The sequence below is a fragment of the Streptococcus mitis genome (assembly GCF_013305725.1).
Classification (GTDB): domain Bacteria; phylum Bacillota; class Bacilli; order Lactobacillales; family Streptococcaceae; genus Streptococcus; species Streptococcus mitis_BO.
Genome location: NZ_CP047883.1, coordinates 1 through 57671 on the forward strand (window position 1 = coordinate 1; position 57671 = coordinate 57671).

Sequence of the window (57671 nt, forward strand, 5' to 3'; positions counted from 1 at the left end):
TTGAAAGAAAAACAATTTTGGAATCGTATATTAGAATTTGCTCAAGAAAGACTGACTCGATCCATGTATGATTTCTATGCTATTCAAGCTGAACTCATCAAGGTAGAGGAAAATGTTGCCACTATATTTTTACCACGATCTGAAATGGAAATGGTCTGGGAAAAACAACTAAAAGATATTATTGTAGTTGCTGGTTTTGAAATTTATGATGCTGAGATAACTCCCCACTATATTTTCACCAAACCTCAAGATACGGCTGTCTCACAAGTTGAAGAAACTACCAATTCAACTCTTTATGACTATAGTCCAAAGTTATCATCTATTCCTTATTCGGATACTGGATTAAAAGAAAAGTATACCTTTGATAATTTTATTCAAGGGGATGGAAATGTTTGGGCAGTATCAGCCGCTTTGGCTGTCTCTGAAGATTTGGCCTTGACCTATAATCCTCTTTTTATCTATGGAGGACCTGGCCTTGGTAAAACTCACTTACTCAATGCAATTGGGAATGAGATTTTGAAAAATATTCCTGATGCGCGTGTGAAGTACATCCCTGCTGAAAGCTTTATCAACGACTTTCTTGAACATCTGAGACTTGGTGAAATGGATAAGTTCAAAAAAACCTACCGTAGCCTCGATCTCTTGTTAATTGATGATATCCAATCGCTGAGTGGAAAAAAAGTTGCAACTCAAGAAGAATTTTTCAATACTTTCAATGTTCTCCATAACAATCAAAAACAAATTGTTCTGACTAGTGATCGTAGCCCTAAACACCTAGAGGGCCTTGAAGAACGGCTTGTGACACGCTTTAGCTGGGGCTTGACGCAAAACATCACACCACCTGACTTTGAGACACGTATTGCCATTTTACAAAGCAAAACAGAGCATTTAGACTACCATTTCCAAAGTGATACCCTAGAATACCTTGCTGGTCAATTTGATTCAAACGTCCGAGAACTTGAAGGAGCAATCAACGACATTACTTTAATTGCCAGAGTGAAGAAGATTAAGGATATCACTATTGATATCGCTGCAGAGGCTATTCGAGCACGTAAACAAGATGTTAACCAAATGCTCGTCATCCCAATTGATAAAATCCAAAATGAAGTGGGTAACTTTTATGGTGTCAGTATCAAAGAAATAAAGGGAAGCAGACGCCTTCAAAATATTGTGTTAGCCCGTCAAGTAGCCATGTATTTATCTAGAGAACTAACAGATAATAGTCTTCCAAAAATTGGGAAGGAATTTGGTGGAAAAGACCATACAACAGTTATTCATGCCCATGCCAAAATTAAATCTTTGATTGATGAAGACGATAATTTACGTTTAGAAATTGAATCAATCAAAAAGAAAATTAAATAACTTGTGGATAACTTTTGCTTTTTTATCTTTTTTATCCACATTTTTTAAACAAGCCTAAAAACTTGATATGACTTGTTTAAAGTCTGTTTTCCACAGATTTCACAGACTCTATTATTACTATTATCCTTCTAATACTAAAAATAAATAAAGGAGAATCCATGATTCATTTTTCAATTAATAAAAATTTATTTCTACAAGCCTTAAATACTACTAAGAGAGCCATTAGCTCTAAAAATGCCATTCCTATTTTATCAACAGTCAAAATTGACGTGACCAATGAAGGTGTTACTTTAATTGGTTCAAATGGTCAAATTTCAATTGAAAATTTTATTTCTCAAAAAAATGAAGATGCTGGTTTGTTAATTACTTCTTTAGGTTCGATCCTTCTTGAAGCTTCTTTTTTTATCAATGTTGTCTCTAGTCTACCTGATGTGACTCTTGATTTTAAAGAAATTGAACAAAATCAAATTGTTTTAACCAGCGGCAAATCAGAAATTACCCTAAAAGGAAAAGATAGTGAACAATATCCACGAATTCAAGAAATTTCAGCAAGCACTCCTTTAATTCTTGAAACAAAATTACTCAAGAAAATTATCAATGAAACAGCTTTTGCTGCAAGTACACAAGAGAGTCGTCCAATTTTAACTGGTGTTCATTTTGTATTGAGTCAACATAAGGAGCTAAAAACAGTTGCAACAGACTCTCATCGCCTAAGCCAGAAAAAATTAACGCTTGAGAAAAATAGTGATGATTTTGATGTTGTTATTCCTAGCCGTTCGTTACGCGAATTTTCAGCAGTATTTACAGATGATATTGAAACTGTAGAGATTTTCTTTGCCAATAACCAAATCCTCTTTAGAAGCGAAAATATTAGCTTCTATACTCGTCTCCTAGAAGGAAACTATCCTGACACAGATCGTTTGATTCCAACAGACTTTAACACTACAATTACTTTTGATGTGGTAAACTTACGTCAGTCAATGGAGCGTGCTCGTCTTTTATCAAGTGCGACTCAAAATGGTACTGTGAAACTTGAAATTAAAGATGGGGTTGTTAGCGCCCATGTTCACTCTCCAGAAGTTGGTAAAGTAAACGAAGAAATCGATACTGATCAGGTTACTGGTGAAGATTTGACCATTAGTTTCAACCCAACTTACTTGATTGATTCACTCAAGGCTTTAAATAGCGAAAAGGTGACCATTAGCTTTATCTCAGCTGTTCGTCCATTTACTCTTGTGCCAGCAGATACTGACGAGGACTTCATGCAACTTATCACCCCAGTTCGTACAAATTAAGTGAAAGAGGTTGAGCCTAGCTCGCCTCTTTTATGATATAATCGAAAAAGAAAAGGAGAGTAGTATGTATCAAGTTGGAAATTTTGTTGAGATGAAAAAACCACATGCTTGTACTATTAAGTCAACTGGTAAAAAAGCCAATCGTTGGGAAATTACACGTGTAGGGGCAGATATCAAAATCAAATGCAGTAATTGTGACCATATTGTCATGATGGGACGCTATGATTTTGATCGAAAAATGAATAAAATTATTGACTGAAAACCCTTAGTTAGAGGATTCGCAAGTTTTCCCTTTTTGTGTTATAATATTAGGGATTGAAATGAAAACGGAGAATGAGAAAATATGGCTTTAACAGCAGGTATCGTTGGTTTGCCAAACGTTGGTAAATCAACACTATTTAATGCAATTACAAAAGCAGGAGCAGAGGCAGCGAACTACCCATTTGCAACGATTGATCCAAACGTTGGAATGGTAGAAGTTCCAGATGAACGCCTACAAAAACTAACTGAAATGATTACTCCTAAAAAGACAGTGCCAACAACATTTGAATTTACAGATATTGCAGGGATTGTAAAAGGAGCTTCAAAAGGAGAAGGGCTAGGGAATAAATTCTTGGCCAATATTCGTGAAGTAGATGCGATTGTTCACGTAGTTCGTGCTTTTGATGATGAAAATGTGATGCGCGAGCAAGGACGTGAAGACGCCTTTGTAGATCCACTTGCAGATATTGATACAATTAATCTGGAATTGATTCTTGCTGACTTAGAGTCAGTCAATAAACGCTATGCGCGTGTAGAAAAGATGGCACGTACGCAAAAAGATAAAGAATCAGTAGCAGAATTCAATGTTCTTCAAAAGATTAAACCAGTCCTTGAAGATGGAAAATCAGCTCGCACCATCGAATTTACAGATGAAGAACAAAAAGTTGTCAAAGGTCTCTTCCTTTTGACGACTAAACCAGTTCTTTATGTTGCCAATGTGGACGAGGATGTGGTTTCAGAACCTGACTCTATCGACTATGTTAAACAAATTCGTGAATTTGCAGCGACAGAAAATGCTGAAGTAGTCGTTATTTCTGCGCGTGCTGAGGAAGAAATTTCTGAGTTAGACGATGAAGATAAGCAAGAGTTTCTTGAAGCACTTGGGTTGACAGAATCAGGCGTTGACAAGTTGACTCGTGCTGCTTACCATTTGCTTGGATTGGGAACTTACTTTACAGCTGGTGAAAAAGAAGTTCGCGCTTGGACCTTCAAACGTGGTATGAAGGCTCCTCAAGCAGCTGGGATTATCCACTCAGACTTTGAAAAAGGATTTATTCGTGCAGTAACCATGTCATATGAGGATCTAGTGAAATACGGATCTGAAAAGGCCGTAAAAGAAGCTGGGCGCTTGCGTGAAGAAGGAAAAGAATATATCGTTCAAGATGGCGATATCATGGAATTCCGCTTTAATGTATAAGAAATTTAATAAATAGTGTCAATTAGGTTGGAAAAAAATTCCAACCCTTTTGGCTTTTGAAAGGAAAAATAGATGACCAAATTACTTGTAGGATTAGGAAATCCAGGGGATAAATATTTTGAAACAAAACACAATGTTGGTTTTATGTTGATTGACCAACTAGCGAAGAAACAGAATCTCACTTTTACACACGATAAGATATTTCAAGCTGATCTAGCATCTTTTTTCCTCAATGGTGAAAAAATTTATCTTGTGAAACCAACGACATTTATGAATGAAAGCGGGAAAGCTGTTCATGCTTTATTGACTTACTATGGTTTGGATATTGAAGATTTACTCATCATTTACGATGATCTTGACATGGAAGTTGGAAAGATTCGTTTAAGAGCAAAGGGCTCAGCAGGTGGACATAATGGTATCAAGTCTATTATTCAACATATTGGAACCCAGGCTTTTAATCGTGTTAAAATTGGAATTGGAAGACCTAAAAATGGCATGTCAGTTGTTAACCATGTTTTGAGTACCTTTGACAAGGATGATTATATTGGTATTTTACAGTCTATTGACAAGGTTGACGATGCTGTAAATCACTATTTACAAGAGAAAAATTTTGAAAAAACGATGCAGAGGTATAACGGATAAATGTTGACCTTATTAGATTTATTCTCAGAAAATGATCAGATAAAAAAATGGCATCAAAATCTGACAGATAAGAAAAGACAATTAATGTTAGGTTTGTCAACTTCTACAAAAGCTTTAGCAATCGCTAGTAGTTTGAAGAAAGAAGATAAGATTGTGTTACTGACATCAACATATGGAGAGGCAGAAGGGCTTATTAGTGATCTTATTTCTATCTTAGGTGAGGAATTGGTCTATCCATTTTTGGTGGATGATTTCCCTATGGTTGAGTTTTTGATGTCTTCACAAGAAAAAATCATTTCACGGGTTGAAGCCTTGCGTTTTTTGACTGATCCGTTTAAGAAAGGGATTTTAGTTTGTAATATTGCAGCAAGTAGATTGATTTTACCCTCTCCGACTGGATTTAAAGAAAGCATTATAAAAATTGCAGTTGGTGAAGAATATGACCAAAACGCGCTCATCTATCATTTAAAAGAAATCGGCTATCGAAAAGTTACTCAAGTACAGACCCAAGGAGAATTTAGTCTGCGAGGAGATATTTTAGATATTTTTGAAATATCTCAGTTAGAACCTTGCCGAATTGAGTTTTTTGGTGATGAAGTAGATGGAATTCGTACTTTTGAAGTCGAAACACAATTATCGAAAGAAAATCAGACAGAACTCACCATCTTTCCAGCTAGCGACATACTTTTGAAAGAAAAGGATTATCAACGAGGTCAGTCAGCTTTAGAAAAAAAAATTTCAAAAACTCTATCGCCGATTCTGAAATCCTACATAGAAGAAATTCTTTCAAGTTTTCATCAAAAACAAATGCATTCAGATTCTCGGAAATTTTTATCTTTGTGTTATGAGAAATCATGGACTGTATTTGATTATATTGAAAAAGATACACCAATATTCTTTGATGATTACCAGAAATTGATGAATCAGTATGAAGCATTTGAAAGAGAATTAGCGCAATACTTTACAGAAGATTTACAGAATGGTAAATCATTTTCTGAGATGCAGTATTTTGCAGATACAGAGCAAAACTATAAAAAACAAAGTCCAGTTACCTTTTTCTCCAATCTGCAAAAGGGCTTAGGAAATCTCAAGTTTGATCACATTTATCAATTTAATCAATACCCCATGCAAGAGTTTTTCAATCAGTTTTCTTTTCTAAAAGAAGAAATTGAACGATACAAAAAAATGGACTACACTATTATTCTGCAATCTAGCAATTCAATGGGAAGTAAAACATTGGAGGATGTTTTAGAGGAATACCAGATTAAATTGGACTCTAGAGATAAGTCAAGTATCTGTAAAGAATCTGTAAACTTAATCGAGGGCAATCTCAGACATGGTTTTCATTTTGTAGATGAAAAAATTCTGGTGATTACTGAACATGAGATTTTTCAAAAGAAATTAAAACGTCGTTTTCGAAGACAACATGTTTCAAATGCAGAGAGATTAAAAGATTATAATGAACTTGAGAAAGGGGACTACGTTGTTCACCATATCCATGGAATTGGTCAATATCTAGGGATTGAAACAATTGAAATCAAAGGGATACACCGCGATTATGTCAGTGTCCAATACCAAAATGGTGATCAAATCTCTATCCCAGTAGAACAGATTCATCTACTTTCCAAATACGTTTCAAGTGACGGGAAAGCTCCTAAACTCAATAAGTTAAATGATGGTCATTTTAAAAAGGCTAAGCAAAAAGTTAAGAATCAGGTAGAGGATATAGCTGACGATTTAATCAAACTCTATTCTGAGCGTAGTCAGTTGAAGGGCTTTGCTTTCTCAGCTGATGATGAAGAGCAAGATGCTTTTGATGATGCTTTTTCTTATGTTGAAACGGATGATCAACTTCGTAGTATCGAGGAAATCAAGAGAGATATGCAAGATTCTCAGCCAATGGATAGGCTATTGGTTGGGGATGTTGGTTTTGGAAAGACTGAAGTTGCAATGCGTGCAGCCTTTAAGGCAGTCAATGATAACAAACAGGTGGTCGTTCTAGTTCCGACGACGGTTTTAGCGCAACAGCACTATACGAATTTTAAGGAACGATTCCAAAATTTTGCAGTTAATATTGATGTGTTGAGTCGCTTTAGAAGTAAAAAAGAGCAGACTGAAACACTTGAAAAATTGAAAAACGGTCAAGTTGATATTTTGATTGGAACCCATCGTGTTTTGTCAAAAGATGTTGTGTTTGCTGATTTGGGCTTGATGATTATTGATGAGGAACAACGATTTGGTGTCAAGCATAAGGAAACCTTGAAAGAACTGAAAAAACAAGTAGATGTCCTGACCTTGACAGCAACGCCAATTCCTCGTACCCTTCACATGTCTATGCTGGGAATCCGAGATTTGTCTGTTATTGAAACTCCTCCAACTAATCGCTATCCTGTTCAAACCTATGTATTGGAGAAGAATGATAGTGTCATTCGTGATTCTGTCTTGCGTGAAATGGAGCGTGGAGGTCAAGTTTACTATCTTTACAATAAAGTTGACACTATTGACCAGAAGGTTTCAGAATTACAGGAGTTGATTCCAGAAGCTTCGATTGGGTATGTCCATGGACAAATGAGTGAAATTCAGTTAGAAAATACTCTGTTGGACTTTATTGAAGGACAATATGATATTTTGGTGACAACTACCATTATTGAGACAGGGGTGGACATTCCAAATGCCAATACCTTATTTATTGAAAATGCGGACCATATGGGCTTGTCAACCTTGTATCAGTTAAGAGGAAGGGTCGGTCGTAGTAATCGTATTGCTTATGCCTATCTCATGTATCGTCCAGAAAAATCAATCAGTGAAGTCTCCGAGAAGAGATTAGAAGCGATCAAAGGATTTACAGAATTGGGCTCTGGATTTAAGATTGCAATGCGAGATCTTTCGATTCGCGGAGCAGGAAATCTTTTAGGAAAATCCCAGTCTGGTTTCATTGATTCTGTTGGTTTTGAATTGTATTCGCAGTTATTGGAGGAAGCTATTGCTAAACGACATGGTAATGTGAACACAAGAACCAAAGGGAATTCTGAGTTGATTTTACAAATTGATGCCTATCTTCCTGATACTTATATTTCTGATCAACGACATAAGATTGAAATTTACAAGAAAATTCGTCAAATTGACAACCGTGTCAATTATGAGGAGTTACAAGAAGAGCTGATGGACCGTTTTGGAGAATACCCAGATGTGGTTGCTTATCTTTTAGAGATTGGTTTAGTCAAGTCATATTTGGACAAGGTCTTTGTTCAACGTGTAGAAAGAAAAGAGAATAAGATTACAGTTCAATTTGAAAAAGTCACTCAACGACTGTTTTTGGCTCAAGATTATTTTAAAGCTTTATCCGCAACGAATTTAAAAGCAGCCATAGCTGAGAATAAGGGATTAATGGAAGTTGTATTTGATGTTCGAAACAAGAAGGACTATGAAATTTTAGAAGGTCTACTCATTTTTGGAGAAAGTTTATTAGAGATAAAAGTGTCGAAAGAAGGCAATTCCCTTTAACATTTTTCTTCTATAAAGTAGATAAAAATGATACAATAATAATTTGAGGTAATAAAAATGAGATTAGACAAATATTTAAAAGTATCAAGAATTATCAAGCGTCGTACAGTCGCAAAAGAAGTAGCAGATAAAGGTAGAATTAAGGTAAATGGAATTTTGGCTAAAAGTTCAACGGACTTGAAAGTTAATGACAAAGTTGAAATTCGCTTTGGCAATAAGTTGCTACTTGTAAAAGTACTGGAGATGAAAGATAGTACAAAAAAAGAAGATGCGGCAGGAATGTATGAAATTATCAGTGAAACACGGGTAGAAGAAAATGTCTAAAAATATCGTACAATTGAATAATTCTTTTATTCAAAATGAACACCAACGTCGTCGCTATCTGATGAAAGAACGACAAAAACGTAATCGTTTCATGGGTTGGGTTCTTATTTTGATGATTTTATTGTTCATTTTACCAACTTATAATCTTGCTCAAAGTTATCACCAATTACTCCAAAGACGTCAACAGTTATCAGACTTGCAAACTCAGTATCAAACCTTGAGTGAGGAAAAGGAGAAAGAGACAGCTTTTGCTACAAAGTTGAAAGATGAAGATTACGCTGCTAAATACATGCGTGCAAAATATTATTATTCTAAGAATCGGGAAGCTGTTTATACGATTCCTGACTTGCTTCCAAGGTGATGAAATGGAAAATTTATTAGACGTAATTGAGCAATTTTTGAGTCTATCGGATGAAAAACTAGAAGAGTTATCTGATAAAAATCAACTATTGCGCTTACAAGAAGAAAAGGAAAGGAAGAATGCGTAAATTCTTAATTATTTTGTTGCTACCGAGTTTTTTGACTATTTCAAAAGTCGTTAGCACAGAAAAAGAAGTCGTCTATACTTCGAAAGAAATTTATTACCTTTCACAATCTGACTTTGGTATTTATTTTAGAGAAAAATTAAGTTCTCCCATGGTTTATGGAGAGGTTCCTGTTTATGCGAATGAAGATTTAGTAGTGGAATCTGGAAAATTGACTCCAAAAACAAGTTTTCAAATAACCGAGTGGCGTTTAAATAAACAAGGAATTCCAGTATTTAAGTTATCCAACCATCAATTTATTGCTGCAGACAAACGATTTTTATATGATCAGTCAAAGGTAACTCCAACAATAAAAAAAGTATGGATAGAATCTGATTTTAAACTGTACAATAGTCCTTATGATTTAAAAGAAGTGAAATCATCCTTATCAGCTTATTCGCAAGTTTCAACTGACAAGACCATGTTTGTAGAAGGGAAAGAATTTCTACATATTGATCAAGTTGGATGGGTAGATAAGGAATTAACTTCTGAAGAAGATAATCGGATGAGTAAAGTTCAAGAAATATTATCTGAAAAATATCAGAAAGATTCTTTCTCTATTTATGTTAAGCAACTGACTACTGGAAAAGAAGCTGGTATCAATCAAGATGAAAAGATGTATGCAGCTAGTGTTTTGAAACTTCCTTATCTTTATTATACGCAAGAAAAAATAAATGAAGGTCTTTATCAGTTAGATACGACTGTAAAATACGTATCTGCAGTCAATGATTTTCCAGGTTCTTATAAACCAGAGGGAAGTGGTAGCCTCCCTAAAAAAGAGGATAATAAAGAATATTCTCTAAAAGATTTAATTACGAAAGTATCAAAAGAATCTGATAATGTAGCTCATAACATATTGGGATATTACATTTCAAACCAATCTGATGCCACATTCAAATCCAAGATGTCTGCTATTATGGGAGATGATTGGGATTCAAAAGAAAAATTGATTTCTTCTAAAATGGCTGGGAAAGTCATGGAAGCTATTTATAATCAAAATGGATTTGTGCTAGAGTCTTTGATTAAAACAGATTTTGATAATGAGCGAATTGCCAAAGGTGTTTCTGTCAAAGTAGCTCATAAAATTGGAGATTCAGATGAATTTAAGCATGATACCAGTGTTGTCTATGCAGATTCTCCATTTATTCTTTCTATTTTCACTAAAAATTCTGATTATGATACGATTTCTAAGATAGCCAAGGATGTTTATGAGGTTCTAAAATGAGGGAACAAGATTTTTTAAATCATTTTCTCAAGAAGGGATATTTCAAAAAGCATGCTAAGGTGGTGCTAGCTCTTTCTGGTGGATTAGATTCTATGTTTCTATTTAAGGTATTATCTACTTATAAAAAAGAGTTAGAAATTGAATTGATTCTAGCTCATGTGAATCATAAGCAGAGAGTAGAATCAGATAGGGAAGAACAGGAATTAAGGAAGTTAGCTGCTGAAGCAGAGCTTCCTATTTATATCAGCAATTTTTCAGGAGAATTTTCAGAAGCGCGGGCTCGACATTTTCGTTATGATTTTTTTAAAGAGGTCATGATAAAGACTGGTGCGACAGCCTTGGTAACTGCCCACCATGCTGATGATCAGGTGGAAACTATTTTAATGCGTTTGATTAGAGGAACTCGTTTGCGCTATCTATCAGGAATTAAGGAGAAGCAAGTAGTCGGAAAGATAGAAATTATTCGCCCCTTCTTGCATTTTCAAAAAAAAGACTTTCCATCAATTTTTCACTTTGAAGATGCATCAAATAAGGAAAATCATTATTTTCGAAATCGTATTCGAAACTCTTATTTACCAGAATTAGAAAAAGAAAATCCTCGATTTAGGGATGCAATCTTAAGCATCGGTAATGAAATTTTAGATTATGACTTAGCTATAGCTGAATTATCAAAGAATATTGATGTAGAAAATTTAGAGCAGCTATTATCTTACTCTGAGTATACACAAAGAGTTTTACTTCAAACTTATCTGAATCGTTTTCCAGATTTGAATCTTACAAAAGCTCAGTTTGAAGAAGTTAGACAAATTTTAAAAACTAAAAGCCAGTATCGTCATCTGCTTAAAAATGGCTATGAATTGATAAAAGAGTATCAACAGTTTCAGATTTGTAAAATCAGTCCGCAGGCTGATGAAAAGGAAGATGAACTTGTGTTACACTATCAAAATCAGGTATCTTACCAAGGTTATTTATTTTCCTTTGGAATTCCATTAGAAGGTGAATCAATTCAACAAATACCTGTTTCACGCGAAACATCCATACACATTCGTCATCGAAAACCAAGAGATTTTTTGATTCAAAATGGGCATAGAAAAAAACTCAGACGTCTATTTATTGATTTGAAAATCCCTATGGAAAAGCGAAAATCTGCTCTGATTATTGAGCAATTTGGTGAAATTGTTTCAATTTTGGGAATTGCGACCAGTAATTTGAGTAAAAACACGAAAAATGATATAATGAACACTGTACTTTATATAGAAAAAATAGATAGGTAAAAAAATGTTAGAAAACGATATTAAAAAAATCCTCGTTTCACACGATGAAATTACAGAAGCTGCAAAAAAATTAGGTGCTCAATTAACAAAGGATTATGCAGGAAAAAATCCGATTTTAATTGGGATTTTAAAAGGATCTATTCCTTTTATGGCTGAATTGGTCAAATATATTGATACACATATTGAAATGGACTTCATGATGGTTTCTAGCTACCATGGTGGAACAGCAAGTAGCGGTGTCATCAATATCAAGCAAGATGTGACTCAAGATATCAAAGGAAGACATGTTCTGTTTGTAGAAGATATCATTGATACAGGTCAAACTTTGAAGAGTTTAAGAGATATGTTTAAAGCAAGAGAGGCTGCTTCTGTTAAAATTGCAACCTTGTTGGATAAACCAGAAGGACGTGTTGTAGAAATTGAGGCAGACTATACCTGCTTTACTATCCCAAATGAGTTTGTAGTAGGTTATGGTTTAGACTACAAAGAAAACTATCGTAACCTTCCTTATGTTGGAGTATTGAAAGAAGAAGTATATTCAAATTAGAAAGAACAATTTTTAATGAAAAAACAAAATAATGGTTTAATTAAAAATCCTTTTCTATGGTTATTACTTATTTTTTTCCTAGTTACAAGTTACCAGTATTTTAGTACAGGTAGTGTTGCAGGGAAAAGTGAGCAAATTAATTATACAGAATTGGTAAAAGAAATTACCGATGACAATGTAAAAGAATTGACTTACCAACCAAATGGCAGTGTTATCGAAATTTCAGGTGTTTATAAAAATCCTAAAACAAGTAAAGAAGCAACAGGCATTCAGTTCTTTTCTCCTTCTGCTACAACAGTAGAGAAATTTTCAAGTATTATTCTTCCTTCAGACACTACAGTATCAGAATTGCAAAAACTTGCTTCTGACCATAAAGCGGAAGTAACTGTTAAACATGAAAGTTCAAGTGGTATGTGGATTAATATTCTTGTATCCATTGTGCCATTCGGTATTCTTTTCTTCTTCCTATTCTCTATGATGGGAAATATGGGAGGGAATAATGGCCGTAACCCAATGAGTTTTGGGCGTAGTAAGGCTAAAGCCGCAAATAAAGAAGATATTAAAGTAAGATTTTCAGATGTTGCTGGAGCTGAGGAAGAAAAACAAGAACTAGTTGAAGTTGTTGAATTCTTAAAAGATCCAAAACGATTTACAAAACTTGGAGCCCGTATTCCAGCAGGTGTTCTTTTGGAGGGACCTCCAGGAACAGGTAAAACTTTGCTTGCTAAGGCAGTAGCCGGAGAAGCAGGTGTTCCATTCTTTAGTATCTCAGGTTCTGACTTTGTAGAAATGTTTGTCGGAGTTGGAGCTAGTCGTGTTCGTTCTCTTTTTGAAGATGCCAAAAAAGCAGCACCAGCTATTATCTTTATCGATGAAATTGATGCTGTTGGACGTCAGCGTGGAGTTGGTCTTGGCGGAGGAAATGACGAACGTGAACAAACATTGAACCAACTCTTGATTGAGATGGATGGTTTTGAGGGAAATGAAGGGATTATCGTCATTGCTGCGACAAACCGTTCAGATGTACTTGACCCTGCCCTTCTGCGCCCAGGACGTTTTGATAGAAAAGTCTTGGTTGGCCGCCCTGATGTTAAAGGTCGTGAAGCAATCTTGAAAGTTCACGCTAAGAACAAACCTTTAGCAGACGATGTTGATTTGAAATTAGTGGCCCAACAAACCCCAGGTTTTGTTGGAGCAGATTTAGAGAATGTATTGAATGAAGCGGCTTTAGTTGCTGCCCGTCGCAACAAGTCAGTTATTGATGCTTCAGATATTGATGAAGCAGAAGATAGAGTTATTGCGGGACCTTCTAAGAAAGATAAGACAGTGTCACAAAAAGAACGTGAATTAGTTGCCTACCATGAGGCAGGACATACCATTGTTGGTCTAGTCTTGTCGAATGCCCGTGTTGTTCATAAAGTTACCATCGTACCACGTGGACGTGCAGGTGGTTATATGATTGCACTTCCTAAAGAAGACCAAATGCTTCTTTCTAAAGAAGATATGAAAGAGCAATTGGCTGGCTTAATGGGTGGACGTGTAGCTGAAGAAATTATCTTTAATGTCCAAACTACAGGAGCTTCAAACGACTTTGAACAAGCGACTCAGATGGCTCGTGCAATGGTTACAGAGTACGGTATGAGTGAAAAACTTGGCCCAGTTCAATATGAAGGTAATCATGCTATGTTTGGTGCACAGAGCCCTCAAAAATCAATTTCAGAGCAAACAGCTTATGAAATTGATGAAGAGGTTCGTTCATTATTGAATGAAGCACGAAATAAAGCTGCTGAAATTATTCAGTCAAATCGTGAAACTCACAAGTTGATTGCAGAAGCATTATTGAAATACGAAACATTGGATAGTACGCAAATTAAATCTCTTTACGAAACAGGAAAGATGCCTGAAACAGTAGAAGAGGAATCACATGCATTATCTTATGATGAAGTGAAGTCAAAAATGAATGACGAAAAATAACCCTGAGAGAGGCAAGACCTCTCTTTTTTGTGCAGTTTAGACGGTGTAGGGAACAGAATGGGGGAAATGGGACAAAAGTGTTTCTGAATCTGTTAGACTGTATCTAGAAAGGGGGACGTTATGTTTAAAGAATTATATGAAGAAGTCCAGGGAATTGTATATAAGAGTAGAAATGAATATTACTTGCATTTATGGGAATTATCGGATTGGGACCAAGAGGGTATGATTTGCTTACATGAATTGATCAGTAGCGAAGAAGGGCTTGTAGAAGATATTCCACGTTTAAGGAAATATTTTAAGACTAAGTTCCGGAATCGAATTCTAGACTATATCCGTAAGCAAGAAAGTCAGAAGCGTAGATATGATAAAGAACCCTATGAAGAAGTAGGTGAGATTAGTCATCGTATAAGTGAGGGAGGTCTGTGTCTAGATGATTATTATCTCTTTCATGAGACACTAAGAGATTATAGAAACAAACAAAGTAAAGACAAACAAGAAGAGTTAGAACGCGTCTTAAGAAATGAACGCTTCCGAGGGCGTCAAAGAGTATTAAGGGACTTACGTATTGTGTTTAAGGAATTTGATATCCGTACTCGGTAAGAAGCTATGCCAAAAAAAAGAAAAAAACAGAAAAAGTAGTTGACAAAGTTTGAAAAGCCTGTATAATAGTAAGAGTTGAAAACAGCTCAGGTCCGTTGGTCAAGGGGTTAAGACACCGCCTTTTCACGGCGGTAACACGGGTTCGAATCCCGTACGGACTATGGTATGTTGCGGTTGGAAACACTTGATGAAAAAAGATTAAAAAAGTTTCAAAAAAGTGTTGACAAGCGAAAGCGACTGTGGTATACTAATATAGTTGTCACTTGAGAGAAGCAAGTGACAAAGACCTTTGAAAACTGAACAAGACGAACCAATGTGCAGGGCACTACAACAATTGTTGTAGTACTGAACAATGAAAAAACAATAAATCTGTCAGTGACAGAAATGAGTGAGAACTCAAACTTTTAATGAGAGTTTGATCCTGGCTCAGGACGAACGCTGGCGGCGTGCCTAATACATGCAAGTAGAACGCTGAAGGAGGAGCTTGCTTCTCTGGATGAGTTGCGAACGGGTGAGTAACGCGTAGGTAACCTGCCTGGTAGCGGGGGATAACTATTGGAAACGATAGCTAATACCGCATAAGAGTAGATGTTGCATGACATTTGCTTAAAAGGTGCAATTGCATCACTACCAGATGGACCTGCGTTGTATTAGCTAGTTGGTGGGGTAACGGCTCACCAAGGCGACGATACATAGCCGACCTGAGAGGGTGATCGGCCACACTGGGACTGAGACACGGCCCAGACTCCTACGGGAGGCAGCAGTAGGGAATCTTCGGCAATGGACGAAAGTCTGACCGAGCAACGCCGCGTGAGTGAAGAAGGTTTTCGGATCGTAAAGCTCTGTTGTAAGAGAAGAACGAGTGTGAGAGTGGAAAGTTCACACTGTGACGGTATCTTACCAGAAAGGGACGGCTAACTACGTGCCAGCAGCCGCGGTAATACGTAGGTCCCGAGCGTTGTCCGGATTTATTGGGCGTAAAGCGAGCGCAGGCGGTTAGATAAGTCTGAAGTTAAAGGCTGTGGCTTAACCATAGTACGCTTTGGAAACTGTTTAACTTGAGTGCAAGAGGGGAGAGTGGAATTCCATGTGTAGCGGTGAAATGCGTAGATATATGGAGGAACACCGGTGGCGAAAGCGGCTCTCTGGCTTGTAACTGACGCTGAGGCTCGAAAGCGTGGGGAGCAAACAGGATTAGATACCCTGGTAGTCCACGCCGTAAACGATGAGTGCTAGGTGTTAGACCCTTTCCGGGGTTTAGTGCCGTAGCTAACGCATTAAGCACTCCGCCTGGGGAGTACGACCGCAAGGTTGAAACTCAAAGGAATTGACGGGGGCCCGCACAAGCGGTGGAGCATGTGGTTTAATTCGAAGCAACGCGAAGAACCTTACCAGGTCTTGACATCCCTCTGACCGCTCTAGAGATAGAGTTTTCCTTCGGGACAGAGGTGACAGGTGGTGCATGGTTGTCGTCAGCTCGTGTCGTGAGATGTTGGGTTAAGTCCCGCAACGAGCGCAACCCCTATTGTTAGTTGCCATCATTCAGTTGGGCACTCTAGCGAGACTGCCGGTAATAAACCGGAGGAAGGTGGGGATGACGTCAAATCATCATGCCCCTTATGACCTGGGCTACACACGTGCTACAATGGCTGGTACAACGAGTCGCAAGCCGGTGACGGCAAGCTAATCTCTTAAAGCCAGTCTCAGTTCGGATTGTAGGCTGCAACTCGCCTACATGAAGTCGGAATCGCTAGTAATCGCGGATCAGCACGCCGCGGTGAATACGTTCCCGGGCCTTGTACACACCGCCCGTCACACCACGAGAGTTTGTAACACCCGAAGTCGGTGAGGTAACCGTAAGGAGCCAGCCGCCTAAGGTGGGATAGATGATTGGGGTGAAGTCGTAACAAGGTAGCCGTATCGGAAGGTGCGGCTGGATCACCTCCTTTCTAAGGATAAGGAACTGCGCATTGGTCTTGTTTAGTCTTGAGAGGTCTTGTGGGGCCTTAGCTCAGCTGGGAGAGCGCCTGCTTTGCACGCAGGAGGTCAGCGGTTCGATCCCGCTAGGCTCCATTGGTGAGAGATCACCAAGTAATGCACATTGAAAATTGAATATCTATATCAAATAGTAACAAGAAAATAAACCGAAAACGCTGTAGTATTAATAAGAGTTTATGACTGAAAGGTCAGAAAATAAGGTTAAGTTAATAAGGGCGCACGGTGGATGCCTTGGCACTAGGAGCCGAAGAAGGACGTGACAAACGACGATATGCCTTGGGTAGCTGTAAGTAAGCGATGATCCAGGGATTTCCGAATGGGGGAACCCAACAGGTACTACCTGTTACCCGCATCTGTTAAGGATGTGAGGAGGAAGACGCAGTGAACTGAAACATCTAAGTAGCTGCAGGAAGAGAAAGCAAAAGCGATTGCCTTAGTAGCGGCGAGCGAAATGGCAGAAGGGCAAACCGAAGAGTTTACTCTTCGGGGTTGTAGGACTGCAATGTGGACTCAAAGATTATAGAAGAATGATTTGGGAAGATCAGCCAAAGAGAGTAATAGCCTCGTATTTAAAATAGTCTTTGTACCTAGCAGTATCCTGAGTACGGCGGGACACGTGAAATCCCGTCGGAATCTGGGAGGACCATCTCCCAACCCTAAATACTCCCTAGTGACCGATAGTGAACCAGTACCGTGAGGGAAAGGTGAAAAGCACCCCGGGAGGGGAGTGAAATAGAACCTGAAACCGTGTGCCTACAACAAGTTCGAGCCCGTTAATGGGTGAGAGCGTGCCTTTTGTAGAATGAACCGGCGAGTTACGTTATGATGCGAGGTTAAGTTGAAGAGACGGAGCCGTAGGGAAACCGAGTCTGAATAGGGCGCCTTAGTATCATGACGTAGACCCGAAACCATGTGACCTACCCATGAGCAGGTTGAAGGTGCGGTAAGACGCACTGGAGGACCGAACCAGGGCACGTTGAAAAGTGCTTGGATGACTTGTGGGTAGCGGAGAAATTCCAAACGAACTTGGAGATAGCTGGTTCTCTCCGAAATAGCTTTAGGGCTAGCGTCGACATTAGAGATTCTTGGAGGTAGAGCACTGTTTGGGTGAGGGGTCCATCCCGGATTACCAATCTCAGATAAACTCCGAATGCCAATGAATTATGGTCGGCAGTCAGACTGCGAGTGCTAAGATCCGTAGTCGAAAGGGAAACAGCCCAGACCACCAGCTAAGGTCCCAAAATAATTGTTAAGTGGAAAAGGATGTGGGGTTGCACAGACAACTAGGATGTTAGCTTAGAAGCAGCTATTCATTCAAAGAGTGCGTAATAGCTCACTAGTCGAGTGACCCTGCGCCGAAAATGTACCGGGGCTAAAACAATTTACCGAAGCTGTGGATACCTTTATAGGTATGGTAGGAGAGCGTTCTATGTGTGATGAAGGTGTACCGTGAGGAGTGCTGGAACGCATAGAAGTGAGAATGCCGGTATGAGTAGCGAAAGACAGGTGAGAATCCTGTCCACCGTAAGACTAAGGTTTCCAGGGGAAGGCTCGTCCGCCCTGGGTTAGTCGGGACCTAAGGAGAGACCGAAAGGTGTATCCGATGGACAACAGGTTGATATTCCTGTACTAGAGTATGTAGTGATGGAGGGACGCAGTAGGCTAACTAAAGCAGACGATTGGAAGTGTCTGTCTAAGCAGTGAGGTGTGATATGAGTCAAATGCTTATATCTGTAACATTGAGCTGTGATGGGGAGCGAAGTTTAGTAGCGAAGTTAGTGACGTCACACTGCCAAGAAAAGCTTCTAGCATTTAAACATACTCTACCCGTACCGCAAACCGACACAGGTAGTCGAGGCGAGTAGCCTCAGGTGAGCGAGAGAACTCTCGTTAAGGAACTCGGCAAAATGACCCCGTAACTTCGGGAGAAGGGGTGCTGACTTTAAGTCAGCCGCAGTGAATAGGCCCAAGCAACTGTTTATCAAAAACACAGCTCTCTGCTAAATCGTAAGATGATGTATAGGGGGTGACGCCTGCCCGGTGCTGGAAGGTTAAGAGGAGTGCTTAGCGTAAGCAAAGGTATGAATTGAAGCCCCAGTAAACGGCGGCCGTAACTATAACGGTCCTAAGGTAGCGAAATTCCTTGTCGGGTAAGTTCCGACCCGCACGAAAGGCGTAATGATTTGGGCACTGTCTCAACGAGAGACTCGGTGAAATTTTAGTACCTGTGAAGATGCAGGTTACCCGCGACAGGACGGAAAGACCCCATGGAGCTTTACTGCAGTTTGATATTGAGTGTCTGTACCACATGTACAGGATAGGTAGGAGTCTATGAGATCGGGACGCCAGTTTCGAAGGAGACGTTGTTGGGATACTACCCTTGTGTTATGGCCACTCTAACCCGGATAGGTGATCCCTATCGGAGACAGTGTCTGACGGGCAGTTTGACTGGGGCGGTCGCCTCCTAAAAGGTAACGGAGGCGCCCAAAGGTTCCCTCAGAATGGTTGGAAATCATTCGCAGAGTGTAAAGGTATAAGGGAGCTTGACTGCGAGAGCTACAACTCGAGCAGGGACGAAAGTCGGGCTTAGTGATCCGGTGGTTCCGTATGGAAGGGCCATCGCTCAACGGATAAAAGCTACCCTGGGGATAACAGGCTTATCTCCCCCAAGAGTTCACATCGACGGGGAGGTTTGGCACCTCGATGTCGGCTCGTCGCATCCTGGGGCTGTAGTCGGTCCCAAGGGTTGGGCTGTTCGCCCATTAAAGCGGCACGCGAGCTGGGTTCAGAACGTCGTGAGACAGTTCGGTCCCTATCCGTCGCGGGCGTAGGAAATTTGAGAGGATCTGCTCCTAGTACGAGAGGACCAGAGTGGACTTACCGCTGGTGTACCAGTTGTCTTGCCAAAGGCATCGCTGGGTAGCTATGTAGGGAAGGGATAAACGCTGAAAGCATCTAAGTGTGAAACCCACCTCAAGATGAGATTTCCCATGATTTTATATCAGTAAGAGCCCTGAGAGATGATCAGGTAGATAGGTTAGAAGTGGAAGTGTGGCGACACATGTAGCGGACTAATACTAATAGCTCGAGGACTTATCCAAAGTAACTGAGAATATGAGAGCGAACGGTTTTCTTGATTTGAATAGATATTCAATTTTGAGTAGGTATTACTCAGAGTTAAGTGACGATAGCCTAGGAGATACACCTGTACCCATGCCGAACACAGAAGTTAAGCCCTAGAACGCCGGAAGTAGTTGGGGGTTGCCCCCTGTGAGATATGGAAGTCGCTTAGCTTTATTCCGCCATAGCTCAGTTGGTAGTAGCGCATGACTGTTAATCATGATGTCGTAGGTTCGAGTCCTACTGGCGGAGTAGTTAATTAAAAGAGGTTAAGACCTCTTTTTTTGTTATGTAATTTATAATCTATTTTGTGTTATTTGGTAAGATACATTTTTCTTGTAGAGATTAGACTAACTTCCACTTTGCTCAGTAAAGTGGAAGGTACCGAAATTTTTTATACTACGAAATCAGATCTATAATATCTGTATAAAAATATTATAGTTCTAAGAGTATTTAATCAAAAGTTTTAAGTCGATCTTTTTATGTCTTTAATCGTTTGAAATTTAGGTAGTAAATTTGTTCCTATCCTGTCAACTTTTCCTTTTTGTTATTTTGTTGGGGTTGGTATTTTAACAATTCAGGAATTAATAGTGAATGTGTAAAATTTTTTGTTAGAATAAGCTTATAAAAAGTAAAGGGGTATAGGCTTATGTTACAAAAAATTTATGAGCAGATGGCGGATTTTTATAGAAATATTGAAGAAGAGTATGGTACGTTCTTCGGAGATCATTTTGACTGGGAACATGTTCATTTTAAATTTTTGATTTATTATCTTTTCCGATATAGCATTGGGAATTATCGGGCTTTTATTGTTTACCATTATCGTGTTGCTTATCGTTTGTATCTTGAAAAATTGATAATGAATCAGGGATTTATTTCTTGTTGAGATGTTTTGAGTAAATTTCCGAACAAATTTCCTTTTTTATGGAAAGATAATAATAAATAGCTACTTATTTTTTTAAATCGTTTTTTAATAGTTGGAAATAGCAAATCTTTCTATTGTTTCTTCTTGATAAAAAGGCGATTTTTTCTTATAATAAATTGTAAGATATAATTGCAGGTGAGAGTCCTGCCATGTATGTGAGAAAGGAAGAGCCTGAGGGCTCAGACAAGATTATGACTTCAGTTGTTGTTGTAGGTACCCAATGGGGTGATGAAGGTAAAGGGAAGATTACAGACTTCCTTTCTGCGAATGCAGAAGTGATTGCACGATACCAAGGTGGTGATAATGCAGGTCACACGATTGTGATTGATGGTAAGAAATTTAAGTTGCACTTGATTCCATCTGGAATTTTCTTCCCTGAAAAAATCTCTGTTATTGGTAATGGTATGGTTGTAAATCCTAAATCTCTTGTGAAAGAGTTGAGCTATCTTCATGAGGAAGGTGTGACAACTGATAACTTGCGTATTTCTGATCGCGCGCATGTTATTTTGCCTTATCATATCGAGTTAGACCGTTTGCAAGAAGAAGCTAAGGGCGACAATAAGATTGGGACTACAATCAAGGGAATTGGTCCAGCTTATATGGACAAGGCTGCTCGTGTTGGGATTCGTATTGCAGATCTTTTAGATAAAGATATTTTCCGTGAGCGTTTAGAACGTAACCTTGCTGAGAAGAATCGTCTTTTTGAAAAATTGTATGACAGTAAAGCGATTGCTTTCGATGATATTTTTGAAGAATATTACGAATATGGTCAACAAATCAAGAAATACGTAACAGATACATCTGTTATCTTGAATGATGCGCTTGATAACGGTAAACGTGTGCTTTTTGAAGGTGCACAAGGTGTTATGCTAGATATCGACCAAGGTACCTATCCATTTGTTACGTCTTCAAACCCTGTAGCTGGTGGTGTGACCATTGGTTCAGGTGTCGGGCCAAGCAAGATTGACAAGGTTGTAGGTGTATGTAAAGCCTATACGAGTCGTGTAGGAGATGGTCCTTTCCCAACTGAGTTGTTTGATGAAGTGGGAGAACGTATCCGTGAAGTGGGTCATGAATATGGTACAACAACTGGTCGTCCACGTCGTGTGGGTTGGTTTGACTCAGTCGTGATGCGTCATAGCCGCCGTGTTTCTGGTATCACTAATCTTTCATTGAACTCTATCGATGTTTTGAGTGGTTTGGATACAGTGAAAATCTGTGTGGCCTATGATCTTGATGGTCAACGTATTGACTACTATCCAGCTAGTCTTGAGCAATTGAAACGTTGCAAGCCTATCTATGAAGAGTTGCCAGGTTGGTCAGAAGATATTACCGGAGTTCGTAATTTGGAAGATCTTCCTGAGAATGCACGTAACTATGTTCGTCGTGTGAGTGAATTGGTTGGTGTTCGTATTTCTACTTTCTCAGTAGGTCCTGGTCGTGAACAAACAAATATTTTAGAAAGTGTTTGGTCCTAAGAGATTTTTAAGATTAGTTTAAGTTAGGTCGGGTATATTATAGACAGTTACAAGAAGACCTCCTAACTTGTTGTAACAAATATCCTAAACTTTTCTTTTTCATAATAATCTCCCTATAAAGTCACCGCATTCGGTGGCTTTTTTTGTATTGGGATTCATGATATAATAATAAAATCGACAAGTAGGAAAAGGGAATTGATGAATTATACAGTTGAAGAAAAAGAAGTCTTTATGAGGGAAGCTTTGAGAGAGGCTGAGATTGCTCTTGAACACGATGAAATTCCAATTGGTTGTGTGATTGTCAAGGACGGAGAAATCATTGGCCGTGGGCATAATGCGCGTGAGGAACTGCAGCGAGCGGTTATGCATGCGGAAATTATGGCCATAGAGAATGCGAATCTGAGTGAGGAAAGCTGGCGCTTGCTTGATTGCACGCTTTTTGTGACTATTGAGCCTTGTGTCATGTGTAGTGGGGCGATTGGCCTCGCCCGTATTCCAAACGTGGTCTATGGGGCTAAAAACCAGAAATTTGGCGCTGCTGGGAGTTTGTACGATATCTTGACAGATGAGCGTCTCAATCATCGTGTGGATGTTGAAACGGGAATTTTGGAAGATGAATGCGCAGCTATTATGCAGGATTTTTTTAGAAATAGACGGAAAAAATAATTTTGCTTTTAAAATGAATAGGAATGTGATATAATAAATAACGGAGCAACAGTTCTGCGTGAAGCGGGTCAGGGGAGGAATCCAGCAGCCCTAAGCGATTTGAATTGTGTGCTCTTTTTTTCGTGCTTTTTCCGAATAAATAAGATAGAATAATCTAGAATAAATGATAATAGAAAAGAGAAGATGATGAAAATTCGTGGTTTTGAATTGGTTTCTAGTTTTACAGATGAAAATTTATTGCCCAAGCGTGAGACAGCGCATGCGGCTGGTTACGACTTAAAGGTTGCTGTGCGTACAGTTATCGCTCCAGGAGAGATTGTTTTGGTTCCGACAGGGGTTAAGGCTTATATGCAACCGACTGAGGTTCTTTACCTTTATGATCGCTCTTCAAATCCTCGTAAGAAGGGTTTGGTTTTAATTAACTCAGTTGGGGTCATTGATGGGGATTATTATGGAAATCCTGGAAATGAAGGACATATTTTTGCTCAGATGAAGAATATCACAGATCAAGAGGTTGTTCTTGAAGTTGGGGAACGTGTTGTCCAGGCGGTTTTTGCTCCTTTCTTAATTGCAGATGGAGATGCGGCTGATGGCGTGCGGACTGGTGGATTTGGATCGACAGGGCACTAGGATGAAGATTATCTTTGTACGTCATGGGGAGCCAGATTATCGTGAGTTAGAGGAGCGTTCTTATACGGGATTTGGGATAGATTTAGCACCCTTGTCTGAGAAGGGACGGCAGCAAGCTCAGGAACTGAGCACTAATCCTTTACTCTCTTCAGCAGAAATAATCGTATCTTCTGCAGTCACAAGAGCTTTAGAGACTGCTAGCTATGTGACTTGTGCTACGGGACTTCCTTTGAGAGTGGAGCCTTTATTACATGAATGGCAGGTCTATGAAACAGGAACAGAAAACTATGAAACAGCTAGAAGCCTGTTTTTAGAAAACAAGGGGGAGTTGCTTCCTAATAGTCCTATTCAATATGAGACGGCTACGGAGATGAAGTCTCGTTTTCTAGACTGCATGGCTAAGTATCGAGATTACCAGACCGTGATAGTGGTAACTCACAACATGCTCATGCGCCAGTTTGTGCCAAATGAGAAGATTGATTTTTGCCAAGTGATTGAGTGTGAGTTAGAGATATAGAAAGAGGTTTATCATCGCAAAGAAAAAAGCGACATTTGTATGTCAAAATTGTGGGTATAATTCCCCTAAATATCTGGGACGTTGCCCCAACTGTGGGTCTTGGTCTTCTTTTGTAGAAGAGGTTGAGGTTGCCGAGGTAAAGAATGCGCGTGTGTCCTTGACAGGTGAGAAAACCAAGCCCATGAAACTGGCTGAGGTGACTTCTATCAACGTCAATCGAACCAAGACGGACATGGAGGAATTCAACCGTGTACTTGGAGGCGGAGTGGTACCGGGAAGTCTCGTTCTTATCGGTGGGGATCCTGGAATCGGGAAATCAACCCTTCTCCTACAAGTCTCAACCCAGTTGTCCCAAGTGGGAACGGTTCTCTATATCAGTGGTGAGGAGTCTGCCCAGCAAATCAAGTTGCGAGCGGAACGCTTGGGAGATATTGATAGCGAGTTTTATCTCTATGCAGAGACCAATATGCAGAGTGTTCGAGCTGAGGTAGAAAGAATCCAGCCAAACTTCCTCATTATTGACTCCATTCAGACCATTATGTCTCCTGAGATTTCAGGGGTGCAGGGGTCTGTTTCTCAAGTGCGTGAGGTGACAGCTGAACTTATGCAGCTGGCCAAAACTAATAACATTGCCATCTTTATCGTAGGTCATGTGACCAAGGAAGGAACCTTGGCTGGGCCTCGTATGTTGGAGCATATGGTGGATACGGTGCTTTACTTTGAAGGGGAGCGTCACCACACCTTCCGTATTTTAAGAGCGGTCAAAAACCGTTTTGGCTCCACTAATGAGATTGGGATTTTTGAGATGCAGTCGGGCGGATTGGTTGAGGTACTCAATCCGAGTCAAGTTTTCCTAGAAGAGCGTTTGGATGGGGCGACTGGTTCGTCAATCGTTGTGACCATGGAAGGGACGCGTCCGATTTTGGCGGAGGTTCAGGCCTTGGTGACACCGACCATGTTTGGAAATGCCAAGCGTACTACGACAGGACTTGATTTTAACCGTGCTAGCTTGATTATGGCTGTTTTGGAAAAGCGTGCAGGGCTTCTCTTGCAAAATCAGGATGCCTATCTCAAATCTGCTGGCGGTGTTAAATTGGATGAACCTGCTATAGACTTGGCCGTTGCAGTTGCCATTGCTTCTAGTTATAAAGACAAGCCAACCAATCCTCAGGAATGTTTTGTAGGCGAACTGGGCTTGACAGGAGAGATTCGGCGCGTGAATCGTATCGAGCAACGCATCAACGAAGCTGCTAAACTGGGATTTACCAAGATTTATGTACCAAAAAATTCCTTGACAGGAATCACTCCGCCTAAGGAAATTCAGGTCATTGGTGTGACAACGATTCAGGAAGTCTTGAAAAAGGTCTTTGCATAATCCGTGACAAATCCTCTTAAAAATGATAAGATAGGAAGAATATTTGACTATCAAATTTTCGAGGAGGGAATCATGTCGTATTTTGAACAGTTTATGCAAGCCAATCAGGCTTATGTTGCCCTACATGGGCAGTTAAATTTACCACTTAAACCCAAAACCAGAGTAGCTATTGTGACCTGTATGGATTCACGTTTGCACGTTGCTCAAGCTCTGGGCTTGGCACTTGGGGATGCTCATATCTTGCGGAATGCAGGTGGTCGAGTGACTGAGGACATGATTCGTTCGCTAGTTATTTCCCAGCAACAGATGGGGACAAGAGAGATCGTGGTGTTGCACCATACAGACTGTGGTGCTCAGACCTTTGAAAATGGACCTTTTCAGGAGTATTTAAAAGAGGAACTAGGTGTCGATGTGTCAGACAAGGACTTTTTGCCTTTCCAAGATATAGAGGAGAGTGTACGTGAGGACATGCAACTCCTTATCGAATCTCCCCTAATACCAGACGATGTCATTATCTCTGGTGCTATTTACGATGTAGATACAGGAAGTATGACAGTGGTAGAATTATAAATACTTCATTTAGAAAGAAAGTGTATGAAGAAAAAGAGTATTTTATTTATTTTTATTTTATTGCTATGTATTGGTTTACAGTATGAAACCATCTACTATACGGACGGTTCGATGTCAGGTGCGGAATATGGCTTAATGGGAGTTTCTATCTTTCTAGCTCTCTTTTACATGATTCCGGCTCTTTATTTCCTTTTCCGTATTGGGAAAAAATGGGAATTACCAAAGAATGCCTTGATTTTGTCTTTATTGGGTGGGATGTTCCTTTCAGGCTGGCTGTCTAGTTTTTCTAATACCTATATCCATGATTTGCTGGGTGCTCTTTTCCCAGATAGTGCATTTTTAAATGCCTTTGAAAGTGCTATTGTGGCTCCTTTGGTAGAAGAACCGCTGAAATTGTTGCCACTTGTTTTTGTTTTAGCTTTGATTCCTGTGCGAAAGTTAAAATCTTTGTTTTTACTAGGGATTGCTTCTGGTTTGGGATTTCAAATGATTGAGGATATTGGCTACATTCGTACGGATTTGCCAGAGGGATTTGACTTTACTATTTCGAGAATTTTAGAGCGTATCATCTCAGGAATTGCTTCTCACTGGACTTTTTCAGGTTTGGCTGTAGTAGGGGTTTACTTGCTTTACAGAGCCTATAAAGGACAAAAGGTTGGCAAGAAACAGGGGCTTATTTTCCTAGGTTTAGCTTTAGGAACTCACTTCTTGTTTAACTCTCCTTTTGTAGAATTAGAGACAGAGTTGCCTTTAGCGATTCCAGTGGTTACGACTATTACTCTCTATGGTTTTTATCAGGCTTATTGTTTTGTTGAGAAACACAATGAGTTGGTGAACTAGAATATTTTTTAAAAGAATGATGCAGGGGCACAAATATGCTGCCCTTCTTTTATTTTTGATTGAAAAATAGTGCAAAAAGCGCTACAATGGTAAATGGAAAATCTTGTGAAAAGCACAAGCGATACATATATACCGGAGGAAATCATGTCTTTTTCTGATTTAAAGCTGTTTGCCCTTTCTTCTAATCAAGAATTGGCAAAACGTGTGGCGCAGGAGATTGGGATAGAGTTGGGGAAATCAAGTGTCCGCCAATTTTCAGATGGAGAGATTCAGGTCAACATTGAAGAATCAATCCGTGGGAAACACGTCTTTATCCTACAATCAACTAGTTCGCCTGTAAATGACAATCTGCTTGAAATTTTGATTATGGTAGATGCTTTGAAGCGTGCGAGTGCAGAATCTGTCAATGTTGTCATGCCTTACTATGGGTATGCACGTCAGGATAGAAAGGCGAGAGCGCGTGAGCCAATCACTTCAAAACTTGTCGCAAATATGCTTGAAGTAGCTGGAGTGGATCGTTTATTGACCATCGACTTGCATGCTGCGCAGATTCAAGGATTCTTTGATATTCCTGTGGATCATTTGATGGGGGCTCCTCTGATTGCGGATTATTTTGAGCGTCGTGGCATGGTTGGTTCTGACTATGTGGTTGTCAGCCCAGACCATGGAGGGGTGACTCGTGCCCGTAAGTTGGCAGAATTTTTGAAGACATCTATCGCTATTATTGATAAACGTCGTAGCGTTGATAAGATGAATACTAGTGAAGTCATGAACATTATCGGTAAGGTTGAAGGCAAGACTTGTATCTTGATTGATGATATGATTGATACCGCTGGTACGATTTGTCATGCGGCAGATGCCCTTGCAGAAGCTGGTGCTGTTGAAGTCTATGCGAGCTGTACGCACCCAGTTCTTTCTGGTCCTGCTATGGACAATATCCAAAATTCAGCTATTAAGAAATTGGTTGTTTTGGATACTATCTATCTGCCAGAAGAGCGTTTAATTGATAAGATTGAGCAGATTTCAATCGCTCATCTCTTAGGGGATGCTATCGTGCGTATCCATGAAAAACGCCCACTTTCTCCACTTTTCAGTATTGAGAAAAAGATTTAAGTTTTCGCTTAGAATAAAACATACTCCTAGCAGAAGTGAACTGCTAGGAGCTTTTTTGTAGCCAAAATCTGCAAGCCTTTTCAAATTGTGCTATACTGATGAAAAAGGAGGATTTCTATGAGTCAAGAATTTATCAATCCAAGTGATGGCGTGATTCGTCAGTATCTCGCAACGAGTAAAACCCTTGCTGTGGTGGGCTTGTCAGACCGTGAGGAAACAACTAGCAATCGAGTGACAAAGGAAATGCAGGATCGGGGTTATAAAATTATCCCAGTCAATCCCAAGGCGGCAGGTGGTGAAATCTTGGGTGAAAAGGCTTATGCTAGCCTAGCTGAGATTCCTTTTCCTGTAGATATTGTCAATGTTTACCGTCGCAGTGAATTTCTGCCAGATGTGGCGCGTGATTTTCTAAAGGCTGATGCCAAGATTTTTTGGGCACAGCTAGGACTTGAAAGTCTAGAAGCGGAAGAAATCTTGCGTGCTGGTGGATGTGATGATATCGTGATGAATCGTTGCATCAAGAGAGAACATACACGCTTGATTGAGGAAGCATAAGAAAAAGGTAGCTGGAGGGCTACCTTTTGTGTTAGAAAATGCCGATAAGGATCTGCATACCAAGACTAGTGAGGATGATGGCAATCCAGCAGATGGCTCCGAGGATAATAGATTTTCCGCTGGATTTGACCATAGCTAGCAGATTGGTTTTGAGACCGATAGCACTCATGGCCATGATAATGAGGAATTTGGAGAGTTGTTTGAGTGGGGCAAAGAAACTACTGGACACACCAAGAGAGGTCATGAGGGTAGTTAGGAGAGACGCAAGGATAAAGTAAAGGATAAAAAGTGGGAAGACTTTTTTCAGTTGCAGGCCTTGCTTATTTTTTTGCTCGCGACTTTGCCAGTAGGAGAGAAAGAGGGTGATGGGGATGATAGCCAGAGTACGTGTGAGTTTGACAATGGTTGCGGATTCGAGGGTATTGGTCTGGTAGAGACTGTCCCAAGCGCTAGCTGTGGCGGTTACAGAGGAAGTATCATTGACTGCAGTTCCTGAAAAGAGGGCGAAGCCTTCATTGGATAGATGAAGCCAGGTACCTAGCGTTGGAAAGATGAGCGCAGCCAAGACATTGAAGAAAAAGATAACGGAGATGGCTTGGGCTACATCCTTTTCCTTGGCGTGAATAACAGGTGCTGTCGCCGCAATAGCAGAACCACCACAGATAGAAGAACCTACTCCAATCAAGGTAGCCAGTTTTGTATCCAGTGCAAAGAAGCGCTGGAAGAGGTAGGCAACAATCAAGGCTATTGAAATGGTGGACAGGATGACAGGGAGTGAAGATTGTCCGACTGCGAAGACTTGCGAGATATTGAGACCAAAACCAAGCAAGATAACGGCATACTGGAGCAATTTCTTGGAACTAAAGGTCAATCCCGCATCCAGTTGTTTATATGACGATAGAAAGGGATGGAGAAGCATGCCCATAAAAATCGCAAAAACGGGCGCGCCAATCACAGGGAAGAATCCGCCCAGATGCCAAGATACGATTGAAATCAGAAGGCAGGCCAAGATACCTGCTCCATTTTTTGATAGAAATGACATAAAAACCTCCAAATAAAATCTCTTACCATTATAGACCTGTAAACAGGAAAAGTAAAATAGAAAGTGGAAAGCTATTCTATCATGTATTTTTGCGGTCGTGGGGCTTTTGTAGTATAATAGAGATACGTTTTGAAAGTAGGAGGTATCTATGGACTTAACTAAGCGCTTTAATAAACAGTTAGATAAGATTCAAGTTTCGTTGATTCGTCAGTTTGACCAGGCTATTTCGGAGATTCCTGGGATCTTGCGATTGACCTTGGGGGAACCTGATTTTACAACGCCAGATCATGTCAAGGAGGCGGCTAAGCGAGCGATTGATCAGAACCAATCCTACTATACAGGGATGAGTGGTCTGCTGACTCTACGTCAGGCAGCCAGTGACTTTGTTAAGGAAAAGTATCAACTGGACTATGCTCCTGAAAATGAAATCTTGGTTACAATTGGGGCGACAGAGGCTTTATCTGCTACTTTGACAGCTATTTTGGAAGAGGGAGACAAGGTACTCTTGCCAGCTCCTGCTTATCCGGGTTATGAACCGATTGTCAATCTAGTTGGGGCAGAGATTGTCGAGATTGACACAACTGAAAATGGTTTTGTCTTGACTCCTGAGATGTTGGAGAAGGCCATTTTGGAGCAAGGTGATAATCTCAAGGCGGTTATTCTCAACTATCCAGCTAATCCGTCAGGAATTACCTATAGTCGGGAGCAGTTGGAAGCCTTGGCAGCTGTTTTACGCAAGTACGAAATTTTCGTTGTCTGTGATGAGGTTTACTCAGAATTGACCTACACAGGGGAAGCCCATGTGTCTCTGGGAACTATGTTGAGAGATCAGGCTATTATTATCAATGGTCTATCTAAATCACATGCCATGACAGGTTGGCGTTTGGGTCTGATTTTCGCTCCTGCAGCCTTTACAGCTCAGTTGATTAAGAGTCACCAGTACTTGGTTACTGCCGCAAATACTATGGCTCAACATGCTGCGGTAGAAGCCTTGACGGCTGGTAAAAATGATGCGGAACCTATGAAGAAGGAATACATCCAGCGTCGAGATTATATTATCGAGAAAATGACAGCTCTTGGTTTTGAGATTATCAAACCAGACGGTGCCTTCTATATCTTTGCTAAGATTCCAGCGGGCTACAATCAAGACTCCTTTGCTTTTTTGAAGGATTTTGCTCAGAAGAAGGCTGTTGCCTTTATCCCTGGTGCTGCCTTTGGGCGTTACGGGGAAGGCTATGTGCGTCTGTCTTATGCGGCTAGCATGGAGACTATCAAAGAAGCCATGAAACGACTTGAGGAGTACATAAGAGAAGCATGATTCAGTCTATCACGAGTCAAGGCTTGGTGCTCTACAATCGTAACTTTCGTGAGGATGACAAGCTGGTCAAAATTTTTACCGAGCAGGCGGGCAAGCGCATGTTTTTCGTCAAACACGCTGGCCAGTCCAAACTAGCTCCGGTTATTCAGCCCTTGGTGTTGGCACGGTTTCTCTTACGAATCAATGATGACGGCCTTAGCTACATCGAGGACTACCATGAGGTGATGACCTTTCCCAAGATTAATAGTGATCTCTTTGTCATGGCCTATGCGACTTATGTTGCGGCTCTGGCCGATGCTAGTTTGCAGGATAATCAGCAGGATGCTCCCTTATTTGCCTTCTTGAGAAAGACTCTAGAGTTGATGGAAGAGGGTTTAGATTATCAAGTTTTGACCAATATTTTTGAAATTCAAATCTTGACCCGATTTGGTATTAGTCTCAATTTTAATGAGTGTGTCTTTTGCCATCGGATTGGTCAGGCTTTTGACTTTTCTTTCAAATATGGAGCCTGCCTCTGTCCAGATCATTATCATGAGGATGAGAGACGTTGCCATCTCAATCCCAATATCCCCTATCTGCTCAATCAATTTCAAGCTATTGATTTTGAGACCTTGGAGACCATTTCGCTCAAGCCTGAAATCAAGCAAGAGTTACGCCAATTTATGGATCAACTCTACGAAGAGTACGTTGGGATTCACCTAAAATCAAAGAAATTTATTGATTCCCTAGCAGACTGGGGACAATTACTAAAAGAGGAAAAGAAATGAAAAAAATCGCAGTAGATGCCATGGGGGGCGATTACGCACCTCAAGCCATCGTTGAGGGTGTCAATCAAGCCCTAGCTGACTTTTCAGATATCGAGGTTCAACTCTACGGAGATGAAGATAAAATCAAGAAATATTTAACAGCAACAGAGCGCGTCAACATTATCCATACAGATGAGAAGATTGATTCAGACGATGAACCTACGAGAGCTATTCGGAAGAAGAAAAATGCCAGTATGGTATTGGCGGCCAAGGCTGTCAAAGAAGGCGAAGCAGACGCTGTGCTCTCCGCTGGGAATACAGGTGCTTTGTTAGCAGCTGGATTCTTCATCGTGGGTCGTATCAAGAATATCGATCGACCAGGGCTCATGTCGACCTTGCCAACTGTAGATGGAAAAGGTTTTGACATGCTAGACCTCGGTGCAAATGCAGAAAATACAGCCCAGCACCTCCATCAATATGCTGTTCTAGGTTCCTTCTATGCCAAGAATGTTCGTGGCATTGCGCAACCACGTGTTGGTTTGCTCAACAACGGAACAGAGAGTAGTAAGGGGGACCCGCTTCGTAAGGAAACTTATGAATTATTAGTGGCTGATGAAAGTTTGAACTTTATCGGAAATGTGGAAGCGCGTGATTTGATGAATGGCGTTGCGGATGTTGTCGTGGCAGATGGTTTCACGGGAAACGCTGTGCTCAAATCTATTGAAGGGACAGCTATGGGAATCATGGGCTTGCTCAAGACCACTATTACAGGTGGTGGTCTTCGAGCGAAACTAGGCGCCCTCCTTCTCAAGGACAGCCTCAGAGGTTTGAAAAAACAGCTCAACTACTCAGATGTTGGTGGAGCAGTCTTGTTTGGTGTCAAGGCACCGGTTGTCAAGACTCATGGCTCAAGCGATGCCAAGGCTGTTTATAGTACGATTCGTCAGATTCGTACCATGCTAGAAACAGACGTCGTTGCCCAAACTGCACGTGAATTTTCAGGAGAATAAAATAGATGACAGAAAAAGAAATTTTTGACCGTATTGTGACCATTATCCAAGAGCGACAGGGAGAGGACTTTGTCGTGACAGAATCCTTGAGTCTGAAAGATGATTTGGATGCTGACTCTGTTGACTTGATGGAGTTTATCTTGACACTGGAAGATGAATTTAATATCGAAATCAGCGATGAGGAAATTGACCAACTGCAAAGTGTAGGAGATGTGGTAGAAGTCGTCAAAAGTAAAGAATAGTAAGAAGCAACATGCAAGTCGTGTTGCTTTTTTATTGTCAGGAAAGATAAAAAAATTAGAACTTTTAGTGGGAATTACGAATAGATAGATAAGGAAGAAAAAGGAGGAGTGTTTATGTATGTGACTGGTTTTTATCCGTGGTTCATTAAACTATTTTTCAAATAAAATTTAATTAATTGTACATTTTCGAATTATTTTTCGAATAAATAAGTGAGAAGAAAAGGAAGGAGATTACGCGATGTATTTACCAATCTTATTGCCATGGTTTATCAAATGGTATTTAAAATAAATGAAATTTACCTGTTCATTTTAAATCACTTCTCAAATAGATAAGTGAGACGAAAAGGAAGGAAAAGGAATTCAGTAATTTATCTATTCTGGTTTTTAAAATGGTTTAAGAGCCAGAAATCGTAAACTAAAAAATAGAAATAAAGGAGAAAAAAGATGACAAATTTTGACAAAATGGAACAGAACTTTGTAGCTCTTACAGAAGAAGAGTTGATGAATGTAGATGGGGGAATTGCTTGGGAGGTAGTCTCCGTGGGTATTGCGATTGGCTGGGGAATTTACCAAGTTGGTGAAGCTGCTGGTAAAACATTCTACTATATTACTCATCCATAGTTTTTGATAAATATGAGCAAGAAAACATTTTGGATTATACTACTCGTTATTACAATTGTAGTGACTGGCATTGGTTTAGGATTGTCTGCATATAATTATTACGTTTTTGATAGACCTTTTTTCAACAGTACTACTAAAGGCCTGTTGTCTGCATTTGTTATGAGTGTATTGATGATTATTATCGGTATATTAAAAGAAAACTAATTTTTATAATTAAAATGGAGGATATATATGTCAAATTTACAAACTATTGAACAAAATTATACTACGTTAAGTGATATTGAATTGCAAGAAGTTGATGGTGGAGGAGTACTACTTGTGGTTGGTGGTGGTATTTTGGCTGTCGGACTGTTAGCTTGGGGTGCGTATAATGGTTATCAGTCGGCAGCACGAGGTGGATAAAAAGAAGGTAGATTGTTTTTTAGTAAATAGGAGTCTGCCATGAAAACGTTTTTATTAGGTTTTGCTGAGGGTTATTTTATCGTATCGCTCATAATCTACATCGCAACGTATTTGATTTTGAAAAATCCGATTAATACCCTATTTTATCCAGAAATTTACCCTGTTTTATTTGGGCTCTTTTATCTAGGATATAAGGTCAATAAAAAGCAAGTAGAGTGAGCAGCTAAGAATGACTTGTTAGTCTGCGCTGAAAATGGTTAGGGTAGAATCTAAGAATGCATCACAGTGGAGTTTAAAATGAGTAACTATGAATCGTAATTTAGAACGGTGTTATCTATTCTGACTATGAACAGATCATACCAGAGGTGGCTCAGAAATAGCAGGGACATTAGAAATTGAAGTAATGAATAGGATGTCACAAATGTTACTATCAATGATTTATTTGTTCCAAGCTTGCCTAGGGTGTCAGTAAAAAATCAATTTCCTTTCATATCATATTTTTAGTAGGTAGGGCGCTTGTTCTGCCTATTTTTTTGCCAAGAAAGTGCAGTTGAGGTGTTTATTTGGAGTTTTACATATATTTTTGATAAAATAGGTATAGAAATTAGGAAAGTTGAAGAAAAGAAATGAAGACGGTTTTAAAATATTTTTTAGTATTTGTTTTTCTATTTTTGATGAATATTTTCATCTTTAAGATACTTGCAACTCTGGGATTTCAGTTGATAATGAGTGAAAAGAGTTATATTGTACCACCGCTGTTTTCGCTTATCGTTTTATATATGATTGACAAAAGAATTAGGAAGAAAAAGAAATAAATATATATTTTAGGCATGACGTTTGTTCTGCCTATTTTTTTATCTCAAAAGTGCAGTTGGGAGGGAGATAGGCGCATTTGGGGAGGAAGTCCAGTTTTTGTTTGGTGATTGGGGTAAGATAGTTGTTATCAGATGAGTTTATACTCTTCGAAAATCAAATTCAAACCACGTCAACGTCGCCTTGCCGTATATATGTGACTGACTTCGTCAGTCTTATATACAACCTCAAAACAGTGTTTTGAGCAGCCTGTGGCTAGTTTCCTAGTTTGCTCTTTGATTTTCATTGAGTATTAGGAAAAGGAGATGAATATGAAATTTGGGAAACGTCACTATCGTCCGCAGGTGGATCAGATGGACTGCGGTGTAGCTTCATTAGCCATGGTTTTTGGCTACTATGGTAGCTATTATTCTTTGGCTCACTTGCGAGAATTGGCCAAGACAACCATGGATGGGACAACGGCTTTGGGCTTGGTCAAGGTGGCAGAGGAAATTGGTTTTGAGACGCGAGCAATTAAGGCGGATATGACGCTCTTTGACTTGCCAGATTTGACTTTTCCTTTTGTTGCCCATGTGCTTAAGGAAGGGAAACTGCTCCACTACTATGTGGTGACTGGGCAGGATAAGGATAGCATTCATATTGCCGATCCAGATCCCGGGGTGAAGTTGACTAAACTGTCACGTGAGCGTTTTGAGGAAGAATGGACAGGAGTGACTCTTTTTATGGCACCTAGTCCAAACTATAAGCCTCATAAGGATCAAAAAAATGGCCTTCTCTCTTTTATCCCTATATTAGTGAAGCAGCGTGGCTTGATTGCTAATATCGTTTTGGCAACACTCTTGGTAACCTTGATTAACATTGTGGGTTCTTATTATCTGCAGTCTATCATTGATACCTATGTGCCAGATCAGATGCGTTCGACGCTGGGGATTATTTCTATTGGGCTGGTCATCGTCTATATCCTCCAGCAGATCTTGTCTTACGCTCAGGAGTATCTCTTGCTTGTTTTGGGGCAACGCTTGTCGATTGATTTGATGAATGGCGTTGCGGATGTTGTCGTGGCAGATGGTTTCACGGATGCTAATAGTATCATCGATGCGCTAGCTTCGACCATCCTTTCGATTTTCCTAGATGTGTCAACGGTTGTCATTATTTCTCTTGTTTTATTTTCACAAAATACCAATCTCTTTTTCATGACCTTATTGGCACTTCCTATCTACACAGTGATTATCTTTGCTTTTATGAAGCCGTTTGAAAAGATGAATCGGGACACCATGGAAGCCAATGCGGTGCTGTCTTCTTCTATCATTGAGGACATCAACGGTATTGAGACTATCAAGTCTTTGACCAGTGAAAGTCAGCGTTACCAAAAGATTGACAAGGAATTTGTGGATTATCTGAAGAAATCCTTTACCTATAGTCGGGCAGAGAGTCAGCAAAAGGCTCTGAAAAAAGTGGCCCATCTCTTGCTCAATGTCGGCATTCTCTGGATGGGGGCTGTTCTGGTCATGGATGGCAAGATGAGTTTGGGGCAGTTGATTACCTATAATACCTTGCTTGTTTACTTTACCAATCCTTTGGAAAATATCATCAATCTGCAAACCAAGCTTCAGACAGCGCAGGTTGCCAATAACCGTTTAAATGAAGTGTATCTAGTAGCTTCGGAGTTTGAGGAGAAGAAAACGGTTGAGGATTTGAGTTTGATGAAGGGAGATATGGACTTTAAGCAGGTTTCCTACAAGTATGGCTATGGTCGAGACGTCTTGTCGGACATCAATTTGACTATTCCGCAGGGTTCTAAGGTGGCTTTTGTGGGGATTTCGGGGTCAGGTAAGACGACATTGGCCAAGATGATGGTTAATTTTTACGATCCAAGTCAGGGAGAGATTAGTCTGGGTGGTGTCAATCTCAATCAGATTGATAAAAAAGCCCTGCGCCAGTATATCAACTATCTGCCTCAACAGCCCTATGTCTTTAACGGAACGATTTTGGAGAATCTACTTTTGGGAGCCAAGGAGGGGACGACTCAGGAGGATATTTTACGGGCAGTCGAATTGGCAGAGATTCGGGAGGATATCGAGCGCATGCCACTGAATTACCAGACAGAATTGACTTCGGATGGAGCAGGAATTTCAGGTGGGCAACGGCAGCGAATTGCTTTGGCACGTGCTCTCTTGACAGATGCACCGGTCTTGATTTTGGATGAGGCGACCAGCAGTTTGGATATTTTGACAGAGAAGCGAATTGTCGATAATCTCATGGCTTTAGACAAGACCTTGATTTTCATCGCCCACCGTTTGACTATTGCTGAGCGGACAGAGAAGGTTGTTGTCTTGGATCAGGGCAAGATTGTTGAAGAAGGAAAGCATGCTGATTTGCTTGCACAGGGTGGCTTTTACGCCCATTTGGTCAATAGTTAGAAAGAGGAGAGGATGAAACCAGAATTTTTAGAAAGTGCGGAGTTTTATAATCGACGTTACCATAATTTTTCCAGTCGGGTGGTTGTACCCATGTCCCTTCTGCTCGTGTTTTTGCTTGGCTTTGCAACTGTTGCAGAGAAGGAGATGAGTTTGTCCACCAGAGCGACTGTTGAGCCTAGTCGTATCCTGGCAAATATCCAGTCAACTAGCAACAATCGCATTCTTGTTAATCATTTGGAAGAAAATAAGCTGGTTAAAAAGGGAGAACTGTTGGTTCAATATCAAGAAGGGGCAGAGGGTGTCCAAGCGGAGGCCTATGCTAGTCAGTTGGACATGCTCAAGGATCAAAAAAAGCAATTGGAGTATTTGCAGAAGAGCCTACAAGAAGGGGAGAACCACTTTCCAGAGGAGGATAAGTTTGGCTACCAAGCCACCTTTCGTGACTACATCAGCCAAGCAGGTAGTCTTAGGGCTAGTACATCGCAACAAAATGAGACCATCGCGTCCCAGAATGCAGCAGCTAGTCAAACCCAAACCGAAATCGGCACCCTCATCAGTCAAACAGAGGCTAAAATTCGCGATTACCAGACAGCTAAGTCAGCTATTGAAACAGGTGCTTCCTTGGCCAGTGAGAATCTAGCCTACTCTCTCTACCAGTCCTACAAGTCTCAGGGCGAGGAAAATCCGCAATCTAAGGCACAAGCAGTTGCGCAGGTTGAAGCACAGCTTTCTCAGTTAGAATCTAGTCTTGCTACTTACCGTGTCCAGTATGCAGGTTCAGGTACCCAGCAAGCCTATGCGTCAGGTTTAAGCAGTCAATTGGAATCTCTTAAATCACAACACTTGGCTAAGGTTGGTCAGGAATTGACCCTTCTAGACCAGAAAATTTTGGAGGCAGAATCGGGTAAGAAGGTTCAGGGAAATCTTTTAGAAAAGGGGAAAATTACGGCGAGTGAGGATGGGGTGCTTCACCTTAATCCTGAGACTAGTGATTCTACTATGGTAGCAGAAGGTGCCTTATTAGCTCAACTCTATCCGTCCTTGGAAAAAGAAGGGAAAGCCAAACTCACAGCTTATCTTAGTTCAAAGGATGTAGCAAGGATCAAGGTCGGTGATTCTGTTCGTTATACTACGACTCATGATGCCAAGAATCAACTTTTCCTAGATTCTACTATTACAAGTATTGATGCGACAGCTACTAAGACTGAAAAAGGGAATTTCTTTAAAATCGAGGCGGAGACTAATCTAACTTCGGAGCAGGCTGAAAAACTTCGGTACGGGGTGGAAGGTCGCCTGCAGATGATTACGGGCAAGAAAAGTTACCTACGTTATTATTTAGATCAATTTTTGAACAAAGAGTAATGTTCGTATTTTTAGAGTTAAATGATTTTAAAACTGTGAGAAAGATTTTTCTTGCAGTTTTTTCTTTATGATTTTTGAAGTTACTAAATTATTTATTCGGTTAAATTCTTGTAATTTTAGGTTTTTTATGGTAGAATGTGCTCAAGTAATACGAAAGGCGAACTTTAAAATGTCAAAACAATTGATCTATTCGGGAAAAGCTAAAGATATCTATACAACTGAGGATGAAAATCTTATTATTTCAACTTACAAGGACCAGGCGACTGCTTTCAATGGTGTTAAGAAGGAGCAGATTGCAGGCAAGGGAGTATTGAATAATCAGATTTCATCTTTTATTTTTGAGAAATTAAATGCGGCTGGTGTGGCGACTCACTTTGTGGAGAAACTTTCAGATACGGAACAACTCAATAAAAAGGTGGAAATCATTCCTTTGGAAGTCGTGCTTCGCAATTATACTGCTGGCTCCTTTTCAAAACGTTTTGGTGTAGACGAAGGAATCGCATTTGAGACTCCAATTGTAGAATTTTACTATAAAAATGATGATTTGGATGATCCCTTTATCAATGACGAGCATGTGAAATTCCTTAAAATTGCGGATGACCAGCAGATTGCTTACTTGAAGGAAGAAACGCGTCGTATCAATGAGCTCTTGAAAGCTTGGTTTGCTGAGATTGGTCTTAAATTGATTGACTTTAAGTTAGAGTTTGGTTTTGACAAGGATGGCAAGATTATCTTGGCAGACGAATTTTCACCAGATAACTGCCGACTTTGGGACGCTGACGGTAACCACATGGATAAGGATGTTTTCCGTAGAGGTCTCGGAGAATTAACAGACGTTTACGAGATTGTCTGGGAGAAATTGCAGGGTTTGAAATAATCTGTTTGCAAGACTCTCAAGGTCGTTGGGAACATTGCAAGAGCTGAAATAAAGGAATAAGAATTGATGGATAAACGTATTTTTGTTGAGAAAAAGGCTGATTTTCAGGTCAAGTCAGAGAGTTTGGTGAGAGAACTCCAGCATAACTTGGGACTATCAACTTTGAAAAGTATTCGCATCGTGCAAGTTTATGATGTCTTTGATTTGGCAGAGAACTTGTTTGCGCCTGCAGAAAAACATATCTTCTCTGAGCAGGTGACAGACCATGTATTTGACGAATCGGCTGTGCAGGCTGATCTTGCTAACTATGCTTTCTTTGCCATTGAAAGTTTGCCAGGACAGTTTGACCAACGTGCAGCTTCTTCACAGGAAGCCTTGCTTTTGCTGGGAAGTTCGAGTGACGTGACGGTCAACACAGCACAATTGTACTTGGTTAATAAAGATATTGATGCGACTGAGTTGGAAGCAGTCAAGAACTATTTGCTCAACCCAGTTGATTCTCGTTTCAAGGACATCACGACAGGGATTGCCAAGCAGGAATTTTCAGAGTCAGACAAGACTATTCCAAAATTGACTTTCTTTGAAAACTATACGGCAGAAGACTTTGCCCGCTACAAGGCCGAGCAAGGGATGGCAATGGAAGTGGATGATTTGCTCTTTATCCAAGATTACTTCAAGTCAATCGGGCGCGTGCCGACTGAGACGGAGCTCAAGGTTTTGGACACTTACTGGTCTGACCACTGCCGTCACACGACTTTTGAGACCGAGTTGAAACAGATTGATTTCTCAGCTTCTAAATTCCAAAAGCAATTGCAAGCGACTTATGACAAGTATATTGCCATGCGTGAGGAACTAGGTCGGTCTGAAAAGCCACAAACCTTGATGGATATGGCGACTATTTTCGGTCGTTATGAGCGTGCTAATGGGCGTTTGGACGACATGGAAGTGTCAGACGAAATCAATGCCTGCTCGGTTGAAATCGAAGTGGACGTTGATGGTGTCAAGGAACCATGGCTCCTTATGTTCAAAAACGAAACCCACAACCACCCAACGGAAATTGAACCATTTGGTGGCGCGGCTACTTGTATCGGTGGGGCTATTCGTGACCCATTGTCAGGTCGTTCTTATGTCTACCAAGCTATGCGTATCTCAGGTGCTGGAGATATTACAGCACCGATTTCGGAAACTCGCGCTGGGAAATTGCCACAACAAGTCATTTCTAAAACAGCAGCTCATGGTTATTCTTCATACGGGAATCAGATTGGGCTTGCGACGACCTATGTTCGTGAGTACTTCCACCCAGGCTTTGTAGCTAAACGCATGGAGTTGGGTGCCGTTGTTGGTGCAGCTCCAAAGGGCAATGTTGTCCGTGAAAAACCGGAAGCGGGAGATGTCATTATCCTCCTCGGTGGTAAAACTGGCCGTGATGGTGTCGGTGGTGCGACGGGCTCTTCTAAGGTTCAAACGGTTGAGTCTGTGGAAACTGCTGGAGCTGAGGTTCAAAAGGGGAATGCCATAGAAGAACGTAAGATTCAGCGCCTCTTCCGTAATGGTGATGTCACTCGTCTCATCAAGAAATCCAACGACTTTGGTGCTGGTGGTGTCTGTGTAGCCATTGGTGAATTGGCAGACGGTCTTGAAATCGATCTCAACAAGGTTCCTCTTAAATACCAAGGCTTGAATGGTACCGAAATTGCCATCTCTGAATCACAAGAACGGATGGCTGTCGTGGTTCGTCCTGAGGATGTAGATGCCTTTGTTGAAGAATGTAACAAAGAGAATATTGACGCTGTTGTGGTGGCGACAGTGACTGAAAAACCAAATCTAGTCATGCACTGGAATGGTGAAACCATTGTCGACTTGGGACGTCGTTTCCTTGACACCAATGGTGTGCGTGTGGTCGTCGATGCTAAGGTTGTGGACAAGGATGTCAATCTTCCAGAAGAACGTCAAACATCTGCTAACACACTTGAAGTTGATACCCTTGCGGTTCTATCTGATTTGAATCATGCGAGTCAAAAAGGATTACAGACTATCTTTGACTGCTCTGTTGGACGTTCAACGGTTAATCACCCACTTGGTGGTCGTTACCAACTCACACCAACTGAGGCATCTGTGCAGAAATTACCAGTTCAACACGGTGTGACTCATACTGCGTCAGTCATGGCTCAAGGATTCAACCCATATGTAGCTGAATGGTCTCCATACCACGGTGCTGCCTATGCGGTGATCGAAGCAACTGCTCGATTGGTTGCTACGGGTGCCAACTGGTCTAAGGCTCGCTTCTCTTATCAAGAGTACTTCGAGCGCATGGACAAACAAGCTGAGCGTTTTGGTCAGCCAGTGGCAGCTCTCCTAGGCTCTATCGAGGCACAAATTCAGCTTGGTTTGCCATCTATCGGTGGTAAGGACTCTATGTCTGGTACTTTTGAAGAATTGACAGTGCCACCAACCTTGGTCGCCTTTGGGGTAACAACAGCAGATAGCCGGAAGGTGCTTTCTCCTGAGTTCAAGGTTGCTGGTGAAAATATCTACTACATCCCAGGTCAAGCCCTCTCTGCAGAAATTGATTTTGACTTGATTAAGTCTAACTTTGCTCAGTTTGAAGCCCTTCAAAAGGCTCACAAAGTGACATCTGCATCAGCTGTCAAATATGGTGGTGTTGTTGAAAGTTTGGCCCTTGCTACCTTTGGAAATCATATCGGTGCAGAAGTAACCTTGCCTGAACTTGAAACGGCTTTGACAGCTCAATTAGGCGGATTTATCTTCACATCTCCTGAAGAAATTGCTGGAGTAGAGAAAATCGGTCAAACAAGTGCAGACTTTACACTGACTGTAAACGGTGTGAAGCTAGATGGACAGAAACTTGACAGTGCCTTCCAAGGAAAACTGGAAGAAGTTTACCCAACAGAGTTTGCCCAAGCCAAAGAACTGGCTGAAGTACCAGCTGTGGCATCAGATGTTGTGATTAAAGCCAAAGAAAAGGTTGAAAAACCGGTAGTTTATATCCCAGTCTTCCCAGGAACCAACTCGGAATATGACTCAGCCAAGGCCTTCGAGAAAGAAGGTGCAGAGGTCAACTTGGTACCATTTGTGACCTTGAATGAAGAAGCCATTGTCAAGTCAGTTGAAACCATGGTTGACAACATCGGCAAGTCTAACATCCTCTTCTTTGCAGGTGGATTCTCAGCTGCAGATGAGCCAGATGGATCGGCTAAATTTATTGTCAATATCCTGCTCAATGAAAAAGTGCGTGCGGCTATTGATAGCTTTATCGCTCGTGGTGGTTTGATTATCGGTATCTGTAATGGATTCCAGGCCTTGGTCAAATCAGGTCTTCTTCCATACGGGAACTTTGAAGATGCCACTAGTACTAGCCCAACCCTCTTCTACAATGACGCCAACCAACACGTGGCCAAGATGGTAGAAACTCGCATTGCCAATACCAACTCACCATGGTTGACTGGTGTGCAAGTGGGTGATATCCACGCCATTCCTGTTTCGCACGGTGAAGGGAAATTTGTTGTGACGGCTGAGGAATTTGCTGAACTCCGTGATAATGGACAAATTTTCAGCCAATATGTTAACTTTGATGGAAAACCAAGTATGGATTCTAAGTACAATCCGAATGGTTCTATCCATGCCATCGAAGGAATTACCAGCAAGAACGGCCAAATCATCGGTAAGATGGGACACTCAGAACGTTATGAAGACGATCTTTTCCAAAACATCCCAGGAAATAAAGACCAGCACCTGTTCGCGTCGGCGGTTAAATACTTTACTGGAAAATAAGACTTGTAGATTTTCTAATAGATAGTATCAGTAATGTAAAAGTCATGTAGATTTAGCTCTTGGTGCTACACAAATAAAAATTAGGTATATAAAATGACATACGAAGTAAAATCTCTTAATGAAGAATGTGGTGTTTTCGGTATCTGGGGACATCCAGATGCTGCTAAATTGACCTATTTTGGTCTCCATAGTCTTCAGCACCGTGGTCAGGAGGGGGCAGGAATCCTCTCCAATGACCAAGGGAAACTAAAGCGGCATCGCGATATGGGTCTTCTATCAGAAGTCTTCAGAAATCCTGCTAACTTAGATAAATTGACGGGAACTGGTGCGATTGGGCATGTGCGTTACGCGACTGCTGGCGAAGCTTCTGTAGATAATATCCAGCCTTTCCTCTTCCGTTTTCACGATATGCAGTTTGGCTTGGCTCATAATGGGAATCTGACCAATGCTGCCTCTCTCAAGAAAGAACTGGAACAAAGAGGAGCGATTTTCAGTGCGACTTCGGACTCAGAAATCTTGGCCCACCTCATTCGTCGCAGTCATAATCCTAGCCTGATGGGCAAAATCAAGGAAGCGCTCAGCCTTGTCAAAGGTGGTTTTGCCTATATCTTGCTGTTTGAGGACAAGTTGATTGCGGCTCTTGACCCCAATGGTTTCCGTCCACTTTCTATCGGGAAAATGACCAATGGAGCGGTGGTGGTTTCCTCTGAAACCTGTGCTTTTGAGGTTATTGGTGCTGAATGGATTCGTGATTTGAAGCCCGGTGAGATTGTGATCATTGATGACAAGGGCATCCAGTATGATAGCTATACAGATGATACTCAGCTCGCGATTTGTTCTATGGAGTATATCTATTTTGCCCGCCCTGACTCTAACATCCATGGGGTCAATGTCCATACAGCACGTAAACGTATGGGTGCCCAACTAGCCCGTGAGTTCAAGCATGAGGCAGATATTGTGGTCGGTGTGCCAAATTCCTCCCTCAGCGCGGCTATGGGATTTGCGGAAGAATCCGGGCTACCAAATGAAATGGGCCTCATCAAGAACCAATACACCCAACGTACCTTTATCCAACCGACTCAAGAATTGCGGGAGCAAGGGGTGCGGATGAAACTATCTGCTGTTTCTGGTGTTGTAAAAGGCAAGCGTGTGGTTATGATTGATGACTCTATTGTACGTGGAACAACCTCTCGTCGGATCGTTCAACTCTTGAAAGAAGCGGGTGCAACTGAGGTTCACGTTGCTATTGGCAGTCCAGCGCTAGCTTATCCATGCTTCTATGGAATTGATATCCAGACCCGTCAGGAGCTAATTGCGGCCAATCATACTGTTGAAGAAACTCGCCAAATCATTGGTGCGGACAGTCTGACCTATCTTTCAATTGATGGTTTGATTGAGTCGATTGGGATTGAAACAGATGCACCAAATGGTGGTCTCTGTGTCGCTTATTTTGATGGTGATTACCCAACGCCTCTCTACGACTATGAAGAAGACTATCGTAGAAGTTTGGAAGAAAAGACCAGTTTTTACAAATAGATAATAGATCCTCCATTAAAGAAAAGGAAAAATAAAATGGCAAATAAAAATGCTTATGCTTCACGTCTCACTACTGACTAAAAGCTAAAGCATTTGTCAGTAGACGCTTTGTCCTATAGGATCAAAGCTAGAGCCCTGACTAGTATTTTTAGATAAACAATTATTTTATCTAAAAATACGTCGCAATCTTCTCAAAGAAAAGGAATAAATAAATGACAAAAAATGCTTATGCCCAGTCGGGTGTAGATGTTGAAGCGGGTTATGAAGTTGTTGAACGAATCAAAAAGCACGTGGCTCGTACGGAGCGTGCAGGTGTCATGGGAGCTCTGGGTGGCTTTGGTGGTATGTTTGACCTTTCAAAGACTGGGGTTAAAGAACCTGTCTTGATTTCAGGAACTGATGGTGTCGGAACCAAGCTCATGCTGGCTATCAAGTACGACAAGCACGATACTATCGGTCAGGACTGTGTGGCCATGTGTGTCAATGATATCATCGCTGCAGGTGCGGAGCCCCTCTATTTCCTCGACTATGTGGCGACAGGGAAGAATGAACCAGCTAAACTAGAACAAGTAGTCGCTGGTGTTGCAGAAGGCTGTGTGCAGGCTGGTGCTGCCCTAATCGGTGGGGAAACGGCTGAAATGCCGGGCATGTACGGCGAAGATGACTATGACTTGGCTGGTTTTGCGGTTGGTGTGGCTGAAAAATGTCAAATCATTGACGGTTCAAAAGTGGCAGAGGGAGATGTTCTTCTTGGGCTTGCTTCAAGTGGGATTCATTCCAATGGTTACTCTCTCGTCCGTCGTGTCTTTGCGGATTACACAGGTGAGGAAATCTTGCCAGAATTGGAAGGTAAGCAACTCAAGGAAGTTTTGCTAGAGCCAACTCGTATCTATGTCAAGGCTGTTTTGCCACTCATCAAGGAAGAGTTGGTCAACGGCATTGCCCACATCACTGGTGGTGGCTTTATCGAAAATGTCCCTCGTATGTTTGCAGCTGACTTGGCCGCTGAGATTGAAGAAGACAAGGTTCCAGTGCTTCCAATTTTCAAAGCCCTTGAAAAATACGGTCAGATCAAACATGAAGAAATGTTTGAAATCTTCAATATGGGTGTGGGACTTATGTTTGCAGTTAGCCCTGAAAATGTAAGTCGTGTCAAGGAATTGTTGGATGAACCAGTCTATGAAATTGGTCGTATCGTCAAGAAAGAAAATGAAAGTGTCATCATCAAATGAAAAAAATAGCGGTTTTTGCCTCTGGTAATGGCTCAAATTTTCAGGTGATTGCGGAACAATTTCCAGTAGAGTTTGTCTTTTCAGACCATCGTGACGCCTATGTGCTCGAGCGGTCAGACAAGCTTGGCGTTCTGTCCTATGCTTTTGAACTCAAGGAGTTTGAGAGCAAGGCAGACTACGAAGAAGCCCTTGTTGAGCTCTTGGAAGAACATCAGATTGACTTGGTTTGTTTGGCGGGTTATATGAAAATCGTCGGCCCAACCTTATTGGCAGCCTATGAAGGCCGAATCATCAACATTCATCCAGCCTACTTGCCAGAATTTCCAGGAGCTCATGGGATTGAAGATGCTTGGAATGCTGGTGTCTCTGAAAGTGGTGTGACCATTCACTGGGTGGACTCAGGTGTGGATACAGGAAAGATCATCAAACAAGTCCGTGTGCCAAGGTTAGCTGATGATACGATTGACAGTTTTGAAGCTCGCATTCATGAGGCAGAGTACAAGTTGTATCCGGAGGTGCTGGATAGTTTGGGAGTAGGGAGAAGGTAAGAAGTAAATCAAGTTTTGATTGTGCAATATTGCTAGGAGAAAAAATGATTGAGATGAAATTAGTAGATGAGAGCAGTTTTCAGGCAGTGTTGGATTTGAAAATATCTGAAGCTGATGAACGAGCACGTTTCGTAGCTCCAAATGTACGCTCTTTAGCTGACGCATGGCTCTATCGGGAAAATGAAGATGTGTTTCCGAGGGCAATCTATTGGGATAAGCAAGTGGTTGGCTTTCTCCTGCTGGAAATAGACGTGGATGAAGCGGAATACTTTATCTGGCGGATAATGATTGGTCAGCAGTACCAAGGAAGAGGTTATGGTCGAAAAGCCTTGGGAGTTCTAATCAAAGAGGCTCAGATGGATAGAGCTTGCAGTCATATTGTTGCAGATTATGTGGTTGGAAATGAAAAAATGAAGCACCTGCTGACTAGTCTGGGGTTTCAGGAAACAGGATTTATAGAAGAAAATAACGAAGTCGCTATGCGCTTAGACCTAAAGAAAGAGGAATAGAATGACGAAAAAAGCCTTAATCAGCGTCTCAGATAAAGCGGGTATTGTTGAATTTGCCCAAGAACTTAAAAAACTTGGTTGGGAGATTATCTCGACAGGTGGAACTAAGGTTACCCTTGATAATGCTGGGGTGGACACGATTGCTATTGACGATGTGACTGGTTTTCCAGAGATGATGGACGGTCGTGTCAAGACCCTTCATCCAAATATTCACGGTGGACTCCTCGCTCGTCGCGACTTGGATAGCCACTTGGAAGCGGCTAAGGATAATCAGATTGAGCTTATCGACCTTGTTGTGGTCAATCTTTACCCATTCAAGGAGACTATTCTTAAACCAGACGTGACTTACGCTGATGCAGTTGAAAACATCGATATCGGTGGTCCGTCTATGCTTCGTTCAGCAGCGAAGAACCATGCTAGCGTAACAGTTGTGGTAGACCCAGCGGATTACGCTGTAGTTCTTGACGAATTGGCAGCCACAGGTGAAACAACTTATGAAACTCGCCAACGTTTAGCGGCCAAGGTTTTCCGTCACACAGCGGCTTATGATGCCTTGATTGCAGAGTATTTCACAGCTCAGGTCGGCGAAAGCAAACCTGAAAAACTCACTTTGACTTATGACCTCAAACAAGCCATGCGTTACGGAGAAAATCCTCAACAGGATGCGGACTTCTACCAAAAAGCCTTGCCGACAGACTACTCCATTGCTTCAGCGAAACAGCTTAACGGTAAGGAATTGTCCTTCAACAATATCCGTGATGCGGATGCTGCCATTCGTATTATCCGTGACTTCAAAGACCGTCCAACCGTTGTGGCTCTCAAACACATGAACCCGTGCGGTATCGGTCAAGCTGATGACATCGAAACAGCTTGGGACTACGCTTATGAGTCTGACCCAGTGTCTATCTTTGGCGGTATCGTCGTTCTCAACCGTGAGGTAGATGCTGCGACAGCTGAGAAGATGCATGGTGTCTTCCTTGAAATCATCATCGCACCAAGCTATACGGATGAGGCGCTAGCTATTTTGACCAATAAAAAGAAAAACTTGCGTATCCTTGCCTTGCCATTTGATGCTCAAGAGGCCAGTGAAGTGGAAGCAGAATACACAGGTGTAGTTGGTGGACTTCTGGTGCAAAACCAAGACGTGGTGAAAGAAAGTTCAGCTGACTGGCAAGTGGTGACCAAACGCCAACCAACAGAGACAGAAGCGATAGCACTTGAGTTTGCTTGGAAAGCCATCAAGTATGTCAAATCCAACGGTATCATCGTGACCAACGACCACATGACACTTGGTGTGGGCCCTGGTCAAACCAACCGTGTGGCTTCTGTTCGTATTGCCATTGACCAAGCTAAAGACCGCCTTGACGGCGCTGTTCTTGCTTCGGATGCCTTCTTCCCATTTGCGGATAACGTGGAAGAAATTGCTAAAGCAGGTATCAAGGCTATCATCCAGCCTGGTGGCTCTATCCGTGACCAGGAATCCATCGAAGCGGCGGATAAATATGGCTTGACCATGGTCTTTACAGGCGTGAGACATTTTAGACATTAAGAGGGTAAAGGGAAGAAAACAGTTTCTTTCCTTTTTTTGCGTAAAAACGTGGAGTGAAACAAGATTAAAACGAACGTTTGTGTTATAATGTTAGTAAATAATTCGCAAAAGAGGTTGTAAGATGAAGCTGTTAGTTGTCGGTTCGGGTGGTCGTGAACATGCGATTGCTAAGAAGTTACTTGAATCAAAAGACGTTGAAAAAGTATTTGTAGCTCCTGGGAATGATGGGATGACTCTTGATGGTTTGGAATTGGTAAATATCTCTATTTCCGAACATTCTAAGTTAATTGACTTTGCAAAAGCCAACGATATTGCTTGGACTTTTATAGGGCCAGATGACGCCCTTGCAGCTGGTATCGTGGATGATTTCCATGCAGCTGGTCTCAAAGCCTTTGGTCCGACAAGATTGGCAGCTGAGCTGGAGTGGTCCAAGGACTTTGCCAAGGAAATCATGGTCAAATACGGCGTTCCGACAGCAGCCTATGGCACATTCTCAGATTTCGAGGAAGCCAAGGCCTATATCGAAAAGCAGGGTGCGCCTATCGTAGTCAAGGCGGATGGCTTGGCGCTTGGGAAGGGTGTCGTCGTTGCGGAGACGGTTGAGCAAGCAGTCGAAGCAGCTCACGAGATGCTATTGGACAATAAATTTGGTAACTCAGGTGCGCGTGTGGTTATTGAGGAATTTCTTGAAGGAGAGGAATTTTCACTCTTTGCCTTTGTCAATGGTGATAAGTTCTACATCATGCCAACAGCTCAGGACCACAAACGTGCCTATGATGGCGACAAAGGGCCTAACACGGGTGGTATGGGTGCCTATGCGCCAGTTCCACACTTGCCACAGAGTGTAATTGATACAGCGGTTGATACAATTGTCAAGCCAGTCCTAGAAGGGATGATTAAAGAAGGGCGCCCTTATCTGGGTGTTCTTTATGCGGGGCTTATCTTGACAGCGGACGGTCCTAAGGTTATCGAGTTCAACGCTCGTTTTGGAGATCCTGAAACGCAAATCATCTTGCCTCGTTTAACATCTGGCTTTGCACAAAATATTACGGATATCCTCGATGGCAAGGAGTCAAACATCACGTGGACGGACAAGGGTGTGACTCTGGGTGTGGTTGTCGCATCCAACGGTTATCCGTTAGACTATGAAAAAGGTGTCAAGTTGCCAGCCAAGACAGAAGGCGATATCATCACCTACTATGCAGGGGCTAAGTTTGCGGAAAATAGCAGAGCGCTGCTATCAAACGGTGGACGTGTCTATATGCTGGTTACCACAGCAGCCACCGTCAAAGAAGCCCAAGACACCATCTACCAAGAACTCGACAAACAAAACACAGAAGGCCTCTTCTACAGAACAGATATCGGAAGCAAGGCTATAAAATAAAAGTATAAAAATCACGCGACGAAGTCGCCAAATACGATAATGGTCGCTGTGGTGAAAAGACCAGAACTGTTACTGTTCTGGTCGGGGGGAGATTTGAGACTTAGGCTCAAATTTTAGGAATGAAACCGAAGGTTTGATTCCGTCCCCACCATCTAAGACCATTATCAAAAAGAAAAATAAAAATTCACAAAATACGATAATGGTCGTATGGTTTGCGAGCGTTAGCGAGCTAATATAGAACAATCACCGCCGTTGTCAAAGAACGATTGGATGATAATCCAATCGTTCAGGGAAATTGGAAGACCTTGGGCTTCCGATTTAGGCATGAGACCCCTTTGGTGGCTGCTGCCGTCCCTCACAACCTAAGGTGATTGTTGAAAAAGAGGAAAAAGGAGAAGAAATGAAACCCGTAATTTCCATTATCATGGGCTCAAAATCCGACTGGGCAACCATGCAAAAAACCGCCGAAGTCTTAGACCGCTTCGGTGTAGCCTACGAAAAGAAAGTTGTTTCTGCCCACCGCACACCAGACCTTATGTTCAGACATGCCGAAGAGGCTCGTAGCCACGGTATCAAGGTTATCATCGCAGGTGCTGGAGGCGCTGCTCACTTGCCAGGTATGGTCGCTGCTAAAACAACCCTTCCAGTCATTGGTGTGCCCGTCAAATCTCGTGCGCTTAGTGGCGTGGACTCGCTCTACTCTATCGTACAGATGCCGGGAGGTGTGCCTGTTGCGACAATGGCTATCGGTGAAGCAGGTGCTACAAATGCGGCCCTCTTTGCCCTCCGTCTCCTCTCAGTAGAGGATCAGGCTATCGCGACAGCTTTGGCTGATTTCGCAGAGGAGCAAGGAAAAATCGCAGAGGAGTCTACAAATGAGCTCATCTAAAACAATCGGAATCATCGGTGGTGGGCAACTTGGTCAGATGATGGCCATTTCTGCTATCTACATGGGCCACAAGGTTATCGCGCTGGATCCTGCGGCGGATTGCCCAGCCTCTCGCGTGGCGGAAATCATCGTGGCTTCTTATAACGATGTGGAAGCTCTTCGTCAGCTGGCTGAGCGATGCGATGTCCTGACTTATGAGTTTGAGAATGTCGATGCTGACGGTTTGGATGCGGTTGTCAAGGATGGGCAACTTCCACAAGGGACAGACCTCCTCCGCATTTCGCAAAATCGGATTTTTGAAAAGGACTTCCTCTCAAACAAGGCTCAAGTCACTGTAGCACCTTACAAGGTTGTGACTTCAAGCCAAGACTTGGAAAATATTGACTTGTCAAAAAACTATGTCCTCAAGACTGCTACTGGTGGCTATGACGGGCATGGACAAAAGGTTATTCGCTCAGAAGCAGACTTGGAAGAAGCCTATGCACTGGCTGATTCTGCAAACTGCGTTTTGGAAGAATTTGTTAATTTTGACCTTGAAATTTCTGTCATCGTGTCTGGTAATGGTAAGGATGTGACGGTTTTCCCAGTTCAGGAAAATATCCACCGAAACAACATTCTTTCAAAAACCATTGTGCCAGCCCGTATTTCAGAAAGTTTAGCTGAAAAAGCTAAAGCCATGGCAGTACGAATTGCTGAACAGCTGAACTTGTCTGGAACACTTTGCGTGGAAATGTTTGCGACCGCTGATGATATCATTGTCAACGAAATCGCCCCACGTCCACATAACTCTGGGCACTACTCAATCGAAGCTTGTGATTTTTCACAATTTGACACTCATATTCTCGGCGTTCTCGGAGCCCCATTGCCAGCTATCAAATTGCATGCCCCAGCTGTTATGCTTAATGTCCTCGGCCAGCATGTCGAGGTCGCTGAGAAATATGTGACAGAAAATCCAAGCGCCCACCTCCACATGTATGGTAAAATAGAAGCGAAGCACAACCGCAAGATGGGACATGTGACTTTGTTTAGCGATGTGCCGGATGGTGTGGAAGAGTTTGGGAAAGGGATAGATTTTTAGGTGAAAATAGTGATTCTAGGACTTGGTGTCATTGGGACTACTTATGCCTATGCCTTTCAACAGGCAGGCCACCAAGTAGAACATGTGTTGAGAGACAGTAAGAAAAACACTGCTCCGAAGGAGTTAGCGGTTGATCTGCTCGATGGTCGCTATCATTCCAAGGGCGAAAACAAACACGACACCTATGAGGTTCATGTGGCAGAAGTTAATTCAGAATATGATTTTATTTTTCTCAGTGTTCGTCATGGGCTTATCAAAGAAGCTGTGGAAACCTTGCGAAAAAATAATGTCAAAGGCACCCTCGCTTTCTTCTGTAATTTCTGGGATAGAAAAGAGGTCCAAGAGTGGGCAGGGGACTACGATTATATTCTAGCCTTTCCGACAGCGGGTGGTCATATGCAAGATAATCATTTGGATGGTGTCTTGTTTTACCATTTAATGCTAGAAGGTGAGCAAAAAGCACAGATTTCGAACTATGTTGATCTGGCAGCTTTACTAGCTTCTGCAGATTTGAAGTGGGAAGTTCCCCATGATATGGTTGAGTGGATTTGGATTCATATGGCGATTAACGCAGGTGTCACTTCGTCAGCTGCACGTTCAGGAAATCTGGAAAACCCAGAAGAACTAGCTTTGAACTTAATGAATAGTTCTTCAGAATTATCATTGGCTATCAAGGCCATTCGAGAAGCTTTGAAAGTTGTAGAAGCGCGTGGCGTGAATTTAAAGCTTTACAATGCAGAACTCTTGCCTTACAAAATTCCCACTTGGATAGCAGGAAAAGCTATGAAAGTTATGTTTGCGAAAAATGAGCTGACCCGAAAAATTATGACCCTACACAATGATAAACAGGACATCTTCTACTGTTGTCAAAGTGTTTATAAGACCGGTCAGGAGTTAGGTGTTGAGATGCCCATTCTGAAAGCAAATATGAAGGGAATTTCGATTTAGGAGTTTTTATGATTCAACTCATCGTCAATGCATTTATTGAAAAGGATAAGACAGGAGCAGTTGTTGAAGTTTTATTTGCTAGTAGTGATCATGAAAAAGTGAGAACTAAGTATGAAGAGTTAGTTGCGCAATATCCTGAAAACTATTTAGCAATTTATGATTTACCACTAGATACAGATTTGAATACACTAGATCACTATCCGTCTGTATGGATTGGGAAAGAGGAATTTGAATAGACGGTAGAAAGACAAATTAAAAAGGAGTATAATAATATGGCAACTTTAGAAGAGAAAATTCAATTATTAGAACAGCAAATTTCAGATGAGAGACAAAAGCTCTCGGCAGATAGGATGGATATTTCTTTTGGAGAGATTATGAATCTTTATAAACAATCTGAATTGATTATTAGACCAGAGTATCAACGGTTGTTTAGATGGACTAATACACAGAAAACCTTATTAATAGAATCTATTTTAATGGGTATTCCGATTCCTCCGATATTTGTCGCTGAAGATGAGAATGGAGTATGGGAATTGGTAGATGGTCTTCAGAGGGTTTCAACAATAATAAGTTTTTTTGGTAATTTAAAACCTAATTTAGTACAAACTTATGAAGTTTCAGATGTTGTAGAAGATTTGGTTTCTAATTCAAACAATTGGGAGTTGGAAGCAGGAGATATTATTAAAGATCTAGAAGGATTTAATGTCGAAACTTTACCTCAAAAATATAAACTGAATATTAAACGAGCTGTTTGTCGTGTCGAAATCTTAAGAGGGGAGAGTAACACATCGTTAAAGTATGAGTTGTTTAAAAGATTGAATTCAGGTGGGACGAAGTTGACACCACAGGAAATTAGAAATGCCGTGTATAGGGGAATTAATCCAGATTTAAATGAGTTAATAACAGAGTTAAGCCAGAATAGTGATTTTAAAGATTTGACTAGCTTAAGTGAAACAAAAATTCGGGAATTATATGATCAAGAACTTATATTACGTTTTGTAGCATTTTATCAAAATGTTAACAATATAAATTTAAGCACACAAAGTTTTTTGGATAAATTTATGGATGAGACTGCTAGTACAGGTAATCTTGATAGCGAAAAGTATAAGGAAATTTTTAATTCAACGATAGCGTTATTAACAGAGATTGGCGACAATAATATTTTTAGAAATGAACGAAATCTTTTTGTGCCGGCTATGTTTGAAGGTGTAATGATTGGAACATCGGAAAACTTAGATTATTATGTAAAGCATACAGATGAATTGCGAGAAAAAATTCGTCAATTACAAACAGATGATGAATTCAAACGTCTATCTGGTTCAGCATCAAATAGTAGGAGTAGGATTAAGAAACGTTTACAACGAGCTCAAGAGATTTTTAGTTATGGAAATTGAATTGCAAAATTTTTTTGATGAATTAGATTTACGAATAGAAGAATCTGAACATACACTTAATGAAATTGAAAGAGTAATATTTACCAAAAGATATCGCTTGAATACAGAACATTTGGCTATTTTTTCTGTTCAAACTATTGCAATGATTTATTCAATTTGGGAAGGATTTATTCAAAAAACATTTAGTGAATATTTATCAACTTTGAATAAGTTAAATATTCCATTTCAAGACTATCAAAATAGTATTGTAGTTTTTCAAATGGAGTCAAAGTTTAAACAGTTTAGAGAATACCCTGAAAAATTGAGTAGAAGGATTAAATTTTTATCTGATTTACAAAGTCACTATCAGAGTGATCGAATTTTATTAGATACATCGATTAATACAGAAAGTAATGTTAGTTTTGATGTGTTGAATAAGATCCTGAAACAATTTTCGTTGCCAGAGTTCCCAGAACGATGGGGGGAAGACTATAATTATCCAAATCCTACTTTGAAAGAAGAAATGAACACATTTTTGGATTATAGAAATGGTGTGGCACATGGAGGAGATATTAGCTCAAATGATAAAGTTACGCAACAAGTGTTTAATAGATATAAACACTTAGTATTAAAATTGATGCATGAAATACGTGATATACTATATGCTGGTGCTGCCTCTAATCATTACTTAAAAGGAGATAACTAACGATGATCAACCGTTACTCTCGCCCTGAGATGGCGAACATTTGGAGTGAAGAAAATAAATACCGTGCTTGGCTTGAGGTGGAAATCTTGGTTGACGAGGCATGGGCTGAGTTGGGGGAAATCCCTAAGGAAGATGTGGCTTTGATTCGCGAAAAGGCGGACTTTGACATTGACCGTATTTTGGAGATTGAGCAGGAGACTCGTCATGATGTGGTGGCTTTCACGCGTGCGGTTTCGGAGACGCTTGGTGAGGAGCGCAAGTGGGTTCACTATGGGTTGACTTCTACCGACGTGGTGGATACGGCCTACGGTTATCTCTACAAGCAGGCCAACGACATCATCCGTCGTGACCTTGAGAACTTCACCAACATCATCGCTGAAAAGGCTAAGGAGCACAAGTTCACCATCATGATGGGTCGTACCCACGGTGTGCACGCTGAGCCGACGACTTTTGGTCTCAAGCTTGCGACTTGGTACAGCGAAATGAAGCGCAACATCGAGCGTTTCGAGCATGCGGCTGCTGGTGTGGAAGCTGGTAAAATCTCTGGTGCGGTTGGAAACTTCGCCAACATCCCACCATTCGTAGAGCAATACGTCTGCGACAAGCTTGGTATCCGTGCTCAAGAAATCTCTACACAGGTGCTTCCTCGTGACCTTCACGCTGAGTACTTTGCAGTTCTTGCTAGCATCGCTACTTCAATCGAACGTATGGCAACAGAAATTCGTGGTTTGCAAAAATCAGAACAACGCGAAGTAGAAGAATTCTTTGCTAAAGGGCAAAAAGGGTCTTCAGCAATGCCTCACAAACGTAACCCTATCGGTTCTGAGAACATGACAGGTCTTGCGCGTGTTATCCGTGGTCACATGATTACAGCCTATGAAAACGTGGCTCTCTGGCACGAACGTGATATCTCTCACTCATCAGCTGAGCGCATCATCACACCAGATACGACCATCTTGATTGACTACATGCTTAACCGCTTTGGCAATATTGTCAAGAATTTGACAGTCTTCCCAGAAAATATGATCCGCAACATGAATTCTACGTTTGGTCTTATCTTTAGCCAACGTGCTATGTTGACCTTGATTGAAAAAGGGATGACCCGTGAGCAAGCCTATGACTTGGTACAACCAAAAACAGCCTACTCTTGGGACAACCAAGTAGATTTCAAACCACTTCTTGAGGCAGATCCAGAAGTAACATCACGTCTCACACAAGAGGAGATTGATGAAATTTTCAACCCTCTTTATTACACTAAACGAGTGGATGATATCTTTGAACGTCTAGGACTGGGTGATTAATTAAAAAATAAACAGCGAGGCTCAATCTCGCTGTTTATTATTTATCGAAAAGACTTAGTCTTCTTTTCTTTTAGTGAGTCCATAGGCTGCTAGTGTGGCCATGAGTCCTGCGACTACTAGTCCTGCAGAATCGTGACTTCCTGTTTCAGGAAGTTTTTTCTCTGTTGCCACAGGAGCTGGACCTTGAGGAAGAGCTTTATTTTCCTCAGCAGGAGCAGTTGATGGAGTTGGTTGGCTTGGGATTTCTAGTTTTGGTTTTTCTTCAGCAATAGCGGCTTGTCCGTTTTCATCACCTACATGTGTTACCAGAGTTCCGACTTCGACTATTTGAGTAACGGCTTCCTGTGCTACGACACTATTTACAAGAGTTTTCACTTCCTTGCCATCGGCAGAAGTGCTCACAGAGTAGAGGTTGCTACGGCGCCCGTTGACACCTTCAGTAATGACTTGTGTTTTTCCTTTGAGTAAGAGTGGATTTTCACGAGTCACTGTGGTAAATGGAATTTCTTCCTCTTGGACATCTAGTCTAGATTTTACCTCAGTAGTTGGTGCAAGACCACTTTCATCACCCTTATGAGTTACTAGAGTTCCGACTTCCACAATTTGAGTAACGGCTTCCTGTGCTACGACACTATTTACAAGAGTTTTCACTTCCTTACCATCGGCAGAAGTGCTCACAGAGTAGAAGTTACTACGATGTCCATTGACGCCCTTAGTAATGACTTGTGTTTTTCCTTTGAGTAAGAGTGGATTTTCACGAGTCACTGTGGTAAATGGAATTTCTTCCTCTTGGACATCTAGTCTAGATTTTACCTCAGTAGTTGGTGCAAGACCACTTTCATCACCCTTGTGAGTTACAGGAGCACCGACTTCAACCACTTGGTTTACAACTTCTTTGGTTACTTGGCTATCAAGGACTGTTTCGGTTGTTTTTCCATTTTCAGTAAGGACAGAGATGTAATGAGTTCGTTCACCTTTGACTCCTGCTGTGATAATATTTTCCTGACCAGCTGGGAGGTTAGGATTTTCTTTCTTGATAAATTCAAATGGGATTTCTTCAGTTCTTGTGATGAGTTCTGGTCTGGTTTCAACATTGGCAGCCACTTCATTTTCATCCAGGCTTCCTGAGTGAGTTGCAGCTGGTTTGAGACCTAAGCGAGCGGCTTTTAGGTTGGCTACAAGTGTGTCAAGCTCAGCTTGTTTATTACGATTGAGGTTGTAATTTAGAGCTGTTTTAACTGCACTTAGGGCATCCAAGCTTTCCTTGCTGTATCCTTCTAAGTTTTCAGGAATTTGTGCGATTTCTTCGCGGAGAGCATTATAATTAGCACGGAAGTAGTCTTTGTTGTGGTCTGCAAAGGCAGTCATAAGTTCAAAGATTTCTTCCTCCTTGTACTCAGCGCTTGGTCTATCTGCCCAGATAGCAAGCATACTTCCGACTGTTGGAAGGTCTACT

At 41.2% G+C, this 57671-nt stretch carries 52 protein-coding genes, 3 tRNA genes, 3 rRNA genes and 1 other RNA gene (1 of these 59 running past the window's edge); 57 read left to right on the plus strand and 2 right to left on the minus strand.

Annotation, left to right across the window (positions count from 1 at the left end):
* From dnaA to M594_RS00150, 31 genes are all read left to right on the plus strand, one after another.
* Positions 1–1362 (plus strand): chromosomal replication initiator protein DnaA, encoded by a 1362-nt coding sequence (dnaA, locus tag M594_RS00005; protein WP_173875624.1) that lies wholly within the window; start codon positions 1–3, stop codon positions 1360–1362.
* A gap of 158 nt (positions 1363–1520) precedes the next feature.
* Positions 1521–2657: a DNA polymerase III subunit beta gene (gene dnaN / locus M594_RS00010; RefSeq protein WP_042751910.1), complete on the plus strand. Its 1137-nt coding sequence runs from the start codon at positions 1521–1523 to the stop codon at positions 2655–2657.
* Positions 2658–2721: 64 nt separating this feature from the next.
* Positions 2722–2916: a DUF951 domain-containing protein gene (locus M594_RS00015; RefSeq protein ID WP_042751911.1), complete on the plus strand. Its 195-nt coding sequence runs from the start codon at positions 2722–2724 to the stop codon at positions 2914–2916.
* 84 nt (positions 2917–3000) lie between these two features.
* Positions 3001–4116 (plus strand): redox-regulated ATPase YchF, encoded by a 1116-nt coding sequence (ychF, locus tag M594_RS00020; protein WP_004269823.1) that lies wholly within the window; start codon positions 3001–3003, stop codon positions 4114–4116.
* A gap of 72 nt (positions 4117–4188) precedes the next feature.
* Positions 4189–4758, plus strand: coding sequence for an aminoacyl-tRNA hydrolase (gene pth, locus M594_RS00025; protein ID WP_173875625.1), 570 nt, complete (start codon positions 4189–4191; stop codon positions 4756–4758).
* A complete protein-coding gene (mfd, locus tag M594_RS00030; RefSeq protein WP_173875626.1) occupies positions 4759–8262 on the plus strand; it encodes a transcription-repair coupling factor in 3504 nt (1167 codons plus the stop codon). It abuts the gene before it with no gap.
* A gap of 57 nt (positions 8263–8319) precedes the next feature.
* A complete protein-coding gene (locus M594_RS00035; RefSeq protein WP_120770754.1) occupies positions 8320–8586 on the plus strand; it encodes an RNA-binding S4 domain-containing protein in 267 nt (88 codons plus the stop codon).
* Positions 8579–8947 carry a septum formation initiator family protein gene (locus tag M594_RS00040; RefSeq protein WP_000041905.1) on the plus strand — a complete coding sequence of 123 codons (369 nt, stop codon included), beginning with the start codon at positions 8579–8581 and terminating at the stop codon, positions 8945–8947. The genes M594_RS00035 and M594_RS00040 overlap by 8 nt, the downstream gene beginning before the upstream one ends.
* Positions 8948–8951: 4 nt before the next feature.
* Positions 8952–9074: an SP_0009 family protein gene (locus M594_RS10045; protein ID WP_020902316.1), complete on the plus strand. Its 123-nt coding sequence runs from the start codon at positions 8952–8954 to the stop codon at positions 9072–9074.
* Complete coding sequence (locus M594_RS00045; RefSeq protein ID WP_173875627.1) at positions 9067–10335, plus strand: serine hydrolase; 1269 nt, start codon at positions 9067–9069, stop codon at positions 10333–10335. The genes M594_RS10045 and M594_RS00045 overlap by 8 nt, the downstream gene beginning before the upstream one ends.
* Positions 10332–11609, plus strand: a complete 1278-nt coding sequence (gene tilS, locus M594_RS00050; protein ID WP_173875628.1) for a tRNA lysidine(34) synthetase TilS — start codon at positions 10332–10334, stop codon at positions 11607–11609. Before M594_RS00045 ends, tilS begins: the two co-directional genes overlap by 4 nt.
* Positions 11610–11613: 4 nt before the next feature.
* On the plus strand, positions 11614–12156 hold the full coding sequence (gene hpt / locus M594_RS00055) for a hypoxanthine phosphoribosyltransferase (protein WP_125452616.1): 543 nt from the start codon (positions 11614–11616) through the stop codon (positions 12154–12156).
* Positions 12157–12171: 15 nt separating this feature from the next.
* The gene (gene ftsH, locus M594_RS00060) at positions 12172–14130 is read left to right on the plus strand and encodes an ATP-dependent zinc metalloprotease FtsH (RefSeq protein WP_173875629.1); all 1959 of its coding nucleotides are present in this window, start codon (positions 12172–12174) and stop codon (positions 14128–14130) included.
* A 120-nt stretch (positions 14131–14250) separates the two neighbouring features.
* Positions 14251–14730, plus strand: coding sequence for a sigma-70 family RNA polymerase sigma factor (locus M594_RS00065; RefSeq protein ID WP_173875630.1), 480 nt, complete (start codon positions 14251–14253; stop codon positions 14728–14730).
* Between the two features lie 89 nt (positions 14731–14819).
* Positions 14820–14891: transfer RNA gene (locus M594_RS00070), tRNA-Glu, on the plus strand.
* A gap of 242 nt (positions 14892–15133) precedes the next feature.
* Positions 15134–16679 (plus strand): 16S ribosomal RNA (locus M594_RS00075).
* Positions 16680–16730: 51 nt separating this feature from the next.
* Positions 16731–16803 (plus strand) — tRNA-Ala (locus M594_RS00080).
* A gap of 124 nt (positions 16804–16927) precedes the next feature.
* Positions 16928–19829: ribosomal RNA gene (locus M594_RS00085) — 23S ribosomal RNA — on the plus strand.
* A 76-nt stretch (positions 19830–19905) separates the two neighbouring features.
* Positions 19906–20021: ribosomal RNA gene (rrf, locus tag M594_RS00090) — 5S ribosomal RNA — on the plus strand.
* Together the 16S, 23S and 5S rRNA genes with 3 tRNA genes alongside form the textbook arrangement of a ribosomal RNA operon.
* A 5-nt stretch (positions 20022–20026) precedes the next feature.
* Positions 20027–20100 (plus strand) — tRNA-Asn (locus tag M594_RS00095).
* Positions 20101–20497: 397 nt separating this feature from the next.
* On the plus strand, positions 20498–20734 hold the full coding sequence (comW, locus tag M594_RS00100; RefSeq protein WP_173875631.1) for a sigma(X)-activator ComW: 237 nt from the start codon (positions 20498–20500) through the stop codon (positions 20732–20734).
* Positions 20735–20964: 230 nt separating this feature from the next.
* Positions 20965–22251, plus strand: a complete 1287-nt coding sequence (locus M594_RS00105; protein WP_001832534.1) for an adenylosuccinate synthase — start codon at positions 20965–20967, stop codon at positions 22249–22251.
* A 198-nt stretch (positions 22252–22449) separates the two neighbouring features.
* On the plus strand, positions 22450–22917 hold the full coding sequence (gene tadA, locus M594_RS00110) for a tRNA adenosine(34) deaminase TadA (protein WP_001110110.1): 468 nt from the start codon (positions 22450–22452) through the stop codon (positions 22915–22917).
* 32 nt (positions 22918–22949) lie between these two features.
* Positions 22950–23047, plus strand: an RNA gene (gene ffs / locus M594_RS00115) — signal recognition particle sRNA small type.
* A gap of 56 nt (positions 23048–23103) precedes the next feature.
* Entirely contained in the window at positions 23104–23547 is a 444-nt protein-coding gene (locus M594_RS00120; protein ID WP_000701987.1) for a dUTP diphosphatase, read from the plus strand.
* On the plus strand, positions 23507–24064 hold the full coding sequence (locus M594_RS00125) for a histidine phosphatase family protein (protein ID WP_173875632.1): 558 nt from the start codon (positions 23507–23509) through the stop codon (positions 24062–24064). The genes M594_RS00120 and M594_RS00125 overlap by 41 nt, the downstream gene beginning before the upstream one ends.
* 13 nt (positions 24065–24077) lie before the next feature.
* Complete coding sequence (radA, locus tag M594_RS00130) at positions 24078–25439, plus strand: DNA repair protein RadA (RefSeq protein ID WP_254597275.1); 1362 nt, start codon at positions 24078–24080, stop codon at positions 25437–25439.
* Between the two features lie 72 nt (positions 25440–25511).
* The gene (locus M594_RS00135; protein ID WP_173875633.1) at positions 25512–26009 is read left to right on the plus strand and encodes a beta-class carbonic anhydrase; all 498 of its coding nucleotides are present in this window, start codon (positions 25512–25514) and stop codon (positions 26007–26009) included.
* 24 nt (positions 26010–26033) lie between these two features.
* Complete coding sequence (locus M594_RS00140) at positions 26034–26849, plus strand: PrsW family intramembrane metalloprotease (protein ID WP_173875634.1); 816 nt, start codon at positions 26034–26036, stop codon at positions 26847–26849.
* Positions 26850–26993: 144 nt separating this feature from the next.
* Positions 26994–27962, plus strand: a complete 969-nt coding sequence (locus M594_RS00145; protein ID WP_000010168.1) for a ribose-phosphate diphosphokinase — start codon at positions 26994–26996, stop codon at positions 27960–27962.
* Between the two features lie 117 nt (positions 27963–28079).
* A complete protein-coding gene (locus tag M594_RS00150; RefSeq protein WP_173875635.1) occupies positions 28080–28517 on the plus strand; it encodes a CoA-binding protein in 438 nt (145 codons plus the stop codon).
* Positions 28518–28548: 31 nt separating this feature from the next.
* On the opposite strand, the gene M594_RS00155 is transcribed toward M594_RS00150, so the two are convergent.
* A complete protein-coding gene (locus M594_RS00155) occupies positions 28549–29559 on the minus strand; it encodes a YeiH family protein (protein WP_173875636.1) in 1011 nt (336 codons plus the stop codon).
* Between the two features lie 148 nt (positions 29560–29707).
* Between M594_RS00155 and M594_RS00160 the strand changes: the two genes are divergently transcribed.
* The 26 genes from M594_RS00160 (at position 29708) to purB (ending at position 56215) form a co-directional block, all read left to right on the plus strand.
* A complete protein-coding gene (locus tag M594_RS00160) occupies positions 29708–30877 on the plus strand; it encodes a pyridoxal phosphate-dependent aminotransferase (RefSeq protein WP_173875637.1) in 1170 nt (389 codons plus the stop codon).
* Positions 30874–31644: a DNA repair protein RecO gene (gene recO / locus M594_RS00165; protein ID WP_173875638.1), complete on the plus strand. Its 771-nt coding sequence runs from the start codon at positions 30874–30876 to the stop codon at positions 31642–31644. The genes M594_RS00160 and recO overlap by 4 nt, the downstream gene beginning before the upstream one ends.
* Entirely contained in the window at positions 31641–32633 is a 993-nt protein-coding gene (gene plsX / locus M594_RS00170; protein WP_173875639.1) for a phosphate acyltransferase PlsX, read from the plus strand. Before recO ends, plsX begins: the two co-directional genes overlap by 4 nt.
* A gap of 5 nt (positions 32634–32638) precedes the next feature.
* Positions 32639–32875 (plus strand): acyl carrier protein, encoded by a 237-nt coding sequence (locus M594_RS00175; RefSeq protein WP_000136444.1) that lies wholly within the window; start codon positions 32639–32641, stop codon positions 32873–32875.
* Positions 32876–33319: 444 nt separating this feature from the next.
* Positions 33320–33496: a class IIb bacteriocin, lactobin A/cerein 7B family gene (locus tag M594_RS00180; RefSeq protein WP_000180828.1), complete on the plus strand. Its 177-nt coding sequence runs from the start codon at positions 33320–33322 to the stop codon at positions 33494–33496.
* A gap of 231 nt (positions 33497–33727) precedes the next feature.
* Positions 33728–33898, plus strand: a complete 171-nt coding sequence (locus M594_RS00185; RefSeq protein ID WP_173875640.1) for a H354_08695 family bacteriocin-like peptide — start codon at positions 33728–33730, stop codon at positions 33896–33898.
* Positions 33899–33937: 39 nt separating this feature from the next.
* Positions 33938–34117 (plus strand): hypothetical protein, encoded by a 180-nt coding sequence (locus tag M594_RS00190; protein ID WP_000846988.1) that lies wholly within the window; start codon positions 33938–33940, stop codon positions 34115–34117.
* A gap of 407 nt (positions 34118–34524) precedes the next feature.
* A complete protein-coding gene (locus M594_RS10055; RefSeq protein WP_254597155.1) occupies positions 34525–34713 on the plus strand; it encodes a hypothetical protein in 189 nt (62 codons plus the stop codon).
* A gap of 309 nt (positions 34714–35022) precedes the next feature.
* On the plus strand, positions 35023–37131 hold the full coding sequence (gene comA, locus M594_RS00195) for a peptide cleavage/export ABC transporter ComA (protein ID WP_173875641.1): 2109 nt from the start codon (positions 35023–35025) through the stop codon (positions 37129–37131).
* Between the two features lie 12 nt (positions 37132–37143).
* A complete protein-coding gene (comB, locus tag M594_RS00200) occupies positions 37144–38493 on the plus strand; it encodes a competence pheromone export protein ComB (protein WP_173875642.1) in 1350 nt (449 codons plus the stop codon).
* A gap of 169 nt (positions 38494–38662) precedes the next feature.
* Positions 38663–39370: a phosphoribosylaminoimidazolesuccinocarboxamide synthase gene (gene purC / locus M594_RS00205; RefSeq protein ID WP_173875643.1), complete on the plus strand. Its 708-nt coding sequence runs from the start codon at positions 38663–38665 to the stop codon at positions 39368–39370.
* Between the two features lie 66 nt (positions 39371–39436).
* Positions 39437–43162, plus strand: coding sequence for a phosphoribosylformylglycinamidine synthase (locus tag M594_RS00210; protein ID WP_173875644.1), 3726 nt, complete (start codon positions 39437–39439; stop codon positions 43160–43162).
* A gap of 93 nt (positions 43163–43255) precedes the next feature.
* A complete protein-coding gene (purF, locus tag M594_RS00215; RefSeq protein ID WP_173875645.1) occupies positions 43256–44698 on the plus strand; it encodes an amidophosphoribosyltransferase in 1443 nt (480 codons plus the stop codon).
* Positions 44699–44910: 212 nt separating this feature from the next.
* Positions 44911–45930 carry a phosphoribosylformylglycinamidine cyclo-ligase gene (gene purM / locus M594_RS00220; RefSeq protein ID WP_173875646.1) on the plus strand — a complete coding sequence of 340 codons (1020 nt, stop codon included), beginning with the start codon at positions 44911–44913 and terminating at the stop codon, positions 45928–45930.
* Complete coding sequence (purN, locus tag M594_RS00225; RefSeq protein WP_173875647.1) at positions 45927–46478, plus strand: phosphoribosylglycinamide formyltransferase; 552 nt, start codon at positions 45927–45929, stop codon at positions 46476–46478. The genes purM and purN overlap by 4 nt, the downstream gene beginning before the upstream one ends.
* A 44-nt stretch (positions 46479–46522) precedes the next feature.
* Positions 46523–46987, plus strand: a complete 465-nt coding sequence (locus M594_RS00230) for a GNAT family N-acetyltransferase (RefSeq protein WP_173875648.1) — start codon at positions 46523–46525, stop codon at positions 46985–46987.
* 1 nt (position 46988) lies between these two features.
* Entirely contained in the window at positions 46989–48536 is a 1548-nt protein-coding gene (gene purH / locus M594_RS00235) for a bifunctional phosphoribosylaminoimidazolecarboxamide formyltransferase/IMP cyclohydrolase (protein WP_173875649.1), read from the plus strand.
* Between the two features lie 121 nt (positions 48537–48657).
* Positions 48658–49920: a phosphoribosylamine--glycine ligase gene (gene purD, locus M594_RS00240; RefSeq protein ID WP_173875650.1), complete on the plus strand. Its 1263-nt coding sequence runs from the start codon at positions 48658–48660 to the stop codon at positions 49918–49920.
* A gap of 242 nt (positions 49921–50162) precedes the next feature.
* A complete protein-coding gene (locus M594_RS10060; RefSeq protein ID WP_140834259.1) occupies positions 50163–50291 on the plus strand; it encodes a phosphoribosylaminoimidazole carboxylase in 129 nt (42 codons plus the stop codon).
* Positions 50292–50320: 29 nt separating this feature from the next.
* Complete coding sequence (gene purE, locus M594_RS00245; protein WP_173875651.1) at positions 50321–50809, plus strand: 5-(carboxyamino)imidazole ribonucleotide mutase; 489 nt, start codon at positions 50321–50323, stop codon at positions 50807–50809.
* Complete coding sequence (gene purK / locus M594_RS00250) at positions 50796–51887, plus strand: 5-(carboxyamino)imidazole ribonucleotide synthase (RefSeq protein ID WP_173875652.1); 1092 nt, start codon at positions 50796–50798, stop codon at positions 51885–51887. Before purE ends, purK begins: the two co-directional genes overlap by 14 nt.
* Positions 51888–52835, plus strand: coding sequence for a ketopantoate reductase family protein (locus tag M594_RS00255; RefSeq protein ID WP_173875653.1), 948 nt, complete (start codon positions 51888–51890; stop codon positions 52833–52835).
* An 8-nt stretch (positions 52836–52843) separates the two neighbouring features.
* Complete coding sequence (locus tag M594_RS00260; protein ID WP_173875654.1) at positions 52844–53071, plus strand: phosphoribosylaminoimidazole carboxylase; 228 nt, start codon at positions 52844–52846, stop codon at positions 53069–53071.
* A 36-nt stretch (positions 53072–53107) separates the two neighbouring features.
* Positions 53108–54229 carry a DUF262 domain-containing protein gene (locus M594_RS00265; protein ID WP_173875655.1) on the plus strand — a complete coding sequence of 374 codons (1122 nt, stop codon included), beginning with the start codon at positions 53108–53110 and terminating at the stop codon, positions 54227–54229.
* Entirely contained in the window at positions 54219–54914 is a 696-nt protein-coding gene (locus tag M594_RS00270) for an MAE_28990/MAE_18760 family HEPN-like nuclease (RefSeq protein WP_173875656.1), read from the plus strand. The genes M594_RS00265 and M594_RS00270 overlap by 11 nt, the downstream gene beginning before the upstream one ends.
* Positions 54915–54916: 2 nt before the next feature.
* Entirely contained in the window at positions 54917–56215 is a 1299-nt protein-coding gene (gene purB / locus M594_RS00275; protein ID WP_173875657.1) for an adenylosuccinate lyase, read from the plus strand.
* Between the two features lie 54 nt (positions 56216–56269).
* Here the strand turns inward: purB and strH are convergent, their stop codons facing one another.
* Positions 56270–57671 carry the end of an LPXTG-anchored beta-N-acetylhexosaminidase StrH gene (strH, locus tag M594_RS00280; RefSeq protein WP_173875658.1) on the minus strand. Its footprint extends 2726 nt past the window's final position, so only the last 1402 of its 4128 coding nucleotides appear in the window; its start codon lies off the right edge, out of view; it ends in the stop codon at positions 56270–56272.

Excerpts from the sequence above, each read along its gene's own strand:
- tadA (WP_001110110.1), top strand. The coding sequence starts at position 22,450 with ATGAATTATACAGTTGAAGAAAAAGAAGTCTTTATGAGGGAAGCTTTG.
- M594_RS00140 (WP_173875634.1), top strand. The coding sequence starts at position 26,034 with ATGAAGAAAAAGAGTATTTTATTTATTTTTATTTTATTGCTATGTATT.
- M594_RS00035 (WP_120770754.1), top strand. The coding sequence starts at position 8,320 with ATGAGATTAGACAAATATTTAAAAGTATCAAGAATTATCAAGCGTCGT.
- purK (WP_173875652.1), top strand. The coding sequence starts at position 50,796 with ATGAGCTCATCTAAAACAATCGGAATCATCGGTGGTGGGCAACTTGGT.
- M594_RS00125 (WP_173875632.1), top strand. The coding sequence starts at position 23,507 with ATGGCGTGCGGACTGGTGGATTTGGATCGACAGGGCACTAGGATGAAG.
- M594_RS00155 (WP_173875636.1), bottom strand. The coding sequence starts at position 29,559 with ATGTCATTTCTATCAAAAAATGGAGCAGGTATCTTGGCCTGCCTTCTG.
- M594_RS00210 (WP_173875644.1), top strand. The coding sequence starts at position 39,437 with ATGGATAAACGTATTTTTGTTGAGAAAAAGGCTGATTTTCAGGTCAAG.
- hpt (WP_125452616.1), top strand. The coding sequence starts at position 11,614 with ATGTTAGAAAACGATATTAAAAAAATCCTCGTTTCACACGATGAAATT.
- purB (WP_173875657.1), top strand. The coding sequence starts at position 54,917 with ATGATCAACCGTTACTCTCGCCCTGAGATGGCGAACATTTGGAGTGAA.
- M594_RS00175 (WP_000136444.1), top strand. The coding sequence starts at position 32,639 with ATGACAGAAAAAGAAATTTTTGACCGTATTGTGACCATTATCCAAGAG.
- M594_RS00160 (WP_173875637.1), top strand. The coding sequence starts at position 29,708 with ATGGACTTAACTAAGCGCTTTAATAAACAGTTAGATAAGATTCAAGTT.
- M594_RS00180 (WP_000180828.1), top strand. The coding sequence starts at position 33,320 with ATGACAAATTTTGACAAAATGGAACAGAACTTTGTAGCTCTTACAGAA.
- M594_RS00105 (WP_001832534.1), top strand. The coding sequence starts at position 20,965 with ATGACTTCAGTTGTTGTTGTAGGTACCCAATGGGGTGATGAAGGTAAA.
- M594_RS00150 (WP_173875635.1), top strand. The coding sequence starts at position 28,080 with ATGAGTCAAGAATTTATCAATCCAAGTGATGGCGTGATTCGTCAGTAT.
- purF (WP_173875645.1), top strand. The coding sequence starts at position 43,256 with ATGACATACGAAGTAAAATCTCTTAATGAAGAATGTGGTGTTTTCGGT.
- M594_RS00270 (WP_173875656.1), top strand. The coding sequence starts at position 54,219 with ATGGAAATTGAATTGCAAAATTTTTTTGATGAATTAGATTTACGAATA.
- recO (WP_173875638.1), top strand. The coding sequence starts at position 30,874 with ATGATTCAGTCTATCACGAGTCAAGGCTTGGTGCTCTACAATCGTAAC.
- purC (WP_173875643.1), top strand. The coding sequence starts at position 38,663 with ATGTCAAAACAATTGATCTATTCGGGAAAAGCTAAAGATATCTATACA.
- ftsH (WP_173875629.1), top strand. The coding sequence starts at position 12,172 with ATGAAAAAACAAAATAATGGTTTAATTAAAAATCCTTTTCTATGGTTA.
- M594_RS00045 (WP_173875627.1), top strand. The coding sequence starts at position 9,067 with ATGCGTAAATTCTTAATTATTTTGTTGCTACCGAGTTTTTTGACTATT.
- comB (WP_173875642.1), top strand. The coding sequence starts at position 37,144 with ATGAAACCAGAATTTTTAGAAAGTGCGGAGTTTTATAATCGACGTTAC.
- pth (WP_173875625.1), top strand. The coding sequence starts at position 4,189 with ATGACCAAATTACTTGTAGGATTAGGAAATCCAGGGGATAAATATTTT.
- M594_RS00135 (WP_173875633.1), top strand. The coding sequence starts at position 25,512 with ATGTCGTATTTTGAACAGTTTATGCAAGCCAATCAGGCTTATGTTGCC.
- M594_RS00190 (WP_000846988.1), top strand. The coding sequence starts at position 33,938 with ATGAAAACGTTTTTATTAGGTTTTGCTGAGGGTTATTTTATCGTATCG.
- M594_RS00040 (WP_000041905.1), top strand. The coding sequence starts at position 8,579 with ATGTCTAAAAATATCGTACAATTGAATAATTCTTTTATTCAAAATGAA.
- comA (WP_173875641.1), top strand. The coding sequence starts at position 35,023 with ATGAAATTTGGGAAACGTCACTATCGTCCGCAGGTGGATCAGATGGAC.
- dnaN (WP_042751910.1), top strand. The coding sequence starts at position 1,521 with ATGATTCATTTTTCAATTAATAAAAATTTATTTCTACAAGCCTTAAAT.
- M594_RS00265 (WP_173875655.1), top strand. The coding sequence starts at position 53,108 with ATGGCAACTTTAGAAGAGAAAATTCAATTATTAGAACAGCAAATTTCA.
- M594_RS00185 (WP_173875640.1), top strand. The coding sequence starts at position 33,728 with ATGTCAAATTTACAAACTATTGAACAAAATTATACTACGTTAAGTGAT.
- M594_RS00015 (WP_042751911.1), top strand. The coding sequence starts at position 2,722 with ATGTATCAAGTTGGAAATTTTGTTGAGATGAAAAAACCACATGCTTGT.
- purN (WP_173875647.1), top strand. The coding sequence starts at position 45,927 with ATGAAAAAAATAGCGGTTTTTGCCTCTGGTAATGGCTCAAATTTTCAG.
- purE (WP_173875651.1), top strand. The coding sequence starts at position 50,321 with ATGAAACCCGTAATTTCCATTATCATGGGCTCAAAATCCGACTGGGCA.
- purM (WP_173875646.1), top strand. The coding sequence starts at position 44,911 with ATGACAAAAAATGCTTATGCCCAGTCGGGTGTAGATGTTGAAGCGGGT.
- M594_RS00260 (WP_173875654.1), top strand. The coding sequence starts at position 52,844 with ATGATTCAACTCATCGTCAATGCATTTATTGAAAAGGATAAGACAGGA.
- M594_RS10055 (WP_254597155.1), top strand. The coding sequence starts at position 34,525 with ATGAAGACGGTTTTAAAATATTTTTTAGTATTTGTTTTTCTATTTTTG.
- tilS (WP_173875628.1), top strand. The coding sequence starts at position 10,332 with ATGAGGGAACAAGATTTTTTAAATCATTTTCTCAAGAAGGGATATTTC.
- M594_RS00120 (WP_000701987.1), top strand. The coding sequence starts at position 23,104 with ATGAAAATTCGTGGTTTTGAATTGGTTTCTAGTTTTACAGATGAAAAT.
- M594_RS10045 (WP_020902316.1), top strand. The coding sequence starts at position 8,952 with ATGGAAAATTTATTAGACGTAATTGAGCAATTTTTGAGTCTATCGGAT.
- M594_RS00065 (WP_173875630.1), top strand. The coding sequence starts at position 14,251 with ATGTTTAAAGAATTATATGAAGAAGTCCAGGGAATTGTATATAAGAGT.
- purD (WP_173875650.1), top strand. The coding sequence starts at position 48,658 with ATGAAGCTGTTAGTTGTCGGTTCGGGTGGTCGTGAACATGCGATTGCT.
- plsX (WP_173875639.1), top strand. The coding sequence starts at position 31,641 with ATGAAAAAAATCGCAGTAGATGCCATGGGGGGCGATTACGCACCTCAA.
- ychF (WP_004269823.1), top strand. The coding sequence starts at position 3,001 with ATGGCTTTAACAGCAGGTATCGTTGGTTTGCCAAACGTTGGTAAATCA.
- purH (WP_173875649.1), top strand. The coding sequence starts at position 46,989 with ATGACGAAAAAAGCCTTAATCAGCGTCTCAGATAAAGCGGGTATTGTT.
- comW (WP_173875631.1), top strand. The coding sequence starts at position 20,498 with ATGTTACAAAAAATTTATGAGCAGATGGCGGATTTTTATAGAAATATT.
- M594_RS00145 (WP_000010168.1), top strand. The coding sequence starts at position 26,994 with ATGTCTTTTTCTGATTTAAAGCTGTTTGCCCTTTCTTCTAATCAAGAA.
- M594_RS00230 (WP_173875648.1), top strand. The coding sequence starts at position 46,523 with ATGATTGAGATGAAATTAGTAGATGAGAGCAGTTTTCAGGCAGTGTTG.
- mfd (WP_173875626.1), top strand. The coding sequence starts at position 4,759 with ATGTTGACCTTATTAGATTTATTCTCAGAAAATGATCAGATAAAAAAA.